Source organism: Burkholderia sp. AU32262, assembly GCF_020419985.1.
Lineage (GTDB): Bacteria > Pseudomonadota > Gammaproteobacteria > Burkholderiales > Burkholderiaceae > Burkholderia > Burkholderia semiarida.
Genome location: NZ_JAIZRS010000010.1, coordinates 1 through 57,671, shown reverse-complemented (window position 1 = coordinate 57,671; position 57,671 = coordinate 1). Strand labels below are relative to the sequence as shown.

Genomic DNA, 57,671 nt, shown 5'->3' with positions numbered 1-57,671 from the left:
GCGGGCGGTCGCGCCGAAGCGCTGGCGTGCCACGTCGGGCGGCTGGAGGACATCGCCGCGACGTTCGAGCACATCCGCGGCAAGCACGGCCGCCTCGACATCCTCGTGAACAACGCAGCCGCGAACCCGTATTTCGGGCACATCCTCGATACCGATCTCGCCGCGTACGAGAAGACCGTCGACGTGAACATCCGCGGCTACTTCTTCATGTCGGTCGAAGCCGGCAAGCTGATGAAGACGCACGGCGGCGGCGCGATCGTCAACACAGCGTCGGTGAATGCGTTGCAGCCGGGCGACCGGCAAGGCATCTACTCGATCACGAAGGCGGCCGTCGTCAACATGACGAAGGCGTTCGCGAAGGAATGCGGGCCGCTCGGCATCCGCGTGAATGCGCTGCTGCCGGGGCTCACGAAGACGAAGTTCGCGGGCGCGCTGTTCGCCGACAAGGACATCTACGAGACCTGGAAGGCGAAGATTCCGCTGCGCCGCCACGCGGAGCCGCGCGAAATGGCCGGCACCGTGCTGTATCTCGTGTCGGATGCGGCGAGCTATACGAACGGCGAATGCATCGTCGTCGACGGCGGCCTGACGATCTGAGCGCGCGATGAAACTCGACAGCTACGCGGGCCAGGCCGTGATGATCACCGGCGCCGCGAGCGGCTTCGGCGCGCTGCTCGCGAGCGAACTCGCCGCGATGGGCGCGCGGCTCGCGCTCGGCGACCTGAACGGCGAAGCGCTCGAACGCGTGGCCGCGCCGCTGCACGCGGGCGGCGCCGACGTGATCGCGCAGCGCTGCGACGTGCGCATCGAAGCTGACGTCGCAGCGCTCGTGCATGAAGCCGTCGCGCGCTTCGGGCGGCTCGACGTCGGCATCAACAACGCGGGCATCGCACCGCCGATGAAGGCGCTGATCGACACCGACGAAGCCGACCTCGACCTGAGCTTCGCGGTGAATGCGAAGGGCGTGTTCTTCGGGATGAAGCACCAGATTCGCCAGATGCTCGCGCAGCGCGAAGGCGTGATCCTGAACGTCGCGTCGATGGCCGGCCTCGGTGGCGCGCCGAAGCTGGCCGCGTACGCGGCGTCGAAACATGCGGTGGTCGGGCTCACGAAGACGGCCGCGCTCGAATACGCGCGCCACGGCATCCGCGTGAACGCGGTGTGTCCGTTCTATAGCACGACGCCGATGGTCACGGACAGCGACATCGGCGAGCGCCAGGATTTCCTCGCGCAGGGCTCGCCGATGAAGCGGCTCGGCCGGCCCGACGAAATCGTCGCGACGATGCTGACGCTGTGCGCGAAGGAAAACACGTATCTGACCGGGCAGGCCGTCGCCGTCGACGGCGGCGTCTCGGCCTTCTGAACCGAACGAACGGAAACACGAAAATCTCGAGGAGTCGATCATGGACTTTGGCTACACCCCGAAAGTGGAAGCACTGCGCGAACGCGTGCGCGCCTTCATGGATGCGCACATCGTGCCGCGTATCCGCCAGTGGAACGACGAAGTGCACGCGGGCCAGTATCCGGTGTCGTTCATGGAGGAGCTGAAGGAGCGCGCGAAAGCGGAGGGGCTGTGGAACCTGTTCCTGCCGCATCTGAAGGATGATGAGCCCGGCACGGGCCTGACGAACCTCGAATACGCGCCGCTCGCCGAGATCATGGGGCGCGTGAGCTGGGCGTCGGAAGTGTTCAACTGCAACGCGCCGGATACCGGCAACATGGAGCTGCTGCACATGTTCGCGACGCCCGAGCAGCGCGAACAGTGGCTGCTGCCGCTGCTGCGCGGGGAAATCCGTTCGGCGTTCGCGATGACGGAGCCCGACGTCGCGTCGTCGGATGCGACCAACATCACGACCCGCATCGAGCGCGTGGGCGACGACTACGTGATCAACGGCCGCAAGTGGTTCATCACGAACGCCGCGCATCCGAACTGCAAGATCTTCATCGTGATGGGCAAGACCGATCCCGACGCGGAATCGCACCAGCAGCAGAGCATGATCCTCGTGCCGCGCGACACGCCGGGCGTGACGGTCGTGCGCAACATCACGGTGGTCAATCACTACGCACCCGAAGGGCACTGCGAGATCACGTTCGACAACGTCCGCGTGCCGGCGCGCAACCTGCTCGGCGAGGAAGGCAGCGGCTTCGCGCTTGCGCAGGCGCGCCTCGGGCCGGGCCGTATCCACCACTGCATGCGCTCGATCGGCGCGGCCGAGCTGGCGCTGGAGCTGATGGTCGACCGCGCGCAGTCGCGCGTCGCGTTCGGCAAGCCGCTGAACCGGCACGGCACCGTCGGCGAATGGATCGCGCGTTCGCGCATCGAGATCGACCAGGCGCGCCTGCTGGTGCTGAAGGCCGCGTGGATGATCGACAAGGTCGGCGCGAAGGTCGCGCGCAAGGAAATTTCGATGATCAAGGCGCTCGTGCCGACCGTCTACACGGACGTGTGCGACCGCGCGATGCAGGTGTTCGGCGCGGCCGGGCTGAGCCCCGATACGCCGCTGGCCGACCTGTGGACCTGGGGCCGCGCGCTGCGCTTCGCCGACGGTCCGGACGAGGTGCACCTGCAGGCGATCGCGCGGATGGAGATCAAGGACGGCGAACCCGGTTCGACCGCGCCGTATCTGACGCCGCCGCCGCGCGGGTGAGCGGCGCGACGTGGACGAACGAATGGCGCCCGCCGTAAGATCTCGGCAAGGAGATTCGGCGATGCGTCTTTCGAAGATTGATCTGAACCTGTTCGTCGTATTCGAGGCGATCTACAACAAGCGCAACCTGACGCGCGCGGCCGAGGTGCTGAACCTCACGCAGCCGGCCGTCAGCAACGCGCTGGCGCGGCTGCGCAAGACGCTGAACGATCCGCTGTTCGTCAGCACGCCGGCCGGGATGATGCCGACGCCGATGGCCGAGAACATCGTCGGTCGCGTGCGCGAGGCGCTGCAACTGCTCGATTCGAGCGCGCACGAAGGCGACGTGTTCGATCCGGCCTCGTCCGAGCGCGTGTTCCGGCTCAGCATGAGCGACCTGACCGAAGCGCTGCTGCTGCCGGCGCTCGGCGAGCTGCTGCAGGCGCATGCGCCCGGCATGCACGTGCGCAGCTATACGATGGACCGCCGCGAAGTCGCGACCGCGCTCGCGAACGGCTCGGTCGACATCGCGATCGACGCGCCGCTGATCGGCGATCCGCATCTGCACCAGGCGTTGCTCGTGCAGGACCGCTACGCGTGCATGATCCGCGACGATCATCCGTTCAAGGGCGACACGCTGACCATGGACGACTACCTGTCGATGGGGCACATCCACGTGTCGAGCCGCCGCAAGGGCAGCGGGCACGTCGACGCGGAACTGACGCGGCTCGGGCTGCGCCGCAACATCCAGATGCGCGTGCAGCACTACATGGTCGCGCCGCTGATCGCGATGCGCGGCGATCTCGCGTTGACGGCGCCGTTGCGGCTCTTGCAACGCTATCCGGCGCGGATTCTCGAACTGCCGTTCGAGATGCCGCGGCTCGACTACTTCTGCTACTGGCATCGCAGCGCCGATCAGGATCAGGGGAGCCGGTGGCTGCGCGAGCAGTTGATGGCGCTGATGGGTGGGATGGGCGAGGGGCGGTGACGCGTGTCGCGCGTTCGCCGATACCTCAGTGCCGCTCAATACGAATCGTCGTCGAAGCGCGACGATGCCGGCCGGCGCTTCATGTCCTTCAACCGGCCCCGGACCTGTTCCGGATCCTCGAACTCGCGCAGCGCGACGCTCAGGTCCTGGTTGCTCCGCTGCATGCCGGCAATGTCGCGCGCGAGCATGCGCAGCACGGTATCGGGCGCGACCTTGGTGGACGACGCGATGCCGTAGGTCCGCCGGAAGTCGTTCTCGACGTGCACGATCTCCTGATCGAGCTCACGCAGTTGTTCCTCGAGGATACCGTTGTAGCGCGTGAGTCGCGCTTCGCCGAGGCCGTCGATCGCACGTCGGTCGATCTGTTCGATCTCCAGCTGCAACTCGAGCAGTTGCAGCAGGTTGCCCTTCTCGTATGCGCGGTTGACCCGCTGCATCAGCACGGTCTTGCGTTGCTGCTTCTGCGGATCGGTTTCGCGATCGGGATGCAGCGCGCTCGCGAGCTTGCGATAGATCTCGCGGATCGACTTGCTCGACTCGGCCCGCTCGGCTTCGATCCGGGCCTGCGCGGCCGATTGCTTCGGTGCTTTCTTGCGCTTCGCGCGCTGGGCCTCGCGGGCAGCGTGAGCGGCCATGTCGCGCTCGAACTGCGCGTCGAGTTCGGCCTGCATGCGTTCCGCGAGTTCGTCGGGCGACAGCGCGTCGAGATCGTCCAGCGGTTGCGATTGCGGTTCGGCTTCCCGTGCCGGTTCCGCCGGCTCGGGATCGGCCGCGGCGGCGCCGACGTTTCCGGACGCGGCATGCCGGTTGTAGATGATCTTGAGCGCCGGGTCGTCGCTCACGTTCAGCAAATCATTCGCCATGTCGGCGATCAACTCGGACAGCATGCGCTGCTCGGCCTTGCTCAGGCCCTTCTGCAGAAACGCGTCGTCGAGCAGATGAATCAGCCGGATGCGCAGCGCCGTCGCTTCCTGTTCGAGCGGCAACAGCCCGTCCACGAACTTCTTCTGGAATGCCGGCATCACGGCTTCCCACGCGCCGAGCCGCTCGCGCCGCTTTTCGATCTGCTTGACGAGCGTATTGAACGTTTGCTGGGCTTTCGACAGGCTGGCTGTCTCGTGGCCGGGCGCGATGGCGACCGCGGCACCGCGACGTGCGGTCATGATGAGTGTCCTCCGGCCGCGGCGGGACGCGCGGCAGGCCGGTATTTTAGCCGGATGCCTGCGGGGCGGCGCGCAATGGGCGCTTCCCGGCGGGCCGCCGCGGCGTTCTCGTGTTCGCGCCGGATCGTGGGCCGTCAATCGCCGAACAACTGCCCCTGCCCCGAGATCACGCGTTCGAAATCGTCGCGCAGGAACGGCAGGATCGCATCGGCGACGGGCTGAAGCTGGCGGCTCAGGTAGAACGCGTAGTCGATCGGCGAGCGCATCGTCTCGAGCGGCTCGGGGCCGGCCGTCGTCATCACGTAGCTGATCCACCCGCCGCGCTGATACTGCAGCGGCCGGCCCCGCGCATGATTGAACTCGTCGGCGATGCGCGCCGCGCGCACGTGCGGCGGCACGTTGCGCTCGTATTCGCGCAGCGGCCGGCGCACGCGCTTGCGGTAGACGAGCTGATCGTCGAATTCGCCGGCCAGCGTGCGCCGCACGTAGTCGCGAATGAAATCCTGATACGGCTCGCGCCTGAACACGCGCCGGTACAGCTCGCGCTGGAATTGCTGCGCGAGCGGCGTCCAGTCGGTGCGCACCGTTTCGAGCCCCTTGAACACGAGGTCCTCGCCGCCGTCGGCGGTCGCCGCGAGCCCCGCATAGCGCTTCTTGCTGCCTTCTTCCGCGCCGCGCACGGTCGGCATCAGGAAGCGGCGGTAATGCCGTTCGTATTGCAGTTCCAGCGCGCTGTCGAGCCCGAACTGCTCGCGCAGGTGGGTATGCCACCAGCGATTCACGTGTTCGACCAGCGCGCGGCCCTTCGCGCCGGCTTCGTCGTCGTCGTGCGCGCGGCCGAGCCATACGAACGTCGAATCGGTATCGCCGTAAATTACTTCGTATCCCTGGCCTTCGATCAGTTTGCGCGTGCGATGCATGATCTCGTGGCCGCGCATCGTGATCGACGACGCGAGGCGCGGGTCGAAGAAGCGGCAACCCGTCGAGCCGAGCACGCCGTAAAACGAATTCATGATGATCTTCAGCGCCTGCGACAGCGGCGCGTTGCGCTGCCGCTTCGCGTCGTCGCGGCCTTCCCACACGCGGCGCACGATGTCGGGCAGGCAGTGCGCGGTGCGCGAGAAACGCGCCCCGAGAAAACCGGGCACCGATGCGTCGTCGCCGGGATGCGCGAGCCCTTCGATCAGGCCGACGGGATCGATCAGGAACGTGCGGATGATCGACGGATAGAGGCTCTTGTAGTCGAACACGAGCACCGAGTCGTACAGCCCGGGCCGCGAATCCATCACGAAGCCGCCGGGGCTGTTCTGCCCCGTCACGTCGCCGAGGTTCGGCGCGACATAGCCGAGCCGGTGCATGCGCGGCAGGTACAGGTGCGTGAACGCCGCGACCGAGCCGCCGGTGCGATCGGCAGCCAGCCCCGTGACGCTCGCGCGTTCCAGCGCGAAGGACAGCAGGTCGGCCTTGTCGAAGATGCGCGTGACGAGCTCGCAATCCTTCAGGTTGTAGCGCGCGAGCGCGGGCTTGTCGTGATCGAAGCGGCGCTGGATCTCGTCCATCCGCTGGTACGGGTTGTCGATCGACTTGCCTTCGCCGAGCAGCGCTTGCGACACGTATTCGAGGCTGAAGGACGGGAAGGTCCACGTCGCGGATTTCAGCATGTCGATGCCGTCGAGGATCAGCCGGCCGGCCGCGCCCGCGAAGAAGTGGTCGGGCTGCTGGCCGTGCGCGCGCCAGTCGAGCACGCTGCCGCCGCGCCCGAGCTTCAGCGGGATGCCGTACTGCTCGGAATGGGCATGCAGGATGCGCAGGTCGAACTGCACGAGGTTCCAGCCGATCACCGCATCGGGATCGTGCTCGTCGAACCAGTCGTTCAGCCGCGCAAGCATCGCGGGCCGGCTGTCGCAGTAGTCGAGGTCGAAGTCCAGGGGGCCTGCGTCGCTGCTTGCATCGCCGTTCGGCGGGCCGAGCATGTAGACCTGGCGCTGCCCGCAGCCTTCGAGCGCGATCGAGTACAGCTCGCCGTGGATGCTGGTTTCGATGTCGAGCGACACGCAGCGCAGCGTGGGGCGGTAACCGGTCGCGGGCTTCAGCTCGCCGTCGGTCAGCGTGCCATCGCGGCCGGGCTGGCCGCGAAACGCCACGCACGCGGTGATGAAGCGCTCCATCGCATAGCGGTCGGGCGGCTGCACGTCGGCTTCGTACACATCGACGCCGGCGGCGGCCAGACGCTTCTGCAGCCCCGACAGATGGCGGTAGCGCTTGCAATAGAGGCCGACGACCGGGCGCTGCCGGAAATCGCGCAGCGCGAGCGGGCGCAGCTCGGCGTCGCGCTCGCCGGCCAGCGTGCGTTCCGCGAGCGCCTGCTGCTCGGCCGGGATGAACGCGACGGCTTCCTGCGGGCGCAACCGCACGCGGCGCGGGCCGTGTCCGGTTGCCAGCCAGAACTCGATCTCGATGCCGGATGCGGTGTCCCGCCAATGGCGGGTAAGGATGAAGCCCTGCTCGAACGCCGTCAAAACGCTTGCTCGTCGTGGATGCCCAGGCGGCGGATTTTAGCGCTTGGGCGGCGGATATGCCGACGTCACCGCGGACAAAAAAAGGGGCGGAGCGACGTCGAATTATTGACTGATGTGTCCATAACGCCTATTCTGCCGCCATGGTGAGACCACGTGAATTCGATCGGGACGAGGTGCTGGAGCGCGCGCTGCGCGTGTTCTGGGAGAAGGGCTACGCCGCGACGTCCACTGACGACCTGCTGAGCGCAATGCAGATCGGCAGGCAGAGCCTCTATAACGCGTTCGGCGACAAGCGCAAGCTGTACGTCGAAGCGCTTGAACGCTATCAGTCGGAGAGTGTGTCGGGCCACATCGCGCGCCTGACGACGCCGGCATCCGCGCTCGCGGGCATCGAGGCGTTGCTGCTCGGCGTGATCGCCGTCAACCCGGCCGAACGTGTGCTCGGTTGCATGGGGGTCAATGCGATCTGCGAATTCGGCGCGGCCGATCCCGAACTGGTCGGCTTGCGTGAGAAGGCCGGTGCGATGCTGCATCGGCAGGTCGTCGCCCGCATCCGTGAAGGGCAGGATGTGGGCGAGATCGCCCCTGCGCTCGATGCGCGCGAGGCCGCGAACTTCGTCCTGACGACGATGTACGGGATCCAGCTCGGTGCGCGCGCCGGTGCGAAGCCGCAGGCGTTGCGCGCCACCGCCGGCTTTGCGGCCGACCGGCTCAGGGCGCACTGATATCGATGCAGGCAGGGCAACGCGCCGGCATGAGAGCCGGCGCTTTTTTGTGGGAAGTTATTGACTGATCAGTCCATTAAGGAGCGAAGCATGACAGGCAATTCCGAGGGTATGCACAAGGCGGCGATCGTGTTTGGCGGCTCGCGTGGGATCGGCGCGGCCATCGCGCGGCGGCTTGCGGCCGACGGCGCGAATGTCGCGTTCACCTATGTCTCGGCGCCGGAGCGCGCGCACGAGACCGCGGCCGCGATCGAGGCGCGCGGGCGAGCCGCGCTGGCGATCCGTGCCGACAGCGCGGATGCGGACGCAATCCGGCAGGCCGTCGCACAAGCAGTCGAACGTTTCGGGCGGCTCGACGTCGTCGTGGTCAACGCGGGCATCCTGAAGCTGGGAGACGTGGCCGACGTGAGCGTCGACGATCTCGACCGGATGCTCGCGGTCAACGTGAGAGGCGTATTCCTGGCCATCCAGGCCGGCGCTGCGCATCTCGCGCGCGGCGGCCGCATCGTCACGATCGGCAGCAATACGGCCGTGCGCAGCGGACATCCGGGTTCGAGCGTCTATTCGATGACGAAGGCCGCGGTGGCCGTGATGGTCAAGGGCATCGCCGTCGATCTCGCACCGCGCGGCATTACGGTCAACAACGTGCAGCCGGGGCCTGTCGAGACCGACATGACGGCCGATCATCTCGACCAGATCCGTCCGTTGATTCCGCTGCAGCGCGCCGGCAGCGGGGACGAGATCGCATCGCTGGTGGCGTGGCTCGCCGGTGCGGAATCGGGCTACATGACGGGTTCGAGCCTGACGATCGACGGCGGGATGGCGCTGTAGCTCGAAGAAGCACGCGAAACCGTTGCGCGACGCGCCGTTGGGTGCGCATTGAATTGGCCGGTTCGAGCGCGAACCGGCCCCGCTCAAACATGCCCCTCATGCTCGATCGCCCCACCATTCCCGACCGGCGCCGCGACCCTCACCGGCACCCCTGCCGCCCGCTTCGCCCACATCGCCGTCAGAATCGGCACGAGAATCGCCGTCACGAGGCACGCGGTCGCGACGATCGCCGTCGCCGCCGGCACCATCGGCTTGAACTTCGGAATCATCTCGCCGATGATCGCCGGGTTCGCGACCGCGGCGCCGGCCGTCGACGACGCGGCCAGCCCGGCCGTCCCGTTACCGCCGCCGATCACCTTGTCCGCCAGCATCAGCGGCACGCCCGTCACGACGATCACCGCGAGCCCGAGCGCGATGCCCGGCAGCCCGCTCTTCGCGATCACGTTCAGGTCGATGCCGTTGCCGAGCGCGAAACCGAAAAACGGGATCAGCGGATGCACGCAGCGCCCGAACAATTCGCGCAACGCCACGTCGAGGTTGCCGAGCGTGAAGCCGATCAGGAACGGCAGCACCGCGCCGACGAAGAGCCGCGTCTCGAACACCGCGACCCCCGCCGCGCCGAGAATCAGCATGCTGACGAGCGGCCCCGATTCGATCGACATCAGCACGAACGCGCCGGCCTCTTCCTTGCTGCCGTACTGCTGCATCACGGCCGCGTAGAGGCCGCCGTTGGTCATGTCCATCGAGGTCGTGATCGCGAGCAGCGACAGGCCCGCGAACAGGCCGGTGCGGATGCCGTCGTCGGGGATGAACCGCGCGGCGATCACCGTCGCGAGCCACGCGACCACGATCTTCGTCGCGAGCAGCGTGCCCGATTTGCGCAGCACGACGCCCGCTGCGCGCAGGTTGATCGTCGCGCCCATGCAGAAGAACCATACGGCGAGGATCGGCACCGTGCCGGCGATCAGGCCGTTGGTGAACGAGCCGAAGTACTTGCCGGCGTTCGGCGCGAACGTATGCACGCACGCGCCGAGCAGCATCGGGACCAGCATGAGCCCGCCCGGAATGCGGTCGATAGCCTGTTTCAGCTTCACGTCTCCTCCGTGGACGTCGATGCGTCCCGTTGTCGAATGATGTCTGTTGACTGACTATAGGACATGTTTCGGCATGGTGGTCCGTTTTTGTGAATGTCGACGGCTGTCGTATCATCCGGAAGCGACGACGGTCGCGCGGGATCGAGCGTGTGCCGGCCGCGAACCGGAAAACCGAAAAAACGAGACGGCGCAACGAACGAATGAAACAGATGAAAATGACGATGCGCATGGGCATCGCGATGCTGGTGCTCGGTGCGGGCCTGGGCGCGAACGGCGCGCACGCAACGAGCACGGCGGACTGCGGGAAGCTCGATGCGGCCACGAGCGGCCCGGACGACAACTTCCGGCCACCGGCGTCCGGCACGGTCGTCGGTACGGGGCGCGCGTATTTCCATTCGGCGCCCGACGCGCGGTGCGTCACGAAGCGGACTTTCATCGTCCCCGGCGATTCGGTGACGGTCTACAAGTCGCACGGGCGCTGGTACGACATCATGTACGTGAACGGCAAGACCGGCGACGACTTCGAAGGATGGGTCGAGCAGGGCCGTGTGCGCGTCGGCGGTCAGTACGGCGCGCAGTAGCCGCCGGCCGCGGCGGCGCTACGCGGTCGCCCATGCGAAATCGCGCTCGAGGTTTTCGGCGCGCAGCGGCCGCTGATACAGGTACCCCTGCGCGTACTGGATCCCGACCGCATGCAGCGCCCGATGCTGCGCCTCCGTCTCCACGCCTTCCGCGATGATCTTCAGGCCGTAGTGATGCGCGACGGCCGCGATTCCCTCGATCAGCCTCGCGCTGCCGCTGTCCAGTTGCGACACGAACTGTCGATCGATCTTCACGTAGTCGAACGGAAAGCGCGACAGCATGTCGAGATTGCTGTGATGCGTGCCGAAATCGTCGATCGCGAACTTCGCGCCTTTCGACCGCAGCGCCTGGAAGATCTCGGTGGTACGCGCGTTCTTCTCGAGCAGGATGCGCTCGGTGACTTCGAGCACCAGCGTGAAGCCGGGCGGCAGCGCGCGAATCGCGTCCTCGACGACGGCCACGAACCGCGCGCGCTCGAGATCCTGCGGCGCGACGTTTACCGCGATGCGCAGCGGCGCGGCCGGCGTCAGCGCGGTCAGTTCGGATACGGCCGTGCGCAGCACGAATTCGGTGATCTTCGGCAACATGGGGCTCGATTCCACCTGCGGGATGAACGCGGCCGGGCTGATGGCCCCCCACTTCGGATGCTGCCAGCGCAACAGCGCCTCGACGCCGACCGTCCTGCGCGTCCGCACGTCGACGATCGGCTGGTACACCACATGGAACTCGTTGCGCCTGAGCGCGTGGCGCACGGCTTTCAGCAGCAGCCGCCGCGGCGCCATCGCGAGCAGGTAGGCGGCCATCACGAGGCTGTCGGCCAGCAGCACGATCGTCGCGCAGATCAGCCGGTAGTGGCGCTGGACCTGTGACGCGTAGCGCGCCGATGCGACGACCGACACCGTGAACGGCCAGCGCCGCGAGGCCATCGTGCTGCCGCCCGCAGCGCCTGCATCCGTTTCCGGCGTGAACGTCCCGTGCTGATCGAGACGCCCCGAGCCCGCGATCGACAGCGTGGCCGTTTCCGCTTCGTTGCCGGCGCCGTGCGCGAGCGCATCGGCCACGTAGTCGCCTTCGATCAGGTACAGGACGCCCGCGCCATGCGCGGTGGCGCGGAACACGGACAGCACCGGAACGCCATGCTGGAACGGCGTCTGACGCAGCAGCGTGACGATCATCGATCCCGGTTCGGGTTCGCGCGCGTACGCGGCGAGCGGCACGTCGATCGAGCCGAGCGCCGACGAGCACGCGACGCGACCGTCGCTCACCAGTGCGACGGCACGCAGATAGCGCAGGCGAGTGCTTACTTCGGCGAGCGTCCGGAACACCGTCGCGCACGGCCGACCGACGAGCGCGGTCAACTCGTCCGCGTGTCGGAGGCGCACGCCGTCCAGAATGCGATCCACGGAAGCCACGATGTCGTTTGCCACGACACGCTCGTGCGCGGTGACGGCATCGCGCGCATAGCGGTCGGCCAGCATGATCGCCAGCACCGGCACGAGCACGCAAATGATCACGGCGACGAAAAAGACGACGCGCGGCCACGCGCCGCTGCGCTGAAAAAGGGGCTTCGAGCCGGGCGTGAGCGCCCACAGTCGTGCGATTGCCTTTGGTGTTGTACGCATGGCGTGGCAAGTCGAACTGGTCGATGCGCGGACGGCGCGCATGCCGCATGCCTGATTCGGGCCATGCGGCTCGCGCGCCGGTTTCGGGACGCCGATCGATTCGGCCGTCGCGACGGCATCGGGTGAGCCTGTCGCGATCGGCCATTCATCTGGCAGCATTGCTCAATAACATGCGCGCATCAAGCATGTATATCGACGCAGCGTACCGAAAAAAGCCCCGGCCGCACAGTGTGTGCGGCCGGGACAAAAGACACCGTCTCTTGGCACGAGGATGGTGCGCGACCAGTATAAGATGCGGCGCGCCATTACGAAATATTATTGTCTAAAAATTGGCGCGGCTTTGTGATTGTGTCTCAAAAAGAAACATTTCAATGTGACGCCGTGGCCGGCAGTCTGCCGCCAGCGCGTCAAACCGGAGCGTTGTGATGGAAGAAAATGCCGCACCCACGGTCGTCGTGACCGATGGCGCCGCCGTGGCGGACGGCGGTTCGCTGTGGATCCGGATTTCTGTGGACGGAGAGACCCGCGACTATTCGCTCGATCGCGCACTCGCGTCGCGCGGTACGCCGAGCTACGACAGCATCCGCGGCGCGCACGGCGTGCTGTCGAACGACGAACGACGCGAATTGCGGCGGTTGCTGGCGCGCATCGCCGACCCAGCGATGTGGCGCGGCATCGTCGGCACGTTCATCGAGGTGCTGGAGCGGCCCGACGAGCCATGAACGAGGCGGGGCCGGCCGGGATTCAGAAATCGTTGCGCATCTTGTGGAGCAGGCCGCTCGGTGACTGATGCGTGTCCACGGCGGTGAGAACGTCGGTCAGGAACCACGGCAGGTTCAGCTGCGTGTCGGAATCGCCGACGCAGACGCGGATCGGCGGCGCGCTGGAGAGAGAACGGGCGCCTTGTGCGGCATCCCGCGACGGTACGCAATTCTTCGCGTATGCGTGAGCCGAAGCCGGCGCGACGGCTCCGGAGGGCGTACCGGCGATGGCCGACAGGCTGATGGCGGCAAACAGGGTCAGGGCAGCGGCGAGGGCGACGCGTTTCATGGGGATTCTCCGACGATGCTCGTTCGACCGTGCGAGCCGATGCGAGTTCGCCCCGACAGGATCGCTCAGCCGCCCGCGCCGGCCGCCGGCTGCGCCACTGCCGCGGCGACGCCCCGCGTGGACGTCATTTCATGCAGGTATATTGTCGCCGTGCATCGACCGGCCGGCGATATCGCGCGGCTTCGTTTGCACGTTACCGTGCGCGTGCACTGCCGGCCATCTGGATCGCGCAGCCCGCGGTGAAGCATCCACAGCAAATCCAACAACCAGAGAACATTCCGAGCCCGCCCATGCCCACGAGCGATACCGAAGTCGTTTTTCAAATAACCGCGGATGATCTCGTCCACGCATACCGCCTGAATCTTTGGCGCAGGTACAACGGGAAAGCCCTGCTCAAGTCGTTTGCGACTCTTGCGATCGTGTACGTCGTGCTGCTGGTCGGCGGTGTCCGGGTAGCAAGCGGACATTTTCCGGAATGGCGCCATGTCTGGATGGCCGCGGGAATCGCGGCTGTCGTGGCGATCGGCGTGCCCGTTCTGAATCACCTGATCATGCCGCGCGCAGGCCGCAAGATTTACGACCAGCAAAGGGCGCTTCATCAGCGTTACACGGTCATTTTCGAAGGTGACCGCTTCGTGGTCGAAACGCCGACTTCGCGCGACGAAATTCACTATGCGGATCTCATTCACTGGAGCGAGGATCGTCAGATGATCCTGCTTTATCAGTCATCGGTGATGTTCCGCGTGGTACCGAAGCGCGTGCTGGACGATGGACAACTGGCATTCCTGCACCAGGCGCTGCTTCGGAACGGCGTGCGCAAGGTCTAGCGGGACGCGGGGCGGGTAGCGAAGTCCGGACGGTCCGCGCCGTCCGGGTCTCAACGTGCGGTTCCGGCCAGAAGTCCCCGCGCATCACATCACTGATAGCCGTAACACTGCTTCAGCCCCGCGTAGTCGTAGAAGTGGCTGCCCGGCGCGATCTTCGCGCCGTCGCACGCGGCCTGGAAATCCGTCTCGCGCTCGTTGTACAGCATCTTCACGATGAGCCGCGACCCGTTGCGATAGACGTCCCACTGCATGTTCGCGGCCATCGGCGATACCTGATCGCCGCGCCACGGGTTGTTCGCATACGTGTACGTCTGCGCCTGAGGCGTCGGCACGAACACGTTCTTCAGGTTCATGATCGACGCGAACGGAATCACGACCTCCGCATGCGTGAAGCGCAGCTTCGCGGCGTGCGTCAGGTCGCCGCGCGCGATCGCGTCGACCTCGGCGAAGCAATCGTCCTGCAGCCCCTTCGCCATCCGGTACGTTACGGGGTTTGCTTCCTGGATGCCGGGGCCCTTCTGGTAGTAGTCCTCGGCATCCTGCAGGTACGCGAGATACTGCGCCTGCTCGGCACCGATGTACTGCTCCATCGTGACGCCGCCGGTTTCAGCGGTCATCGCAGGCGCAACCTGCAGCAGGTTGTACAGCACGTTCACTGCGTCGACGGCCGTCGCGATCTTCGTCTTGCCGTCGCCCTTCAGCGTGTTGGTGAACTTGCCGTCCGTCGACGTGAACGCATAGGTGCCGGTATTCGCGAACGTGTAGCCGTCGGTGCCGAGCTTCGCGATGAAGGCGGGCGACACGAGCGCGGACAGCACCGTTTGCGCAACGTCGGCCGCCTGCGGCGCGGCCTTGATCGCCTTCAGCTTCGCGGCCACCGTCGCGTCGTTTGCATAGGCCTGGTACGCCTGGCTCGCCTGATAGGTCGCGTAGTACGGATCGCTCGCGTCGGTCACGAGATCGGTGGCCGGTTTCAACGCGTGGAAATACAGCAGGAAACGATTGGTGTCGGCCGGCTGCGCGACCGGCGCGCTCGCCGGATAGCCGGACGGCGCGGCCGGCAGCGTGATGGCCGACGCCAGTGCCGGCTGCGCGGCAACGAGCGCCGCCGAGAAATACGTCGAACTGTCGACCGCGCGATCCTGGCCCGAGTTGACGACCACCACCTGCCGGTTGCCGGCGGCGAACAGCGCGGGCAGCCGCTGCGCGAGACGCGCGGCGAGTTGCTGATGTTCGCGGATGCCGGCTTGCGTGAGGTTGCCGTACCCGGGTGTCGAGATGCCCTGCACGCCGTAGCCGAGTAGCGCATTGGCCTTCATCATCGTGTATGTGTCGGCCTTGAGCTGCGCGCCGAGCGCGGTCAGCGCGCCGTCGGCCTCGGCCTTGAGCAGCATCGCGTAGATCGCGCCGTCGTACTTGAAGCCCGACAGCCCGCGCGAGCCGTGACGGGCGACGAGTTCGGTATAGACGGGCGCGTAGCCGGCCGGCGGCGCTTCGTACGTCGCGGCGTCCTGTTGCGGACGGTACGGCGTCTTCGTCTGGTAGTAGGTCGCGGGTGCCGGGCCGGCGTGGGCTGCGGCTGCGGGGCCGGCGCCGTGCCGTTGTTGTCGGCCGACGTGGCAGGCGCTGTCGAGTCATTCCCGCCGCAAGCGGCGAGCAACAGGCAGGCAATCGTGAGGGCGGCGGCGGTGCGGGTCGGGCGTGTCATCGTGGCGGGCAACGGATCGGACGATGCGCATGCGCGTCGTCCGTTTCCGGGGATGTGATCGAACCCCGAAGTGTTGCAAGCGACTTTGACAGCAGAATGTCAGGATGCGGGCGGGCAAGCGCCCGATTGCCGCCGGACCGGCGATGACGGCCGGCCGCGGCCGGCCCGTATGCCGGCGTTCAGTGCAGCCCGGCCGATGCGATCGAGCGCACCGTATCGGTGATGCTCATGCAGCGCGACAGCCCGAAATGCTCGGCCTCGCGGCGTTCCGGCTCGCTGCTCGCGATCCCGACCGCGCGCTCCGGCGGCACGCCGAGCGCTTGCAGCGCGACATCGAACGGATGCTGATTCGATCCGGACTCCTGTTGATTGGCGTCCGTGACGACGACCGAGAAGCGGTCGAGGTTCGCGCGGCCGAACTGGCCTTCGAACATGTCGCTGAGCCGCGCGGCCGGCAGCGTCGTGACGAGACCGAGTCGATAGCCTTCTTCCGATGCCCGGTCGAGCCACTGGATGATCGCGTCGCGCTGGTTGCGCGATTCGCGCGAATCCGGTGTTGCTTCGATCTGCGCGAATGCAGCGTCGAGACGGGTGACGATGGCTTCGATGACCACGATGATTCCTTTTCAGAAACGTGATGATCCGTTCGCCGACGGGAATGCCTCACACCTTAGCGTCGATCCGGAAAACGCGACCAATTAATATTTTTAGCCGACCCATACGATTCGACTAATGAATGGGGCGGCCAGCCAGAGCGGACGCGGGATGCGTGTCGCGCGGCATGTCCCGCCGGAATGGCGTCGTATGGGTGGCCTTCAACACGATGCACCAGCGTGGCGCACATTGCGGACGAATTCCGCATATGCATCGGGAAAAACGGCATATCGGGCGATGGCCACGCGATATGCCGTGTTGCGATGCCGTGTGTGAGTCGCTGCTCAGTGCAACTTGATCGACGGCTGGTGACGGCTTTGCAGCCAGTGGCTCAGCGACTGGAACAGCGCGCGCTTCATGCCCACCACGTTGAACAGGTGCTTGCGATACAGGAACTTGTACAGCCCGATCGCCGCCAGCCCGTCGACGATCAGCGAGCGCGAGCGCACGCCGATGCCCGCCTGGTACACGGCGCCCGCGTGCCCGAGCGACACGACGGTGCCCGCATCGCGGAACGTGAAGCCGGCTACCGGCTTGCCAGCGACGCGGCGCGCGAATGCATTGACCAGATACACGGCCTGCTGGTGCGCGACCTGCGCGCGCGGCGGCAGGAACCCGCCCGCACCGGTCGACGGGCACGCGGCGCAGTCGCCGAACGCGTACACGTGCGGATCGTCGGGCGTCTGCAGCGTGTCGGTCACGATCACCTGGTTCGACCGGTTGAGCGCGATGTCGCCGATGTCCCGCAGCATCGCGGGCCCGGCGACGCCGGCCGCCCAGATCGTGATGTCGCTCGCGAGGCGTTCGCCGGTGGCGGTCGTCACGGCATCCGCGCCGACTTCCGCCACGCGCGTATCGGTCAGCACGTCGACGTTCAGCGCGCGAAGCTGCGCGTGCATCTTGCCGGACAACCGTTCGTCGAGCGCCGGCAGGATGCGCGGGCCGCCTTCGATCAGCCGGATGTGCACGTCGCGCGCGGACACCAGCGCCTTGAAGCGGTACGTCGTCAGTTGCTGGATCGCGTGCCGCAGCGCGGCGGCCAGCTCGACGCCGGTCGCGCCCGCGCCGATCACGTTGATGCAGATCGGCGCCGCGCGCCGCGCGGGCTGCTGCTCGGCCAGATGGTTCGCCTTCGTGCACGCAGCGAGGAACTTGCGGCGGAAATCCTCGGCCTGGTCGAGGTTTTCGAGCGGCAGCGCATGGCGCTCGGCGCCCGGCACGTTGAAGAAATTCGTCACGCTGCCGACCGCCAGCACGAGATCGTCATAGTCGAGCGTCCGCTGCGGCAGGATTTCCGTGCCGTCCGCATCCTGCACGGCCGCGATCGTCGCCGTGCGTGCCGCGCGGTCGACCCGCTGCAGCGCGCCCTGCACGAAGCGAAAGCCGTGGCGCTTCGCCTGCGCCGCGTATTCGATCGTGTGGGAAGCCGGATCGCGATGGCCCGACGCGGCTTCATGCAACAACGGCTTCCAGAAGTGCGTCGGATAGCGGTCGACGAGCACGACTTCGGCTTGCCCGCGGCGTCCGACCGTATCGCCGAGACGCGTGGCGAGCTGCAGGCCGCCGGCGCCGCCGCCGACGATCACGATGCGCGGCAGGCGCGGTGCGCGGTCCGTTGCAAGATTGGGCGTGGTGTTGTCCATGGTGGGCTCCCGCTGAATGACGATTCGCATGACATTGCTCAAGAACCGACGATATAGTTTCGTACCCAGTCGAACAATTTAATGTTTATAAGCGACTCATATGTATTCACTTATAGGAAAGACCGCGACGTTCCGGCAGTTGAAGGCGCTGGACATGATCGCGCGGCTCGGCAGCGTGTCGCGCGCGGCCGAGGAGCTGAACCTGACGCAGCCGGCCGTGTCGCTGCAGGTTCGCCTGCTCGAGGAGGCCGTGGGCGCCGCGTTGCTGCAGCGGGTCGGGCGCGGCGTGCAATTGACCGCGGCCGGCGAGATCGTGGCGCGCTACGCGCGCGAGATCCTGCATCTGTGGAGCGAGGCCGGCGACGAAGTGGCCGCGCTGACGGGCGATCTCGGCGGCACGCTGCGGATCGGCGCGATCACGACGGCCGAATACCTGATCCCGCCGCTGCTCGTCAAGTTCACCGCGACGCGCCCGCACGTGAAGACGTATTTCAAGGTCGGCAACCGCGACGACATCATCCGCATGCTCGCGACGCATGAAATCGATCTCGCGGTGATGGGCAGCGCGCCGAAGGAGCTGCGTACGCACGCGGTCGAATTCGCGAAGCATCCGATGGTGTTCGTCGCGGCGCCCGGCCATCCGCTGATGCAGCGCAAGCGCGTCGCGCTGAAGGATCTCGAATCCGCGCACCTGCTCGTGCGCGAACGCGGCGCGGGCACGCGCTCGACCGTCGAGAGCCTGTTCAAGAACGCGGGCTACCGTTTTCATGTGGGCTCCGAACTGTCGAGCAACGAGGCGATCAAGCAGATGGCCGAAGCGGGGCTCGGCGTCGCGTTCCTGTCGTTGCATGCGTGCGCGCTCGAATTGCGCACGGGGCTGCTCGGGCAACTGCCGTTTCCCGGCAACCCGATCGAACGCGAATGGTATGTGGTGACGCTCGCCGACCGGCGGATCTCGCAGGTGACGGGGCTGTTCCGCGACTTCCTGATCAAGCAGGGCGCGCCGGTGATCGACGGGGCGTCGGCCGCGCCGCACGAGCGGCGGCGCAAGTAGGCGGGGTGTCGACCGGCCGGTCAGACGAGCGCGAAGTCGTCGTTGCTGTCGGGAATCGACGCGAGCAGCCGTTCGAGCCCGTACCAGCCGACCACGCGCAGGCACCACGCGGCGATGGCGGTGCGGCGGTGGCGGGAGCCGGGGGCGGATGAAGCGCGAGCGGTGGAAGGCGAGGGCGCGATGAACGCCGCGCGTAGCGGGCAGTCATGGGGCATGACGGGGCTCCGTAGGTGTCGGATGAGGCGATCGTAGGCTTCGCGGCGCCTGCCGGCGCGCACGCAAGGATCGTCCCGAGCAGAAACGGATGATCTTTTTTCTGCTCGACTCGGCGGCGGCCACGCAGGGCCGGCGCGCCGGCCCGAAACGCGTCACAATGTGCGTTCGGCACCCGATCTGGTGGAGACCCTCAATGAGCGATCCGATTCTTGCCGCGCCGGCGGACAACGGCGTTCCGGTCAGCCTGCGCTCCAGCCGCGGGCGGGGCTGGCGCGGCTTCGGCGCGTCGCTGCTGCAAATCCGTGCCGGCACGTACCGGATTCCGGCGGCCGAGCATCACCGGATCGGCGTGCATATCGGCGCGCCGGTGCGCGCCGACTGCGTGTGCGACGGCGAGCGCGTGTCGCGCATCCAGGCGCACGGCGACGTCGACGTGATTCCGGCCGGCTTGCCCGGCCAGTGGACCGACAGCGCCGACTGCCGGATCCTGCACATCGCGCTCGGCGATACGTTCGTGCGGCGCACGGTCGAACAGCTCGAACTGAAGCCGTCGCACGCGCAGATCCGCCGGCGGCTGCAGGTGCGCGACCCTCGGCTGCAGCACATCGCGTGGGCGATGGCTGCGGAACTCGAAGCGGAAGACACATCGGACCCGCTGTACGCGGAGAGCCTGTGCACAGCGCTCGTCGCGCGGCTGGTCGACGGCCAGCCGGCGTTTCGTGAACGCCGGCGCACGCTGGCGCCAAAGGCGGCGGCGCGCGTGATCGACTATGTCGAGGCGAATCTCGACCGGCGCATGACGCTGGCCGAGCTCGCGGCGCTCGTGTCGATCAGCGTGCCGCATTTCAAGGTGCTGTTCCGCGAAACGCTGGGGATGCCCGTGCACCAGTACGTCGTGCGGCGCCGGGTGGAGCGCGCGAAGGCGCTGCTGCTCGAAGGCCGGCTCGGCATCAGCCAGATCGCGCTGGAAGCCGGCTTTGCGCATCAGAGCCACATGGCGAGCTGGATGAACCGCGTGCTCGGTGCGACGCCGACGGAGATTGCGCGGTCGGGTATGCGGGGTGGGTTGCGGCTGGAGGGCGGGCGAGACGCATAACGCAACAGCGGTACGCGGACGCTGCATTTGATCCGAGGGCAATTGTCCAACAGCGTGTGGGACAATTGCTGCATTCGCCTTCTCCGGTTTTGACGCGCTTGGATCGGAGAGCCCGTATGGCTACGGCCATTCAACGCGTCATCCTTTCCTGCTCGATTCATCCCCCCCGTGCGCGCCTTCCCGGCCGCGCGTGCCGACAATCACAGCACCTTCATCCCCCCAGGAGCGAACCGTGTTCGTGATCTTCGGCGCATCCGGCAACGTCGGCCTGTCGACCGTGACGACCTTGCGCAACGCAGGCCATTCCGTGCGCGCGGTGCTGCGCGACGCACGTCACCGCGACCGTTTCGCGCAGCTCGGCTGCGATGTCGCAATCGCGGACCTGACCGACGCGAACGCGATCGCCGCGGCGATCGACGGCGCGCGGGCCGTGCAGATACTGTGCCCGGTGCCGACGGCCGACGCCGATCCGGCCGCGACGATGACGCGGACGTTCGATGCGGCGGCCGCCGCGCTCGCCGCGAACCCACCGCCTTCACTGCTCGCGTTGTCGGACTACGGCGCGGAGCTCGAAGGCAATACGGGTATCACGCGCCTGTTCCATGACTTCGAGGAACGATTGAAGACGATCTCCACGCAGTTGACGCTGCTGCGCTCGGCCGAGCATCTGCAGAACTGGGCGCGCGTGCTGCCGGTCGCGCTCGGCACCGGCGTGCTGCCGAGCTTCCACCATCCGGTCGGCAAGGTGTTTCCGACGGTCTGGGCGCCCGATGTCGGCGTCGTTGCGGCGCGGCGGCTGCGCGATGCGCCGGAGGGCGGGCGCGGGCCGCGCATCGTCAGCGTCGAAGGGCCGCGGCGCGTGAGCGTGGCCGCGATCGCGGATACGTTGGGCGCGGCGGCGGGCCGCGCGGTCGTCGCGCACGAACTGCCGCGCGACACGTGGAGCGCGACGCTGCTGTGCGCCGGGCTCAGCGAACGCCATGCACAGCTGATCGTCGATCTGTACGACGTGCATAACGCGGGGCGGATCGACGTCGAGGCCGATGTGTCCGAGCGGGCCTACGGCACGACGACGCTGGCCGATGCGCTCGCGCAACTGGTGCGCCAGCCGGCGCGGTAAGGGAAGTGGCCGCGCAGGGTGCACATCATGCAGGCTGCCGCACCCTGTTCAACACCACATACGCCGCCGACCCGATCACGATCCCCCAGAACGCGGACCCGAGCCCGAGCCACGTCATCCCCGACGCGGTCGCGAGGAACGTGATCACGGACGCTTCGCGGTGGTTTTCGTCCTCGAAGATGCCGTGTACGTTCGCGCTGATCGCGCCGATCAACGCGAGTCCTGCCAGAATCGCGACGAACGCCTTCGGCAGCGCGAAGAACAGCGTGACGATCGTCCCCGCGAAGAGTCCGCCGATCAGATAGATCACGCCGTTCGCGATGCCCGCGATATAGCGCCGGTCCGGATCTTCGTGCGCGTCCTTGCCGGTGCACAGCGCGGCGGTGATCGCCGCGAGCACGATCGTGATTCCGCCAAAGCATGCGACGACCAGCGACATCACGCTGGTCGCCGTGATGATCGGCCGTGCGCTCGTGTGATAGCCCGACACACGAAGGATCGTCATCCCCGGCAGGAACTGGCCGGTGAGGCTGACGACGACGAGCGGCAGCGCGAGGCTGAGCGTCGTGCCGAGCGTCCATTCGGGGGCGATGAAGATCGGCCGCGCGAGGCTCGGCGACACGTTGCCGAGATGCGTCATCCCGAGCAGCGTCGCGAGTGCGGCGCCGGCGAGCAGCACGAGCACGATGCTGTAGCGCGGCAGCAGGCGCCTGAAGATCACGTAGGCCGCGATCATCCCGAAACCGAGCAGCGGCTGCGCGGTCGCCGCGGAGAACGCATGCATGCCGAACGGCAGCAGGATGCCGGCCATCATGCCGCAGGCGATGCCGCGCGGGATGTGGCGCACGAGCCGGTCGAAATAGCCGGTGATGCCGATGACGAGGATGATCAGCGCGGCCGTGATGTACGCGCCGACGGCCTGGTTGAGCGTCAGTTGCGGAAAAAGGCCGACGAGCAGCGCGGTGCCGGGCGCCGACCATGCGGTGACGACCGGCACCTTCAGCTTCCAGCTCGCGAACAGGCCCGATGCACCGGCGCCGATCGAGATCGCCCAGACCCATGACGACACCATGTCGTTGGACGCATGCGCGGCCTGCGACGCCTGAAAGAAGATCGCGAGCGGGCCCGCGTATGAAATCAGGACCGCGAGAAAACCCGCGGTGATCGCGGAAACGGACCAGTCGTTGCCGATCGCGCGGATCGCGCCGGGTGGGGAGTTCGGTTGCATCGTCGTCGGGGAAATGCGGCGCGCGGCCGTGCGGCGGAGCCGGCGCGAATGCTCGTCGGAAGCGCCGGATGAGCGGCCATTCTGGGCATTGCCGACGCAATTGGCAATTCACGGGCGGCGAACCGCGCTGTCGGCTTTTCGTAAGGATGGGTGCCGAAACGCGCGGGCCGACATCACGTACTGATCTGCAGCACCCTGTCGACCACCGCCACCTTGATCCCGCTGCCCGTCGACAGCGAAGCCGTGCCCTCGTCGAACGGATGCACGGGCGAATCGGTCGGCGTCCACGCATGGCGCGCGAGCAGCGCGCGATACCCGCCGCGGATCACGAAGCCGCCGCATTTCTCCACATACGCGTCGCGCCGCATCCGGTACGCACGCGGCAGGTCGTACCACGGCAGCTTCGGCAGGTCGTGATGGACGAGATGATAGTTGTTGTTCAGGTACAGCAGCCGCATCGCGAAGCCGGCTTCGTTGATCGTGATGCGCGCCTTCGGATGCGGCGCGGCGCGGTGCTCGTACAGCGAGCGGATCATCGCGAGCGACAGCGCGGGCCATGTGACGGCCAGCAGGTAGTACCACCACGGCACGCCGATCGCCCATTGCAGCCAGGCGAGCAGCGCGACCACGCAGGCGACGTGAGTCAACCACATCGGCAGATAACGGAAGTCGCCGCGCCGGAACGCGGCGAACGCATCGCGCAGCGTCGTGGCGATGGCGAGCGGCGGCCCGACGACGAGGCGTCCGAGGAAAGTCTTGCGCGCGACCGTCAGCGCCCGGCGCCAGCGCGGCAGCCGCGCCCAGCGTTCACGCGTCACGTAGTTCGTTTCGGGATCGACGCCCGGCACGGTCAGGTCTTCGTCGCGATGATGCTCGAGATGCGTGTCGCGATACAGCGTGTACGGATACCAGACCGTCAGCGGCGGATAGCCGAGCAGCTTGTTCACCAGGGCGGAACGTGTCGGATGGCCATGCAGCAGCTCGTGCTGCAGCGACAGGTGCCACGCGCCGAGCAGAATCAGCGGCGGCGTCGCGGCGGCGAGCGACAGATGCCCGTCGCGCACGAGCAGCAGCACGGCGAGCCAGCCGCCGTAGATGACGACGACGAGCAGCCAGGTCGGCCACTCGGTGCGGGCGGTGAAGCGGGCGTGGAGCGCGGCGATCGCGCGCGCGTGGTCGACGTCGAAGTATTCGGCCATGGCGTTGAGGCGGATGGATCGGGCAGTGCGGGGAACGAGCGATGGAACCGGGGCGCTCGGCCCGGGTGCGCTGGTGTCTCGCGGATCACGGTCGGCCGGCCCGGCATCGCACGGCGGCGGCGCCGGCAGGCCTTCGAACGGTACCGGGGCGGCGCGGCCTCGCCAACCAATCGATTCGCATTTGCTTATCGTGTCGCGGCCCATAAGCTTCCTGACCGCCGCCGATGCGTAGAATGCCCGCATGAACGCCTGGATTGCAGTCCTGCCGATGTACAACGTGACGCCGCGCCACGCCGCCCTGTGGCGCGCACTGCTGCGTGACGCGCTCGATGCGTTCGCGAACGCGGGCGGGCCGGCCGGCGTCGCGCTGCCCGACGCGCCCGACGACCTCCAGGCACTGTGGCGGCGCGACGATCTGCTGCTGTCGCAGACCTGCGGCTATCCGTACCGGATGCTCGGCTTGCGCGACGTCGTGCGATTGGTTGCGACCCCCGTTTTCGATGCGGACGGCTGCGACGGGGCGCGCTACCGCAGCGTGCTGGTCGTGTCGGCGCGCGTGCATGCGGGCGGTGCGACGACGCTCGCCGCCTGCCGCGGGTTGCGGGCAGCCTTCAACGGCGAGGATTCGCACAGCGGGATGAATGCATTCCGGCACGCGGTCGCGCCGCATGCGCACGACGGGCGGTTCTTCGGCTCGGTCACGCCGTTCGGTTCGCACCTGAACGTGCTGCGAGCGCTGGCGTCGGGAGAAGCCGATTGCGCGGCGATCGACTGCGTGACGTTCGCGTATGTGCGCGACGCGCTGCCCGGGCTGCTGGAGGATATTCGCGTGATCGGCACGACCGCACCCGCGCCGGGATTGCCGTTCGTCGCATCGCGGGCGCTGGCGGATACGCAGATCGGCGCGTTGCGGGATGCGCTCGATCGCGCGGTGGCCGCCGATGCGGAGCGAGCGCGCGTGCTGCGGCTGAGGGGATTCGACCGGCTGTCGCCGGCAGACTACGACACGATTGCGCGGTTCGAGCGGGAAGCCGCCGCGCACGGCTATCCCGAACTCGGGTGACGCACGGGGCGGCGCGCGGCGGTGCTGCGACCGCCCGCGCCGCGGCCCGCTTACTCGTCGTCCATCAACCGGACCTTGACCCGCTTGCCCTTGATCTTCCCCGCATTGAGCTTGCGCAGTGCGTCGCGCGCGACGCCGCGCTCGATCGCGACATAGGTCGAGAACTCGGTCACGTTGATCTTGCCGATCTGCTTGCCGTCGAACCCGGCGTCGCCGGTCAGCGCGCCGAGCACGTCGCCCGGACGGATCTTGTCCTTGCGCCCGCCGAGGATCTGCAGCGTTTCCATCGGCGGCAGCAGCACGCTGTCGTCCGCCGGCTTCAGTTCGGCGAGCGGATGCCATTCGACCTCGCGCTTCTGCGCCTGTTCGATCGCGCCGACGCGGCCCATCTCGTCCATGCTCGCGAGGCTCAGCGCCCAGCCGTCCTGATCCGCGCGACCCGTGCGGCCGATGCGGTGCACGTGCACTTCGGGGTCGGGCGTCACGTCGACGTTGATCACCGCTTCGAGCTGCGCGATGTCGAGCCCGCGCGCGGCGACGTCGGTCGCGACCAGCACCGAGCAACTGCGGTTCGCGAACTGGATCAGCACCTGGTCGCGCTCGCGCTGGTCGAGCTCGCCGTGCAGCGCGAGCGCGTGGAAGCCCTGCGCGTGCAGCACGTCGAGCAGGTCGCGGCACTGCTGCTTGGTGTTGCAGAACGCGATCGTGCTCACCGGCCGGTAGTGATTCAGCAGCTGGCCGACCGCATGCAGCCGCTCGTCCTCGGTCACTTCATAGAAGCGCTGGCGGATCTTGCTGTCGTCGTGGCGTTCCGCGAGCTTGATTTCCTTCGGGTTGCGCAGGAACTGCTGGCTCAGCTTCGCGATGCCGTCCGGATAGGTCGCGGAGAACAGCAGCGTCTGGCGCGTCGTCGGGCACATGCGCGCGACCTTCGCGATGTCGTCGAAGAAGCCCATGTCGAGCATCCGGTCGGCTTCGTCGAGCACCAGCGTGTTCAGCGCATCGAGCTTCAGGTTGCCGCGATCGAGGTGATCCATGATGCGGCCCGGCGTGCCGACGACGATATGCGCGCCGTGCTCGAGGCTCTGCGCCTGCGGACGCATCGGCGTGCCGCCGCACAGCGTCAGCACCTTCACGTTCTCCTCGGCGCGCGCGAGGCGGCGCACTTCCTGCGCGACCTGGTCGGCGAGCTCGCGGGTCGGGCACAGGATCATCGCCTGCACGTCGAAGCGGCGCGCGTCGAGACGCGCGAGCAGCGCGAGCGAGAACGCGGCGGTCTTGCCGCTGCCCGTCTTCGCCTGCGCGATCAGGTCCTGGCCGGCCAGCGCGATCGGCAGGCTCGCGGCCTGGATCGGCGTCATGTCGACATAGCCGAGCTGCGCGAGATTCGCGAGCGTGGCGGGCGTCAGCGGCAGCGCGCTGAACGGCGTGGCGGTCGGTTGGGTCAAGACAGGTCTCCGAGGTAGGGGCGGCCTTCCATCTGCTCGTAGACGACGTTGCCTTCGTCGTCCTCGAAGCGTTCGAGATAGTTGCGGGCGCCGCACAGCGGGCAGCGGAACAGCAGCCCCTGGCCTTCGTCCTTGATGACGACGTCGGACTGCTCCCACTGCGTGCCGCAGCTCTGGTTTCGGCAGGTAAACACGGTCTTTCTCCAGCTGAATTCGGTTGATGGCGCGCCCGGCCGGGCGCGGCCACGGCGGGCGGCGCCCGCGCGGCTCGGGCGCGGGCCGCACCGGCGGTCGCTCGGGTTGTGTCGATGCGGGTGATGGATCGGGCGGCGACGGGGTCGCGCGTGCCGCAATTCTAGCGGAAGCCGGTGCCTGCGCCCGGCGCGCGCCAGGAAAAACGGCCGCCCCGGAGAGGGCGGCCGTGTCGGGCGGCGTAATGCGTGCCGCGGGTGCCGCGCAGGTTCTGCGCGGCGTCGCGCGCGTTACAGCGCCATGTCGGCGGACGCCTTCGCCGGGCGGGCCGGCGCGGTGCCGGTCGCCTGCGACGGCACGCCGAGGTCGATCTTCGGCGGCGGCGACAGTTGCAGCACGTCGCTCGTGTAGGTCCATTCCTCGACGACCTTCGCCGGGCTGTCGTTCAGCTTCGTGCCGTAGCTCGGCACGATCTGGCGGATCTTCTGCTGCCACTCGGGCGTCGCGACCTTGTCCTTGAACACCTTCTTCAGCAGATTCAGCATGATCGGCGCGGCGGTCGACGCGCCCGGCGACGCACCGAGCAGGCCCGCGATGCTGCCGTCCTGCGATGCGACGATCTCGGTGCCGAGCTTGAGCACGCCGCCCTTGACCGGGTCGCGCTTGATGATCTGCACGCGCTGGCCGGCCTGCCACAGGCGCCAGTCTTCCTTCTTCGCGTTCGGGAAGTACTCCTTCAGCGCGTTGAAGCGGTCGTCGTCGGACAGCATCAGCTGGCCGGCGAGGTACTGCACCAGCGGGAATTCGTCGACGCCCACGCGCATCATCGGCGCGACGTTGTGCAGGTTGGTGCTCTTCGCGAGGTCGAAGTACGAGCCGTTCTTCAGGAACTTGGTCGAGAACGTCGCGAACGGCCCGAACAGGATGATCTTCTTGCCGTCGATGATCCGCGTGTCGAGGTGCGGCACCGACATCGGCGGCGAGCCGACCGACGCCTTGCCGTAGGCCTTCGCGAGGTGCTGCTTCACGACCTCGGGGTTGTCGGTCACGAGGAACGAGCCGCCGACCGGGAATGCGCCGTAGTCCTTCGCCTCGGGGATGCCCGACGCCTGCAGCAGGTGCAGCGCACCGCCGCCCGCGCCGATGAACACGAACTTCGCGTCGACCGATTGCGGCGGCTCATCCGAGTGCAGCTTGACCCACGACACGTGCCACGTGCCGTCGGCGTTGCGCGAGATCTCGCGCACTTCGCTCGACAGCGACAGCGTGAAGTTCGGCTGCGTCTTCAGGTAGCCGACGAACTGCCGCGTGATCTCGCCGAAGTTCACGTCGGTGCCGATCGGCGTCCACGTCGCGGCCACCTTCTGCGAACGGTCGCGGCCTTCCATCATCAGCGGCACCCACTGCTTGATCTGGTCGTAGTCTTCCGAATACTGCATCCCGCGGAACAGCGGGCTCGCCTGCAGCGCTTCGTAGCGCTTCTTCAGGAAGCGGACGTTGTCGTCGCCCCACACGAAGCTCATGTGCGGCGTCGAGTTGATGAACGCGCGCGGGTTCTTCAGCACGCCTTGCTTCACCTGCCACGCCCAGAACTGGCGCGAGATCTGGAACGACTCGTTGATCTCGATCGCCTTCGAGATGTCGATCTTGCCGTCCGCTTTCTCCGGCGTGTAGTTCAGCTCGGCGAGCGCCGAGTGGCCGGTGCCGGCGTTGTTCCAGCCGTTCGAGCTTTCCAGCGCGACGCCGTCGAGGCGCTCGACCATCGTCATCGACCAGTCCGGCTGGAGTTCGTGCAGCCAGACGCCGAGCGTCGAGCTCATGATGCCGCCGCCCACCAGCAGGACGTCGACCTTCTTCGTGTCGGCGGCGTGCGCGGACGATGTCGCGACGCACAGCGCGAGCGCCGACAGTATTACCCGTAACGTTTTGATCACAGCAGAGATCCCTTTTTCAACTTGAATGCATCGGTTTGCCATGCCGCCCGGCGCGCGGTTCCGTGGCGCGGAAACACGGATCCGGAGATCCGGACCGCGAATCCGGAATTCCGGATCGGCGCTGCGCGCCGTTGCATTTGCGCACGGAAGCCATTCGGAAGGACACCTTCGGATCGGCTTCCCGCGGGCAGGCAAGCGCCTGCGTCGCGACGGTGCGCCACGCGCCGGGGCCCTGACGGCAAGCCCGAGCGGACGGCGCTTCAGGCTGCATTGAAAGAGGCCGCGCGCGACGTGTTTTGCGGGGGCGGGGTGGCAAGGGGCGCGTAATATAACCGAACTCGGACACTGTGTCGCAGACGCCGAATATCCTTGTTTTCGTGGGGTTTTTTGTGCGTCCGGGTTTCCGGAATGGCGGTGCGCGACGCGGGAAAATCGAAGGGGGATCGGCGGGTCGAATGCGTGCGACGGGTATGCCATGCACCAGGCCGGAACGTCATCGGATCGCGGCGTTGCACCGCGACCCGTTTACTTGCATCACATCACATCACTTCATTTCGCTCCGCCGCTCCGGCAGTACTGTTCACAAGCCTCGACTGGATCGACGACACGCCGGCCCGCTTCGTCGGCACGCGCTCGGCGAACCCGGCGACGGCGCCGGTCGCGATGCTGGCCAGAGTCTATCGCGGCATGACGGGGGAAACGAGCTTCACGCCGCAGGGCGACCGGAAGCACGGCGCGATGTCGGTGTTCACTTAAAGAGTGGCGGGAAGGCGTTGCTCGACATCGTCAGGATGTAACGTCGCGGGCGGCGCGCTGCCTTACGACACGCGCATGCGCGCGCCGTCCGCGCGGCGCTCCGCGTCGTGCACGATGTGCAGCTCGCGCGTGCGGATCGGCAGCGCGCAATCCGCATCGGCGAGCGTCTTGCGGACCTGGCGGGCGAGGCGCCAGCGCATCGCCCAGAACTTGTCGGTGTGCGTCCACACGCGCATGTTCGCGACGGCCGTGCTGTCGTCGAAGCGCATCACCATCACGTCCGGCGCGGGATCCTGCAGCACGTCGGGGTCGGCCGCGGCCAGCGCGTGCAGCGCATCGAGCGCGCGATCGATATCGTCATGCACGGACACTTCCACTTCGAGATCGAGGCGGCGCGTCGGGTTGCGCGTGTAGTTGCGGATCGAGCTGCCCCACAGCGCGCTGTTCGGCACGTACTCGCAGATGCCGTCCGGCTTCGTGAGGCGCGTCATGAAGAGCCCGACCTCTTCGACGGTGCCCGCGACGCCCGTGCCGCCGTCGATGTAGTCGCCGACCTTGAACGGCCGCAGCAGCAGAAGCATGATGCCGGCCGCGATGTTCTGCATCGTGCCCTGCAGCGCGAGCCCGATCGCCAGGCCGGCCGCGCCGAGCACCGCGACGATGCTCGCGGTTTCGATGCCGAGCTGCGACAGCGCGCCGACGATCGCGACGATGCGGATGCCCCACACGGCGACGTCGCACAGGATCGGCCGCAACGTGTCGTCGACGCGCTCCTTGTTCGAGAGCAGCCGGTTCAGCCAGTTGCCGACGCGTTTGGACAGCCACCAGCCGGCGACGAGCAGCGCCAGGCCGGCAGCCAGCTTGATGGAGAGCGTGGACAATACATTCCACAGGAACGTCCAGCGTTCCGGATGAAGATGTTCGAGAAACATGACGGGATTCCGTGTTGAAGACAGATCGTTCGGCGCGTGGCTGTGTTCACCCGCCGGCAGCGTTCGACTGTACACGGCGCCGGGTGGTTCGCGCGAATGAAGGGGTCGAATGCGAGCCGCGGCGAAATTGCGATTTCGTCCGCGTACGAAGCGTATGTCCCGCCAAATAGGACAAGGCCTATTTGGTCATTTTGCGTGCGTCGATACACTCGCTTCCAGGTTGCCGGATCGTGACGGTCGTTCTTCCGCGATACCCGGCTTTTCCCGATTTTTCATCGATAGCGAGTGACGACGTCATGCGGTTGAACCTGCGTTTCCGTCTCGCACGCGAACAAGGTCAATCCGCCCGGCGCGGCGTCCCGTGTTTCCCGATTAGCCGCGCGCTGTTGCGCGGTGCCGTCGTGACGGCCTGCATGGCGGGTACGCACGGCATGGTGGCACAGGCGACTCACACCGCGGCGCCCGTTGCGCCCGTGACGGCTGCAACGCCCGACCTTGTCGACGTGCCTTTTTTCAATCCCGCCCGGACGACATGGGGCGGCTTGCGCGCATCGGCGGCGGTGCCGCTCGACGTCGCGTACGCCGCGCATGCGCCGGGCCTGTCGGCGGGCGCCGATCGCGACGATCTCGCCGTTCGATTCGGCGCGTGCGTGGCTTACCGCGTGCTGTGCGAGGCGGCGCGGGACGCGGTCGAACGCGGCTATGCGTCGCGGTTCGATTACGGTCTGGCGTCGGCGTTGCCCGCGATGGACGCGCAGCCGGCGGCCGAGCGGGGCACCGTCGATCTGGCGTCGGCCGAGCCGTTCACGCTCGCGGAGCCGGATCGCGGCACGCGCGCCGGTGCGATCGTCGGCAACCTGCGCGCGTCGCTGGCGCGCGCCGATCTGCCGGCCGGCGTCGCCGCGCAGATCACCCGCATGCTGGCCGGGCGCATCGATCCGAAGCAGCGCGCCGCGGCCGGCGATACCTTCCGCGTCGCCTTCGAACGCGACGACAGCGCCGGGCGGCCTGGCCGCATGCGCGTGACGGCGCTCGACGTCCGTTTTCGCGGCCAGCGCGTCGCGGGCGTGTGGTTCGCGCCGAAGGCGGGCGCGCCGGGCGCCTATTACGACTTCGACGGCATGCCGCTCGCCGGCGCGCGGTTTGCGATGCCGGTCAACGCGAAGCGGATCAGCTCGCGCTTCGGCACACGCGTGCATCCGGTCACCGGCGTGCGCCATGTGCATTCGGGCGTCGATCTGGCAGCGCCGGCAGGCCGCGCCGTTCATGCGTCGGAGCGCGGCGTCGTGACGTTCATCGGCAACGAGCCGCGCGGCTACGGCAAATACGTGGTGATTCGACATGACGGCGGCTACGCGTCGTACTACGCGCATCTGTCGGCGTTCGAGCCGACGCTGCGAACCGGCGCGCGCGTCATGCGCGGCCAGCGTGTCGGCGCGGTCGGCAGCACGGGGACCGCGACGGGCCCGCATCTGCACTTCGAGGTGCGCCGGCACGCCCGCCTCGTCGATCCGATCGAACTCGTTCACGCGGCCAAGGCGGCGAGGCTGAAGGGCGCGCAACGTATGGCGTTCAACCGCGTGGCGCGCGATGCGCGCACGCAGCTCGCGTCGGCCACGTTCGCGCAACCGGTCGCGATGTCGAAGGCTGTCCCGCCGCAGGCGGGTTGATCGTTCGCCGGATGCCGGCCGCGGTGGTCGGCATCGTATCGGTGGCGCACATTTTTCGTCGACGCGCGGCTATCCGGCAATGTGGCCGTGTTTGAACGGCGCGCGATCGTGCGAAGCAACATCGTCAAATGGCGCGCAATAGTCCGCGCCTTCCGTCATTCATCGAGTCGCGTCAAATTTTCCGATTGATTCGGATTGCATCACGTTCGATGAGTATGTCTAAGCGAGTGTCGGTAAATTCAACCGACTTCTCGTCTCGCCAAGCCGCCCACGCCCGGCCGCGGCTTCGCATGCTGCATGGCGGCAATTCCATTCCATTTATTTCCCGATGCGAAATGATTCGCGGCGTGATTGCCGGTATCACGCATTCTGATCTTGCGATTGTTTCAAGACAGGTGCTATAACCCGTTCCACGCACCGATTTGCAGCAATAACGTCACCAATAAATGCGAGCGGAAAAATGAAAAGAAAGGCGTGGAATCTGGGTTTGGGCGGAATGGCGATCCTGAGCGGCGCGGTGCCGGTCAGTGCGTATGCGGCGTGCTCGGCTACCGCGCCGGGCAGCGGAACGACGGTCACGTGTACCGGCGCGAACGCACCGTCGGTCGTGGCCACGGGCGGCAGCACCAACGTGACGATCAACCTCGATTCGACCGTGACAGGCGGCTACGTGCTGACGTCCGCGCCGACCCCGTTCTCCGTCGACACATCGAGCGCGATCACCAACAACGGCAACCTGTCGATGTCGGGCAACGGCACGGGCGTCGCGAACCGCGGCGCGGTGCTGCTCGGCGTGAACAACGGCAACACGCTCACCAACGGCGCGACCGGCGTGATTTCGACGTCGGGCACCTACAACGACGGGATGGCCGCGAACGGCAACGACAACACGCTCGTCAACAACGGCACGATCACGACCACCGGCAACAACGCATACGGGATGACGGCCGCATGGGGGCAAAGCAATCCCGGCGCGTCGGGCAATCGGATCGTCAACACGGGCACGGTGACGACGTCCGGCAACAACGCGCGCGCGGCGTCGCTGCTCGGCGGCAACGGCACGATCACCAACAGCGGCACGCTGACGTCGAATGGCCGCGATGCGCCGGCCGTCTACATGCAGGGCAACAACGACACGCTCGTCAACAGCGGCACGATCCAGACGACGGGCACCGCGACGAGCGGCGGCAGCGTCGACGCGGTCGTGTCGAACACGCTCGGCGGCTCGTTCACCGCGACGATCACGAACCAGGCCGGCGGCAGGATCATCAGCAACAACGGGATCGGCGTGCGCTCGACCAACGGCGCGACGACGATCACCAACGCGGGGCTGATCCAGGGCGGTGGCGGCACCGCGATCCAGGGCGGCAACGGCAACGTGACGCTGATCCTGCAGACGGGCTCGCAGATCGTCGGCACGGCCAACGGCGGCGCGGGCGCCAACACCGTGACGTTGCAAGGCACGGGCACCGCATCGAACGCGTTCGTGAATTTCCAGGGCCTGACGATGGCCGGCACCGACTGGACGTGGGCCGGCACCGGTACGTTCTCGACGGCGCTCGTGCAAAGCGGCACGCTGAACCTCACGGGCACGCTCGGCACGACGACGGCATCGGTCGTCGCGACCGTCGACGCGGGCGCGACGCTACAGGCGAATGCGTCGAACCTGCCGCTGTCCGTCACCGACAACGGGCTCGTGCGCTTCCAGCAGGACGGCGCCGGCACGTACACGGGCACGATCGGCGGTTCGGGCGCGATGGAGAAAACCGGTGCGGGCACGCTGACGATGACGCCTTCATCGGCCGGCGGCAACACCTATTCGGGCGGCACGACGATCACGCAGGGCACGCTGTCGGTGGCCGCGGACACTGCGCTCGGCGCGGCGTCGGGCGGGCTCGCGTTCAATGGCGGGACGCTGCAACTCGGCAGCGCGTTCAACGTCGCTTCGAGCCGGGCGGTATCGATCACGGCGAACAATGGCACGATCGATACGCAGGGCTTCAACTCGACGCTGACGCAGGGCATCACGGGTGCGGGCTCGCTGACGAAGCTCGGCAGCGGCACGCTGACGATGAACGGCACGAACGGCTACACGGGCGGCACGAACGTCAATGCGGGCACCGTGATCGTCGGTGACGCGACGAGCGCGTCGGCGACGCTGGGCGGCGGCGGGCCGGTGACCGTGGCGGCGGGCGCCGCGCTCGGCGGCTACGGCAGCGTGACGGGCAACGTGACGAACAACGGCACGCTGTCGGTCGCCAACGCGCTGGCGAGCCTGGGCGGCGGCGCGACCGGCAATTTCCGGATCAACGGCAACCTGACCAACGCGGGGCTCGTGCAGCTCGGCGGCAGCGGCGTGGGCAACACGCTGACGGTCGCGGGCAACTACGTCGGCCAGAACGCGACGCTCGCGCTCAACACGACGCTTGCCGGCGATGGCGCGCCGTCGGACAAACTCGTCGTCAGCGGCGGCACGGCGAGCGGCGCGAGCACGCTGAAGGTGACGAACGTCGGCGGCGCGGGCGCGCAGACGACGGGCGACGGCATCCAGGTCGTGCAGGCCGCGAACGGCGCGACGACGAGCGCGGGCGCGTTCTCGTTGTCCGGCGGGACGCTCAGTGCGGGCGCCTATACGTATTTCCTCGCGAAGGGCGGTGCATCGACCGGCACGGGCGACAACTGGTACCTGCGCAACACGGTGCCGCCGAAGCCGCAATCGCCCGTCGTTCATCCCGGCCAGCCGACGCCGCCCGCCGAGCCGCCGATCACGGCCGCCGAAGGCACGCCGGAATCGATCGTCGAAGCGGTCGACCATGCGGGCGCCGACGGCAATCCGGAACCGATCTACCGCCCGGAAGTGCCGCTGTACGCGGAAGCGCCGGCCATCGCGCGCCAGCTCGGCTTGCTGCAGATCGACACGTTCCATGACCGGCAGGGCGAGCAGGGCTTGCTGGCCGAAAACGGTTCGGTGCCCGCGTCGTGGGCCCGCGTGTGGGGCGGCCACGGCAACATCAAGCAGAAGGGCGACGCGACGCCGTCGTTCGACGGCGCCGTATGGGGGATGCAGGTCGGCCAGGATCTTTACGCCGATACGACCGCCAGCGGCCATCGCAATCACTACGGCTTCTTCCTCGGCTTCTCGCGCGCGGTCGGCGACGTGAGCGGCTTCGCGCTCGCGCAGCCCGATCTGGGCGTGGGCTCGCTGCAGGTCAATGCGTACAACCTCGGCGGCTACTGGACGCACATCGGCCCGGGCGGCTGGTACACGGACGCCGTGCTGATGGGCAGCGCGCTGACCGTGCGCTCGCATTCGAACGACAACGTGAACGGCTCGACGAACGGCAACGCGTTCACGGGCTCCATCGAAGCCGGGCTGCCGATCGCGCTCGGCAACGGACTGACGCTCGAGCCGCAGGCGCAGCTCGTGTGGCAATGGCTGTCGCTCGATCGCTTCGACGACGGCGTGTCGAGCGTCGCGTGGAACAACGGCAACACGTTCCTCGGCCGGATCGGCGCGCGGCTGCAATACGCGTTCGACGCGAGCGGCGTGCACTGGAAGCCGTACCTGCGCGTGAACGTGCTGCGCGCGTTCGGCGCCGACGACAAGACGACGTTCGGCGGCTCGACGGCGATCGGCACGCAGATCGGGCAGACGGCCGGGCAGATCGGCGCGGGGCTCGTCGCACAGCTGACGAAGCGCGGCAGCGTGTATGCGACGGTCAGCTATTTGACGAATCTCGGCGGCGAGCATCAGCGCACGATCACCGGGAATGCGGGCGTGCGGTGGGCGTGGTGACGACGAGGCGCGGCGATCGAGATAGCGCAAGGCGGCACGGTTTCGCGAAACGGCTCTGCTGATAACCAACAACTTCAAGAACCGGGACGGGGCAGGCCCGTCCCTGGAACGTTTCCCATCGCCACGCCGGGCGGCGTGGCGACGCTCGTCGGGCTGACGCGACTCAGCCCAGCGGCCAGTTCAGGATCGCGATGCCGTCGTTGTAGTCGCCGTCGCCGCCATCTTCCGATCCGACCAGCCCGAAGTAGGTCTTCTTGAAGATGTCGACCTGACGCGAGCCGATCTTCGACGGTTTGCCGTTCGCCGTCACGACCACCCGCACTTTCCCCTTGCCCGAGTTCACGATCTGCGTGTTCAGGTTCGCGTCCTGCGTGCCGGCGCCCTGGAACGTCGCGGCCGGTTTCGGGTTGTCGTCGACGAAGACCTCGATCGTCTGCGGGGACGACGAATTGACCAGCGCGGTCACGCCGAACGCGATGTTCGGCGGCAGGTTGAAGACGCCGTCGCGTTCGCCGCCGCCGGTCGGCACGGGCGCAGGCTGAACGGGTTGCGGCGTCGCCTTCGAGAAGTAATTGACCACCGCGCCGACGCCGAACTTCGCCGCGGCGCCGGGCAGCACGCCCGGCGCGCCGGCCCACGTCACCGTGCACGCGACGACCTGGCCTGCCGCATCGGTTTTCACCTTGTTCTGCCAACTGCCGACGTCGAAGCTGTACGGGATCGTCGCGATATCGACGAACACGTCGTATTGCGGCAGTTTCTCGACGAGCTGCGCGGTCATGAACTGGCGCATCCGGTCGAGCACGGCCTGATCGCCGTTGGCCTGCACGGCGGTGGCGTCGTTGCCCGCGAGTTGCAGCAGTGCGTACAGGTCGTCGTGGGTAAAGGGTTGTGACATGTCGTCCTCGTCTCGATGGAAGGTCTCGCATCGCGCGGCCCGGTGAACGGATTTCACCGGGCCGCGCGCGGAGCAAAGCATGGGACTGCAAATGACTGCCCGAACGATGCGCGATGCGTGGTCGTGCCCGTCGCCATCGCGATCGTTCGTGACGGCCGCCGATCAACCCAGCGGCCAGTTCAGGAACACGATGCCGTCGTTGTAATCGTCGTCGGCGCCGTCTTCCGATCCGACGATCCCGAAGTACGACTTCTTGAAAATGTCGACCTGTCGCGAGCCGAGCCGCGACGGCCTGCCGTTCGCCATCACGATCACGCGCACGCGCCCGTTGCCGGAATCGAGCACCTTCGTGCCGAGGTTCTGGTCCTGGACGCCGGCGCCCTTGAACGTCGCGGCGGGTTTCGGGTTGTCGTCGATGTAGATGTCGATCGTCTGGTCGTTCGCCGCGTTGGTGAGCGCGGTGACGCCGAACTTGATGTTCGGCGGCAGGTTGAACGTGCCGTCGCGCTCGCCGCCGCCGCCGACGGTGCCGGCCCCCGTGCCCCCGGCTTCGGCGCTCTGGTTGCCGCCGCCTTGCGACGACGGGGGAGCGGCTGTCTCCCCGATCGCGGAAAGGCTCGCGTACGAATCGATGTGCATCGCGCTGCCGCGCACGCTCTTCCACTGGCCCTTCACGAACGTGACGCCGCTGCCGACGTCGATCGTCGCGACGAGCGTGAACGGCATGCGGCCGGTTGCCTCCGGCACCTTCGACGAATAGGTGAAGCAGCCGTCCGCGACGGTGCCCTTGTTCGTCGCGATCGCGAAATAGATGCCGGGGAAGTTGTTGCCGGTCGCGTAAGGCGTCGGCACGTTGAGGATGACCTGCAGTTTCCCGTCGCGAATCCCGGCCTTCGCGATGTCGATGTAGAGGCCCGGGATGTCGACGTAAGTCTCCGATGTCGCGACGGGTGCGCTGACGATCGAAGCCGAAAGGAGCGGCATGAAAGTCTCCGGTGATGAGGGGGTCTGGATCAGGCGGGGCCCGCTGAACGCGGCGCAACCCGCCGGCCGCCATGGAGGCCACCGGCGGGGACGGCCGTCGATCGTGCGTCAGGTCAGCCGATCGGCCACTGGAGCACGACGATGCCGTCGTTGTAGTCGCTGTCGTGGCCGTCTTCCGATACGACGATGCCGAAGTTGACCGTGAACGGCGAGCCGTCCGACTTCTTGCCGGTGATCGGCGCGAGGCGCGCGTCGGTGGCCGACGGCTTGCCGTTCACCGACACTTCGAAACGGATCTTGCCGTTGCCCGAATTCAGCGTGGCTTCACGCGGGCCGTCGCGCGTCGTCAGCTTGTGATACGCGGCGGGTTCCTTGCTGTCGCCGATAAACAGCTTGATGTGCTGTTGCTCGGCGGCATTCGCGAAGAAAATCGCGCGGAAATCGGTATTCGGTGGAATCGAAAACTCGCCGGCGCGGTTGGATGACGTTTGAGAATCGGCCATGCTTGCCTCCTGATAAGTATTGGATAAGGCCTGAACCTTGTCGCGCAAACGTTTGCCGTTTGAAACGCGACGTACAGAGCATGACGAAAAATAAATAAAAAAATATTCGAACGAGAATGGTTATTGTTCAGGAAATCGAAAAGGCAGGCTAATCGATTGAGTGAAATGTTTTTAATGAGCGCGATTTCGATATATTCGGGAAACTATATCGATGCGTATATCGTTTTCGTGAACGATGCGCGAGCGGGGAGGCGGCGGGGGAAGCAATCGCGCTTCGGAGCAGACGCTCGGCGTTCGCATATGGCAGCGTTTCGTTTCAACATCGGTATCTCTGTCGTGGCCGCGCCCACCGGCCACCGTCGAACGCCCACACCGAAGCGCGATTGCAAGGGAGGAGTGTGCGGCGACTGGCGAAGAGGATGGACCGACTCACTCCGAACATGAATAGGACTTCACCGGTGCCGCACCCGTGAAGCATAGCGACGGAGGATGCCGCCGCCTATCGGACTGGACTGATTCTGCGCCAACGCGTCGTATCGCGGAACGGAGCGGGATGAAAGCGCGCCCGGTTGACAGCCGTGGCCGCCCTGTGATTTGATGCCGGTCATGCACGCCGCCCAGTTCCTCTTCCCGCTACGACTACTAGCCCGCTTCTCCGGGCTGGGTCTGCGGCTGCGCGCTTTCCATCTGCTTCTTTCCTGAAGCGCCAGATTTTCCCCGCATCACCGACCTGGCCCCGGTTGTCGACCGGCGCTTGAGTTCGTCTTTCCTTCGTCGTCTCTCCGCTTCGTCCCGGTCGCTCAACCGTCAAGGCCGTCGTTTGCCGTACCGCTTTGCCGTTGTGCCGCTTTGTTACCGCTTTTCCTGCCGTTTTCACCGCTGCGCGCGCAGCCGGCGCCTGACGCCGATGGCCGCCGCGCCGCGCTTTACCGACGAACAGACCGAGGACCGACATCATGATGCTGAAGAACCCCGCGACGAAATACCGACCGTTCACGCCCGTCAACCTGCCCGACCGCACGTGGCCGTCGCGCACGATCACGCAGGCGCCGATCTGGATGAGCACCGACCTGCGCGACGGCAACCAGGCGCTGTTCGAGCCGATGGACGGCGCGCGCAAGATGCGGATGTTCAAGACGCTGGTGGCGATCGGCTTCAAGGAGATCGAGGTCGCGTTCCCGTCGGCGTCGGAAACCGATTTCAACTTCGTTCGCGAACTGATCGAAGGCGGCCACATTCCCGACGACGTGACGATCGAAGTGCTCACGCAGGCGCGCGACGATCTGATCGAGCGCACCTTCGCATCGCTGCGCGGCGCGAAGCGCGCTATCGTCCATCTGTACAACGCGACCGCGCCGGAATTCCGCAAGATCGTGTTCGGCCTCGACCGCGACGGCGTGAAGCAGCTCGCGGTGAACGCGGCGCGCACGATCAAGCGGTGCGCCGACGCGGCGACCGACACGCAATTCACGCTGCAGTACAGCCCGGAAACGTTTACGGCGACCGAACTCGATTTCGCGAAGGATGTCTGCGATGCGGTGTTCGACGTATGGCAGCCGACGCCCGAGCGCAAGTCGATCGTGAACCTGCCGGCCACGGTGGAAATCGGGACACCGAATTACTATGCGGACCAGATCGAATGGATGCACCGGAATCTCGCGCGCCGCGATTCGCTGATCCTGTCCGTGCATCCGCACAACGACCGCGGCACCGCGGTCGCGGCGGCCGAGCTCGCGGTGATGGCGGGCGCCGACCGGATCGAGGGCTGCCTGTTCGGCAACGGCGAACGCACGGGCAACGTCGATCTCGTGACGCTCGCGCTGAACCTGTACACGCAGGGCGTCGATCCGGGCCTCGATTTCTCGCGGATCAACGACGTCGCGCGCACGGCCGAGGAATGTACGCAGTTGCCGATCCACCCGCGCCATCCGTACGTCGGCGATCTCGTGTTCACCGCGTTCTCCGGTTCGCACCAGGACGCGATCAAGAAGGGCTTCGCGGTACAGCGCGCCGACGCCGTATGGGAAATGCCGTACCTGCCGATCGATCCGAGCGACCTCGGCCGCACGTACGATTCGATCATTCGCGTGAACAGCCAGTCGGGCAAGGGCGGTATCGCGTATCTGCTCGAACAGGGTTACGGGGTCGCGCTGCCGCGCCGCATGCAGGTCGATTTCAGCGCGGCCGTGCAGCGCCTGACCGACGACAGCGGGCACGAGGTGACGAGCGCGCAGATTTGGTCGCTGTTCCAGCAGGAATACGTCGAAAGCGCCACACCGCTGCGCTATGTCGGCCATGAGCTGACCGAGCGCGACGGCCGCGAGACGATCGTACTGACCGCGGATGTGCACGGCGAGCGCCGTGTGCTGCGCGGCGAGGGCAACGGCCCGCTCGACGCGCTGATGCATGCGCTGCGCACGCCGCTGCGGATCCAGCATTACGAGGAACGCGCGCTGTCGCAGGGCGCCGATGCGAAGGCGATCGCGATCGCCGAGCTGGCCGGCACGGGCGTGCGCGGCAGCGCGTTCGGCGTCGGCGTGGACGCGAACCTGACGACCGCGTCGATCCGTGCGGTGATCAGCGGCGTGAACCGCGCGTATGCGCGTGCGGATGAGGTTGCGCGGGCAACCTTCTTCGACGCGGAGCGCGCGGTGAGGGCCGTGGCGTAACCGCGGCAGGGGCGGACGTGCAGCCGGGCGGGGCGATTTCCGGCGTGCACGAGCGTGCGCCCGGGCTCGTGAATCGGCGCGTGATGCGTGAGGCGCGAGGCCCTGCCGATGGCGTACGGTGCGCTGGCCGGCGCGCCGGCGGCCGTGACGCTCGTTCACGTCGGTTTTCTGTCGGCGTCGTGCTCGGCGCGCATCATCCGGCCGTGTTCATCGGTCTGCTGCTGTTCTTTCTCGGCTTCACGGCCGCGTACGAGCGCCATCAGTCGCCGCTGATGCTGCGCGAGAGCCTGCTCGTGGCGTTCTTCCTCGGCGGGCTCGTCGTGCTCGGCGGCCTGCAGCAGTGGTGGCTGCAGCCGATCGTCGCATCGATGGACGCGTACGCGCTCTATGCCGGCGCGCTCGGCCTGACCGCCGTGATGGACAACGCGGCGATCACCTATCTCGGCTCGCTGATCGCCGGCATGCCCGACGGCGCGAAATACATGCTGGTGTCGGGCGCCGTCGCGGGCGGCGGCCTGACGGTGATCGCCAACGCGCCGAATCCCGCCGGGCTCGCGATCGTGCGACGCGGCTTCGCGGACGAATCGGTCAGCGTGGCCGGCCTGCTCGCCGCGGCGATCGGGCCGACGCTGGTCGCGACGGGTGCGCTGTTGCTGCTCTGAGCGACGGCATCGCGTGAAATAGGACCTGGCTGATTCACGTCGTCGGGCCGTTACGCAATAATGAATTCGTCGGCGGCGAGTGGGCCGCCGGTGGGTGATTTGGGTTGGGCCGCCTGTCACGGGTGGCCCCTTTTTTCACCGGCACGACGAGTGTGCAGGCGCGAGTGTCCCATGGCGGCCGGTGGGCGCGGCCGCAAGCCGGTTTCATGTCGGCTGCCGTTCGGAAAATCACGCTGCCAGATGCGAGCACCGGGCATTCGCGCGTGCGCGTTCGACGCGTATGGCCGCCGCCGTGCGGCCGTTTCTTCGCGAGAAGGACGCTTGATCAACGACACCATCCGTACCGAGCCGACGCCGCCGCGACGCGCCTTTTTTCCGCTTCCGCGTGTTCGTGCATCGGCACGTCGCGCTTCATCGCAGGACATCCATGCATGTCGTCTTTCGCTATCCGTTGATCGCCGCGCTCGCGCTGGCGGCCGGATGCGCGTGCGCCGGCGCGCGCGCATTGGCCGGCGCCGTCGCGCGACGGCGCGCCGCTCGTGGGCGTGCAGGTCAAACTGCCGTCGTTCAGCGCGGACGACGCCCGGCGCATCCGCGTCACCGGCTTCGATTTCGTGCGGATCGGCGTCTGGACCGACCGGCTGGATCGGCCCGCGTATCGCCGCGCAGTCGATGCCGCGATCGCGGCGGCGCACGACGCGCAATTGCCGGTGCTGCTGACCATCCGCACGCTCGAACCGCTCGCGCCGCGCGATGTGCCGGCCGAACGGCGCATGGCTGCGCTCGCCGAAGCGGGCGCGACGCTGGCGGACACGGTGACGCGGCTTGCCGACCGATACCGCGCGCAACTGCTGGCCATCGAGCTGTGGAACGAGCCCGATCTCGACAAATACTGGCCCACCGGCGAGGTCGATTCGACGTTCGCGCCTTTCATGCAGGCCGCCTGCGTGCGTTTGCGCGAGCGCCGCCCACATGTGCCGGTGATCGGCTTCGCATTCTCGCGCGCGCCGTTCGCCGGCTCGGTGCCGGATCGGCTGCTGAAGCCGCTGGCGCCATCGCTGGCCGGATGCGTCGACGCGATTTCGTACCACGCGTACGGCATGGCGCCGGCGCGGATTCGCGCGGCCGCGCGCGACGTGCAGGCGCGCTATGGGCTGCCGGTCGCGATCACCGAGGACGGCGCGACGTCGGTCGGCCCCGGCGGCGACGCGCGCCAGGTGAAACGCCTGACGACGTTGCTCGCCGCATCGAATGAATCGATGACGCCGCTGATCTCGATCTACGAATGGGCCGACACGCCGAACGGGCCGGATGCCGCGCAGCGGAACTACGGCCTCGTCCGCGCGGACGGGACGCCCAAGCCGGCGCTCGACGCGGTGGCGCGGGCGCTGCGCGATCGCCGGGGCGCGCTACGCGGGCCCGACTGACGCGGCCGGCGGCGCGGACGGGGCCGCCGCGCGAGCCGTGCGCAACGGCCACAGCACGGCGGCGAACAGCGCGACGCTCGACAGATGCCGTGTGTAGCTGCCCAGATCGGGTTCGAACAACATCGACACCGCGACGTGCGCGAGTACCAGACACGCGAGCGTGTCGCCGCCGCGCAGCGACGCGGCGCGCGTGTCGGCCGGCGGCGCGACGCGCGGCCACGCGGATGCGAGCACGAGCGCGATGAAGCCCTGCATCGCGATGCCTTTCACGTCGAACGAGAACAGGATCGGCAGGTTGAGCCGCGCGACCGAGTACGCGTAGTTGCCGGCGAAATGCAGGAACGAATCGGGCGGATACGGATTGTAGAAGCTCGTGCGCGCGCCGAACGGCGATTCGTACACGAGGTAGTCGACCGCCACGTCGCGTGGGTGCTGAAGCAGCGTGTAGACCGAATCGGGCAGCGCGACGAATGCCGCGCCGGCCAGCAGCAGCGCGACGATCTTCAGCGGCAACGGCGCGCGGCGGAACGCCCACGCGCTGCCCGCGCACAGCACGATCAGCGCGAAATAGCTGCGGATGAGCGCCGCGTAGCCGGCATACAGCACGACGGCGATAGCCAGCGTGCGCACCGTGCCGAACCGGCGCGCGGCGAGCGCGACCAGCACCGCGATCAGCACGACGAGCGTGTCCTTGCTGGCGACGAACAGGTTGAAGAACAGGCAGGGTGCGATCAGCACGAGGTTGGCGAACAGCGAGCCGGCGCGACGCGTTTGCCGCAGCGCGAGCCAGATGAACAGCACGCCGAGCGCGGCGACGAAAACGCTGGTGCCCGCGCCGCCGAGCGTGCGATAGAAGCGACCGACCGCATCGAACGACGTGCCGTCGTAGGTCGCGCCGCCGCTGATCTGCGTATCGATCTTGTCGGCATCGCGGAAGATGAACTCGGGCAGCAGCGCCCGTGCGTTCGCATAGACCGCGAGATAGAGCAGCGCGACGCACGCGGCGATCGCATCGACGAGCCGGCGGCTCAGTAGCGGCCCGCTTGCCATCAGCTTACGAAGCATCGGCGGCTCCCGGTAACGCGCCGGCCGTGCGGGCACGGCGCGACGCGACGATGCACGCGAGCGCGGCCGTCATCGCGACGCTCGCGGCGAGATGGGCGTACGCCGCGCCGAGCGCGCCGAGGCCGCGAACCAGCGCGATCGACACCGGCAGGCAGGCGAGCGTCAGCGCCACCATCGCGAGCGCGACCGGCCGGCCCGCGCGCAGCGCGACGGCCGCCGCCCACAGCACGTCGGCGAGCGCGCGCAGCACGAACGACGTCGACAGGATCGCGAGGCCGGCCGTCTGCAGTGTCCCGGCGCGCTGGTGCGCGAGCTGGAAAACCGGCCCGTGCAGCGCGGCGATCGCGACGGCGGCGGCGGCCGTCAACGCGAACGATGCGCCGATCGAGCGGGCGAGTTCGCGTCGGAACGCGGCGCGCGCCGCGCCGAGCGCGCTCACGAAGCGCGGCGCGGCGACCACGACGACGGTCGCCGCCGCGACGGTCTGGATCGCATTCGCGATCGACCAGACGAACACGTACCGGCCCAGTTCGGCGGCCGGCAACGCGCCGGCCGCGACGAAGCGCTCCAGATATTGCAGGACCGACATCAGCAGCAATGCGACGAAGAACGGCAGTCCGTCGCGCCACACGGCCGCCAGGCTGCCCGCGGGCGGGCGGGCCGCGGTGCGCGACGCGGGCTGGGCGCGCGCGATGCGCGAGATGACCGCCCAGCCGATGGCGACCACCGCGACATCGGCCGTCAGCCACAGCACGAACAGCGCGTCGACCGACCCGATCGCACCGGCCGCGAGCGCCGCGATCGCGACGCCGGCCCACGCGCCGGTCCGCACGAACAGCAGCCACGACGCGACGCGGGCGCGATGCAGCGAAAACAGATAGGTATTGATTTCGAGCGCCGCGTGTTCGGCGCATGCGATCCATGCAACGAGCACGAGCGGCAGGTCGGGCAGCGCCGCGACGTGCAGCACGCGAGCCGCCCAGCCGGGCACCGCGAGCGGTGCGCAGAGCGCCGCATATACGACGCCGTAGCGCGCGAACACGCGCGTCGCGGTGCGGATCGCATCCGCCGGCGCATCGCCTGAAAGCCGCCGGTTCAGCTCGGTGCTGAAGCCGAGCCCGAGCACTTTCGACGCGACGACCGACACGGCGACGGCGAAGCCGTAGGCGGCGACGGCATCGAAGCCGAGCGTGCGCGCGACCGCGAGCGTCAACGCGAACTTCATCGCGAGCGCGGCGATGCGCAGCGCGAGCCGGGAGCCGAGCGCCGTCATCGCGCGGCCGGCCGGGACACGGCGTCGCGCAGCGACGCGACGAGGGCGTCGCGCGCCGACTGCAGGCGCGTCAGTCCGCCGTGCGTCGCGTCGCGAAAGCGCGCGAGCGCGCCGGGGGCGAGCAGCGTTCGCGCGACGGCCGCCGCGTCGAAGTCCGCCGCGTTCGCGACCCAGTCGGCCACGCCGAGATCGGCGTATGCGCCGAAACCCTTGCGTTCGTAGCTCAGGTGGTATGCCGGCACGCCGTGCAGGATCGATTCGAGCGCGCCGTGCAGGCGCACCGATACGACGGCGTCGGGGGTGTCGTGCGCGAGGACATGCTTGAGTGAACTCGGCGCGTCGATGCCGAGCGTGCGGTAGTACGCGCTGTCGTCGTTGCCGCGGCCGGTGCTCTGAACCGCGAACGTCAATCGGCACGCGGGACGCAGCAGCGCGATCAGCGCGATGGTCGATGCGTGATAGCGCGCGCGCGGCGCGTCGCTCCACGCTGGCGGCTTGCGCAGCACGATCGCGATATGCGCGGGCCGCGTGTCCGCCGCCGGGCGACGCGGGGCGACGCCGGCGTGGCGGCGCGCGAACTCGAGTACCGCCAGGTCCGGCGCGCGGCGCGTGTTCGCGTTGCCGGCGAGGAAGGCGACCGACCGGTCGTCGCGCACGAACACGTCGTCGAACGATTCGAGCATCGTCCGCAGATGCGCGGCGAGCCACGGCCGGTTCGCGGCGGGCCCGATGCTTTGCGGCAGGTAGACGGTCGGCTTGCGCGCGGCGCGCGCGAGCCGCATCTGCAGCAGGTGGCCGGCTTCGAGCTTCAGCGCCTCGATCGCGGTGCGCGCGCGCAGGTAGCCGCCGCCCACGCCGACGATCAGGTCGACGCCGTCCAGCAGGTGGCCGAGCGCGCCGAGCGAAGGATTGAGCGCGACCGGCAGCGGCGCCGCGCCTGCCTGCACGACGCGGGCCGCGCCGCGCGCCGCGAGCACCGGAGCCGGATGAACGTCGGGCAGATGCGCAAACGATGCCGGATCGGCGGCGACCACGGTGACCCGCACGTGCGGGCCGAACGCGTCACGCAGCAGGCCGATCGACAGGTCGACGAGCAGGCCGTCGCCGGAATTGCGCGTGCTGTATGCGTGCAGCAGCGCGACATGAACGGGGGCGCTCATCGGGGGGCCTCCTCGAGGCGTTCGCGGTAGACGGCGAGCGTGCGCTCGACCATCGTGTCCGCCGAGTAATGACGGGCGGCGAGCGCGCACTGCTCGCGCATGCTCGCGAGCCGTGCCGGAGAGCCGGCGAGATGCGCGAGCGCGGCGGCGAATTCGCGCGGGTCGTCGTCGTTGGCGACGCTCAGGCCGACCTGGTGGCCGTCGACGAGTTCGGCCGCGCCCGCGACGCGGGTCGCGACGATCGGCACCCGCGCGGCGACGGCCTCGATGCATACGTACGGGAACCCTTCGTAGCGACTCGGCAGCGCGAACACGTCGAACGCGGAGAAGTAGCGCCGCGCGTTGTCGATACGCCCCGCGACGTGCAGGTTCAGCGGCAGGTCGTCGGCCTCGGCCCCCGCGGCGCGGTTGAAGTCGCCGGAGCCGATCGCGACGATGTGCAGCCGGCCGTCGTCGCGCGCGGCGAGCGTGCGCGCGATGCGCACCAGCCGGTCGACGCCCTTCTGCGCATCGAAGCGGCCGACGAAGCCGATGACGAACGCGTCGTCCGGCACGCCGAGCGCGGCGCGCGCGGCTTCGCGCGGCAGCAGCGCGGGCGGCGTCACGCCGTTCGGGATCGTGCGGATCCGGTCGCGCGCGATGCCGAGGGCGTGCAGGTGGTCGGCTTCGTCGCCGGAGACGGCGATCACCGCGTCGGAGCGGCGATTGCCGAGCCAGCGCTCGATGCCGCCGTAGACGCGGCGCTTCACGGCCGACAGCGTCGGGTTCAGCGTATACACGGCGTGCGGCGTGTAGATCTGTTTCCACGGCCCGCCGCACAGGCGCGCGAGCGCGCCGGCTTTGGAACTGTGGCTGTGGACCACATCCGGCCCGATCTCGTGCAGCAGCCGGGCGAGCGCGCGTGCAGCGCCGACGTCGTGCAGGCCGACCGAACGGCGGAACGGCAGCCGATGAAACGACGCGCAACGCAGGGGCGTGTCGGCGAGGATGGCTTCGTCGAAACGCGCGCCGCGCGGCGCGATCAGATGGATCTCGACGTTCGCGCGCGCGTGGAGGCCGGCAATCAGGTCGACGAGATGCACGGCGACGCCACCGCCGGCCGCCTCGACCACCATCGCGATGCGCAACGGCGGCCCGGCGCGCTCGGGTGCGCGCGTGGGCGCATGGGCGGCCCCGTGTCGGGAGGCGGGCGTGGCCAGATCGGCGACCGTCATGCCGCTCTCCCGGTCAGGCGGCGCAGCGCCGCGCGCCAGCCGCGCGCGGACGCGTCCTCGGGCTCGTTCGCATAGCGGTATTCGGTGTAGCGGTAGCCGCCGTATTTCGTGCCGTACGCGCAGCGCCCGCCGCGCGCGTCGATGCCGTTCAGCACGACGCGGGGCGCCGCGCCGCCGTGGCCCGCGACGCGCTTCGCGGCTTCGGCGAGTTCGCCGGCCTTGGTCTGGCCCGCGCGCGCGACCAGCAGGATCGCGCTGGCGTGCTTGCCGAGCCAGCTGGCGTCGGCGGCGGCAAGCACCGGCGGCGCGTCGATCACGACCATGTCGTACTGCGCGCGCCATTGCCCGATCAGCGCGCCGACGCTCGCGCGCTGCAGCAGCGCGGCCGGCGCGTGCGGCAACGCGCCCGTCGCGATGAAGTCCAGATTCGGTTCGACCCCGCGATGCACGATGCCGTCGTGCGCCGCATGTGCCGCGAGCGCATCGGCAAAGCCGTTGTCGCGCGCGACACCGAAATACTGATGCAGGCGCCCCTTGCGCAGATCGCCGTCGATCAGCAGCACCCGCTTGCCGTCGGCCGCCTGCACCGCTGCGAAATTCGCCGCGACGAACGACTTGCCGGCGCCCGGCGCCGGCCCCGTGATCAGCACGACCGGGCGCGCGTCCTGTGCAAGCGAGAAATGCAGCGCGGTCTGCAGGCTGCGCAGGCTTTCGATCGCCGGCTCGTACGGCTCGGCGAGCGCGAGCAGGTGCGGGCCCGCGTCCTGACGCTCGATCGCGCGTATCATCGCGCGCTGGCCGGCGGCGGACGGCACGACCGCCAGCACCGGCAGCCCGGCGTGGCGCTCGATCTCGTCGACGCTGCGCAGGCCGCCATAGAGGAAGTCGCGGGCGAACGCGATCAGCATCCCGAGCGCGAGCCCGACGAGCGCGCCCACGCCGATCGCGACCGGACGGTTCGGCCGCACGGGATCGTCCGGCGCGACGGCCGTATCGACGACGCGCACGTTGCCGGTCTTGCCGGCCTTGACCAGTTCGAGCTGCTGGATGTTGTTCAGCAGCGCCGTGTAGAGATCGGTGCCGACCTTCACGTCGAGTTGCGCGCGGACTTCGTCGCGCTGCCGCTGCGGCAGCCGCGCGAGATCCGTGTCGAGCGCGGCCTGCCGATGCCGCAGCGTCGCGAGCTGTGCGTCGAGCGCGGCCATGTCGGGATGCGACGGCAGGAACCGCCGCGACAGCTCGTCGCGTTTCTGCTGCAGCTCGAGCACGCGGGTCTGCAGGTCCGCGCCCTGCTGCAGCGCAAGCTTGCCTTCCTCGGCGAGGTCGATCGAATGCCCGCTGCTGCGCAGCGTCGCATAGCGTTGCTCGGCCTCCTCGAGCTGCCGCTTGACGGTCGGCAACTGGTCACGGAGGAACGCCAGCGAGTGCGCGGCCTCCGCGGAGCGGCGCTCGACGTTCTGTTCGACGTAGCGTTGCGCGAGCGCGTTGAGCGTGGCGCCCAGCGCGGCCGGATCGTCGCCGCGCAGCGTCGCGACGAGCACGCCCGACTGCTTGATCTTTTCCTGCACGTCGAGCGCGGTGCGCAGCGCGTCGATCGTGTCGGCGCGGCCGTTGCGGATCAGGCGAAAGCGCGTGCCGGGCAGTGCGTCGAAGCCGGCGACCTCGATCGACAGCGGGCCGTAGCGCGTCGCAAAGGTTTCCGCGCGGCCGATGTGGCCGATCGCATCGTCGGGCAGGTCCGGGCCGGACAGCCGGTAGCGCCGCGCATCGATGCGCGTGAGGCTGAACGTGTCGCCTTGCGCGCGCCTTGGCACGTCGAAGCGCGTGACGTTCGCGCGTTCCTGGCCCCATGCATAGCCGCCGATGCCGAGCAGGCCCGGCTGCACGACGCCGTCGTTCAGGCGCGACACGAAATCGCCGATCAGCGGAAAGCGCTTCGGTTTCGCGACGATGTAGCTGTGCAGATCGTCCACGGCGCGCGTCACGACGAGCCGGGACGACAGAATCTGCGCTTCGGCCGAGGCCGGCGCGTTGACGTTGAAGAACGACGCGGCGTCGCCGAGCAGGTTCTTCGCCGCGCTGTCGCCGCCGTCGTCGGTCTGGATCATCAGGTCGGCCTGATAGATCGGCGGCGCGAGGAAGGCGTACAGCGCGCCGACGCCGAGCCCGGCGGCGGTCAGGGCGGCGATGGTCCAGCGTGCGCCGCCGAGCACGTCGAGCGCGTGAACGAGATCGAACTCGCTTTCGGCAGCGGGTTCGCGGGAGGGCGATGCGGTCATGATGAGGTCGACGGGGAAGGGGCGGCCGGCCGGTCGGGCCAGCGCGCGAGGATGAGCGGGCGCCAGCCGTCGACGGCGGCGGCGATCAGCGATGCGCAGCGCACGAAGTCGGCGCGCGTGCCGCGATAGGGATCGGGAACGTCGAAGCCGGCGCGCGTGCCGCCGGGCGCGATCGCGTGCTCGCCGAGGCGAAACACGCGGCCGCGTGTGAACAGGTGGCGCGCTTCGACATCGCGCTGCTGCGCGCGGTCCATCACGAGGATCAGGTCCGCGTACCGGCACAGGTCGGCCGTGACGGGGCCGGCTACGTGCGCGTCGAGATCGAGACCGAGCTCGCGCGCGACGGCGCGGGCGAGCGGATCGGCCGGATGGCCGGTGCGCGGCGCGAGGCCGGCGGAGCGGACCGTCGCGTGCGGCAGCCGTGCCGCCAGCAGCGCGGCGGCGATCGGGCTGCGGCACAGATTGCCTTCGCACACGACGAGCAGGGACGGACGCGCGCTCATTTGGTTGCCAGCGCGGTGGCGGCGCCCGTGTTGACGCTCGGCAACAGCAGCGCGAGCACGCGGCTGAAGCGCACGAGGCCGTTGCCGTCGACGTAGACGGTGTCGTTCGGTTCCAGCTCGAATTCGTTCGCGAGCACCATCGCGACCGGCGAGCGCGCATCGAGATGGAATACGGTCGGCGCGCCGCGCGCATCGCCGCGGATCACGAACATCTGCGCGGCATCCGCCGTGTTCGAGTTGATGCTGCCGGCCTGCAGCAGCGCGTCGCCGAGCGTGAGGCGGCCGTTGCGCTTCGGGAGCGCGCGCAGCGGGCGGTTGACTTCGCCCATCACGTACACGCCGTTGTCGTCGCGCGCGGCGATCTTCAGCAGATCGCCGCCGCGCAGCACGATGTCGGCCGGATTGCGGTGCTCGCGAATCATCTTTGCGACGTCGATGCGCACCGGCACACCGTCGCGAACGAGCGTCACGTCGCTCTGGTCGGCCGCCGGCGTGAAGCCGCCGGCGCGGGCGAGCGCGTCGGCGAGCGTCATCGGCACGTCGTTGACCGCCTGCGCGCCCGGCGCATGCACTTCGCCGTCGATATAGACCTGCTGCGAACGGTACGACGCGACGCGCAGCGTCACCTGCGGGTCGCGATAGACGCGCGAGAGCGCCTGCGTCACGCGCGCCTGTGCATCGGCGGCGCTCAGGCCCGCGACTTTCAGCTTGCCGGCATACGGAAACGTCAGATTGCCGCGATCGTCGACGACGAACCCGGCAACCGGATCGGCCGCGCGCGGCGGCGTCTGCGGCGAGCCGGGCTGCGCGGCGGCCAGCTCCGGGTGGTCCCAGACGGTGATCTGCAGCACGTCGCCGGGGCCGATCCGATAGCGCGAAGCGGCGGGGGCGTCGAGCGCCGACAGCGCGGCCGTCGCGGCCGCCTTCTCGGCGCGCTGGCGCTGGATCAACTGCGGGTCGATCTGCACGATGGGCACGGGCAGGCGCGCCGGCGACGCGTCCGCGCGTGCGGGTGCGCCGTCGTCCGCCGGATGCGCCGGTGCGTCCGCGCGCGCGATGCCCGGCGCCGCATCGGGCGCGCGCGTCGCGCGCAGTTCCTGGACGAACGGGTGATCGCCCATTCGCATGCCGGGCGCGAGCGCGCACGCGGACAGCGCGAGGCCGGCCAGCGCTGCAAGCGAGGCCGTGCGTATCGCGTGTACCGCACGCCGGCGTGCGCGGGCCGCGGTCGAAACGTTCGAGGTCTTCATCTGATCATTCCTTGATGGCGGCGCCGGGGTGCGGCGGCCGCGCGCGCCCGGCCCGGGGTAGCCGGGCGCGAGCGGGGTTCGGGTGAGTGCGCGCCGCGTTCGCCGGTCACGCGAACGCAGCCGGCCGCTCAGTAGGCGTTGGGATGCACGATCCCTTTCAGCACGGTCGCGCCGATGATGCGCAGATCGAGCGCGAACGACCAGTTGCGCAGGTAGTACAGGTCATGCTCGATGCGCGACTGCATGCTTTCGACGCGTTCGGTCGCGCCGCGCAGCCCGTTGACCTGCGCCCATCCGGTGATGCCGGGCTTGATCCGGTAGCGATGGATGTAGCCGTCGACGATCGTGCGGTACTGCGCGTCGTGCTCGACCGCGTGCGGGCGCGGGCCGACCACCGACATGTCGCCGAGCAGCACGTTGATGAACTGCGGCAGCTCGTCGAGGCTCGTGCGTCGCAACAGCGCGCCGACGGCCGTGACGCGCGGATCGTTGCGCATCGCCTGCACGACCGTGCCATCCCGCTCGACGTGCAGCTTCATCGTGCGGAACTTGTAGATGTCGAAGGTTTCGCCGTCGGCGCCGCGCCGCTTCTGCGTAAAGAACACGGGCCCCGGCGACGACAGCTTCACCGCGACGCCGATGACGAGCAGCAGCGGCATCAGCGCGATCAGCGCGACCGCGGCGAAGGTCCGGTCGAATGCCGCCTTCAGCATCCGCGCGCGCGGCGTCAGCGGCGACACGGCGAGCGAGATGGCCGGCTGGCCGAGCACTTCGTCGGCCTGACTGCCGAACGGCGCGAGCTGGCTCACGTCGGGCAGCAGCCGCAGATCGACGAAGTCGTGACGGAATTCCTCGATCACGTCGACGATCGCGCGCTCTTCGCTCAGCGGCAACGCGATCCAGATCTCGCTCGCGCGAAGCTGCCGCGCGTGTCTCGCAAACGTCGCGAGGTCGCGGTGCACCGGAAGCTCGCCGACGCTCGCCCCGGCGTCCGGCGAAACCCGATAGACCGCGACGAACCGGTACGGCGAAGCCATGCGTTCCACCGCGGACGTCAGTTGCGCGATGCGCTCGTCGGTCCCCGCGAGCGCGATCGCGCGATAACGCTTGGGTGCGCGCACGCGGCGGCACCGCCACACGAACAGCGCGATGCGAAACGCGATCAGCGACACCGCGACACCCAGCGTCCAGCGAACGAACCATGCGAACGACGCGACATTGACCGCGGCCATCGCGATCATCATGACGAACACGCTGCCCTGGGCGATCAGCCATAGCGCGAGCGCGCGAAGCAGATAACGCGCGATGCGCACGCCGTTGTCGCTCAGGTCGCGGTCGATCAGGCCCAGGAGGAAGGTCGCGCACAGCACGCTCGTCGCGACGAGTACGGTTTCCGTTCGCAGCGCCGCGAGCGACATGGTCGTTTCGTCCAGCATCACGACCGCGATCGTGACGATCATCGCGATGTCGGCGACGAGTACGGCGAGCGCGCGGTTTCGGAGCAGTTTTTTCAGCATTTCACGTCGCCTCACGACATGCCGGCTTTGCCCATGCGGCCCGCATGGAGATACGCGTGTGGAGGCGCCTCGGGTGGTTCACGTCAAGTTATTCGAGATCGGACGAATGATTCGCGGTCCGAATCGGATTCGTTCGATTCATTCTATTGACGTGGAATGCGCGGGACCATCAGGCAACGGGAAGATCGGCAGCGCTTGCCGGTCGGACTGGTCCTGTTCTGTGCGGCCGGTTCGCCATGTCGTGCCGTCGCGATGAAACAGCATCGTGCGGAGATCGGTATCGTCCGCGCGTGTGGACCCGGGGGCGGGCGCTCGATGCTCGCATCTGGCAGCGTTTTGGAGCATGCAGCACGATCAGCATGTGAATCGTGATGTGGCCGCGCCCACCGGCCACCATCGAACGCCCGCTCCCGGGTCTTGTCCCGGCGAAGGCCGGCCCGGCAGGCCGCGCGTATCGCCGCCGGCCGGAAGCCGGCAACGAATGCTCAACGGCCCCACGCGAAGTAATGGGAACCGGCGACCGCTAGCACCGCGCCGATCAGCGCCGCGTAAGGCGTGAGATTCAGCCACATGCTGCGCGTCGGCACCTCGAGCTCCATGTCGCGCTGCATTTGTGCGGGGAAGCGGCCGCGGTCCTGCCAGTAATGGCTATACAGGAACACCGGCACGATCAGCAACATCGCGATCAACCCGTTGCGCAGCGTGCCTTCGCCTTGCAGATCGGCGCCCGCGCCCGCATAAACGAGGTTCGCATACCCGCAGATCGAGCCCGCGACGAGCAGCCACGTCGGGCAGCGGAACGGCCGATCCCAGTTGCCGCGATCCATCCGGTGGATCCAGCCCGACTGAAGATTCAGGAATACGAACAGCATGTAGCAGACGTTCGAGATCGACAGCACCGTCATGTAGTCCGACATCATCAGCAACACGAGGTTGAAGCCGAGGTCGGTCCACATCGCGCGCGTGGGCGAGCCGTGCTCGTTCACGTGCGACAGGTACTTCGGCAGCCAGCCGTCGACCGACGCCTGGTACAGCGTGCGCGACGAACCCATCATCGACGTCATCACGATCAGCAGGATCGACAGCATCAGCATCACGACGACCGCATTCGCAACCCACGCGCCGCCGCCGACGATCTTCGCCATCGCGGCCGCGACGCCGGTACCGTCGCGAATCGACGGATCGAGCATCGCCTGCGTGCCGAGCGCGCCCTGGAACGCCATCGGCACGAGCGTCATCACGACGAGACACAGCGCGCCCGACCAGAAGATCGCCTTCGCGGTATCGCGCCGCGGATCGCGGAATTCGCGCGTGTAGCAGACGGCCGTCTCGAAACCGTACGACGCCCAGCCGGCCATGAACATCGCGCCGAGCGCCATCGTCACACCCTGCCCGTTCCACGCGCCGAAGGTCGCGGCCGTGAGGTTGCCCTGCGCGTCGTGACCGAGCGGCAGCAGCGGGAGCAGGTTCGACATCGGCACGTCGCCGGTGACGAACGGCACGATGCCGACGATCAAGAGCGGCGTGAGCGACGCGATGCCGAGAATGCGCTGCGTACGCGCGGCCTTCGACGCACCGCTATGCTGAAGCTTGAACGTGATGAGAAGCAGAATCGTCGCGATGATGAACGTCGCGTTGATTCGCAAAGACAGACCGGGCTTGATGAACCCGAGATCCGCAACCTTGAGCTGCCAGTGCAGCACCGCCGCATTGGCGGGAAAGAGACTCGTGAGCGCATAGCTCGCCGCGAGGCCGCAGCCGAGCGCGAGCATCGGCGACCACGCGAGCCAGTTGCACCACACGGACACCGGGGCAATCAGCTTGCTGTAACGGACCCAGCCGATCGCGCCGTACACCGACGCACCGCCCGATTTATGCGGAAACAGGCTGGAAATCTCCGAGTAGGTCGCGCTTTGAATCAGCCCCATCGTGATCGCGGCGATCCACACGGCCCACGCCGGGTGGCCGATCGTCGCGGACACGCCGCCGATCGTGAACAGCACGCCGGCCGGCACGCCGCTCGTGACCCAGAACGCGTCCTTCCAGCTGAGGCCGCGTTGCAGCGTGTGGCCGCCGGCATCGTGCGGCGTATCGGCCGCGACGTCGGCGGCATGGCGGATGGGCGATCCTGCATCGTTCATGGTGCTTGCTCCTGAGTGGTCGAGTTCCCGGCCGGCGGGACCGGCAAGCGGATCGGGCAGGGTGCAGGCATTGTCGAATGCGCGGCTGCGTGAAATGAATCGGCCCAGTCTGAAAATCGGCCGGTGCTCGGACCGGTCCGAGCCGGCGCATATTTTTTCACTCGCCGATCGTGCCGCCGCGAACCACGACGATAGCGATCGCCAATCGAGCCGATATGAATAAGTCAATTCACGGCCGGCTTACATGCGAGTTACAGTGAGGCCCCATTTCAAACATGGAGTCGACAGATGTACAACACGCAAGCCGCATGGCGTACCGCTTTGCTGGTATGCGCGACCGTCCTGACCTTCGACGCGAGCGCATCGACACTGACACGCGACAACGGCGCGCCCGTCGGCGACAACCAGAACTCGCAGACGGCCGGCCCCGGTGGCCCCGTCGTGCTGCAGGACGTCAACCTGATCCAGAAACTGCAGCGTTTCGACCGTGAGCGCATTCCGGAGCGCGTCGTGCACGCGCGCGGCACCGGCGCATACGGACACTTCATCGCGACCCGCGACATTTCCGACTACACGCAGGCGAAGGTGTTCGCGCCGGGCACCGACACGCCGGTGTTCGTCCGGTTCTCGAGCGTGATCCACGGCGGCACGTCGCCGGAGACGCTGCGCGACCCGCGCGGCTTCGCGACGAAGTTCTATACGTCGGAAGGCAACTGGGATCTGGTGGGTAACAACCTGCCGGTGTTCTTCATCCGCGACGCGATCAAGTTCCCGGACATGGTTCATTCGCTGAAGCCGGCGCCGGACACGAACATCCAGGATCCGAACCGCTTCTTCGATTTCTTCTCGCATCAACCCGAAGCGACGCACATGCTCACGCGCCTTTATTCGGACTACGGCACGCCGAGAAGCTATCGCGAGATGGACGGCAACAGCGTGCACGCGTACAAGTTCGTCAACGCGCGCGGCGACGTGCACTACGTGAAATTCCACTGGAAGAGCTTGCAGGGCGAGCACAATCTCGACGCGAAGGAAGCCGAGCGCATTCAGGGCAAGGACTTCAATCACATGACGCGTGATTTGCAGGCGGCCATTGCCGCCGGCAACTTCCCGAAATGGGATCTGTATGTCCAGGTGCTGAAGCCCGAGCAGCTCGCGCGCTTCGATTTCGATCCGCTCGACGCCACGAAGATCTGGCCCGACGTTCCGGAGATCAAGATCGGCACGATGACGCTCGACCGCAATCCGGCGAACATCTTCCAGGAAACGGAGCAGGCCGCGATGGCGCCGTCGAATCTGGTGCCGGGCATCGAGCCGTCGGAAGACCGGCTGCTGCAAGGCCGCCTGTTCGCGTATGCGGATACGCAGTTGCATCGGGTAGGCGTGAACGGGCTGCAATTGCCGGTGAATCGCCCGCGCGCCGACGTGGCCAACCACAACCAGGACGGCGCGATGAACGGTGGCATGACCAAGGGCACCGTGAACTACGAGCCGAGCGCGGCGAAGGATCTGTCGGCGGATGCGCGGTACAAGTACAGCCGGCTGCCGCTGACCGGCACGACGCAGCAGGCGCCGATCGCGCGGACGCGGAACTTCGCGCAGGCCGGTGCGTTCTATCGATCGCTGCCGGAGAACGCGCGCAAGGATCTGATCGCGAATCTCGCGGGCGATCTCGGGCAGGTGAAGGACGAGAACGTCAAGTACACGATGCTGTCGTATTTCCAGAAGGCCGATCCGGAGTACGGCCGCAGGATCGCGCTGGCGGTCAATGCGGATCCGCAGCGCGTCGAGGCGCTGGCTGCGCGGCTGGCGGACTGACGCAAGGTTGAACCCATGACGAAAACGGCCAGTCGCGAGACTGGCCGTTTTCGTTTGCTACGCGAGCGGCGTGAAGCCGTCGGTCACGCGAGATCGAAGCGGTCGAGGTTCATCACCTTGTTCCAGGCGGCGACGAAGTCGCGCACGAACTTCTCCTTCGCATCCGTGCTGCCGTACACCTCGGCCAGCGCGCGCAACTGCGAGTGCGAGCCGAAGATCAGGTCGACGCGCGTGCCCGTCCACTTGACCGCGCCCGTCGCACGGTCGCGCCCCTCGAACACGTCGTTCGCGCCCGACACCGGCTTCCACTCCGTACCCATGTCGAGCAGGTTCGCGAAGAAATCGTTCGTCAGCGTGCCCGGACGATCGGTGAACACGCCGTGCTTCGAGTCGCCGACGTTCGCGCCGAGCACGCGCAGGCCGCCGACCAGCACGGTCATCTCCGGCGCCGTCAACGTCAGCAGCTGCGCCTTGTCGACCAGCAGCGCCTCGGCCGGCGTCTTGTACGCGTGCTTCAGGTAGTTGCGGAACCCGTCCGCCACCGGCTCGAGCACCGCCATCGCGTCGACGT

At 67.9% G+C, this 57,671-nt stretch carries 46 protein-coding genes and 2 pseudogenes (1 of these 48 running past the window's edge); 20 read left to right on the top strand and 28 right to left on the bottom strand.

Going from position 1 to position 57,671, the window contains the following annotated elements:
* From LGN10_RS14220 to LGN10_RS14205, 4 genes are all read left to right on the top strand, one after another.
* A protein-coding gene (locus LGN10_RS14220) for an SDR family oxidoreductase (RefSeq protein WP_226093831.1) crosses the window boundary here: on the top strand, positions 1–597 show its 3' portion. The gene continues 168 nt to the left of window position 1, outside the view; 597 of the gene's 765 nt are visible here — the last part of the coding sequence; the start codon falls outside the window, past its left edge; its stop codon occupies positions 595–597.
* 7 nt (positions 598–604) lie between these two features.
* On the top strand, positions 605–1,363 hold the full coding sequence (locus LGN10_RS14215; protein ID WP_226224021.1) for an SDR family NAD(P)-dependent oxidoreductase: 759 nt from the start codon (positions 605–607) through the stop codon (positions 1,361–1,363).
* Between the two features lie 40 nt (positions 1,364–1,403).
* On the top strand, positions 1,404–2,648 hold the full coding sequence (locus LGN10_RS14210; RefSeq protein ID WP_226224020.1) for an acyl-CoA dehydrogenase family protein: 1,245 nt from the start codon (positions 1,404–1,406) through the stop codon (positions 2,646–2,648).
* Between the two features lie 61 nt (positions 2,649–2,709).
* The gene (locus LGN10_RS14205) at positions 2,710–3,615 is read left to right on the top strand and encodes a LysR family transcriptional regulator (protein ID WP_226224019.1); all 906 of its coding nucleotides are present in this window, start codon (positions 2,710–2,712) and stop codon (positions 3,613–3,615) included.
* Positions 3,616–3,650: 35 nt separating this feature from the next.
* Here LGN10_RS14205 and LGN10_RS14200 read toward each other — a convergent pair whose 3' ends face one another.
* Complete coding sequence (locus LGN10_RS14200; RefSeq protein ID WP_226224018.1) at positions 3,651–4,778, bottom strand: J domain-containing protein; 1,128 nt, start codon at positions 4,776–4,778, stop codon at positions 3,651–3,653.
* A gap of 134 nt (positions 4,779–4,912) precedes the next feature.
* Positions 4,913–7,297 carry a DNA polymerase II gene (locus LGN10_RS14195; protein ID WP_226224017.1) on the bottom strand — a complete coding sequence of 795 codons (2,385 nt, stop codon included), beginning with the start codon at positions 7,295–7,297 and terminating at the stop codon, positions 4,913–4,915.
* A gap of 140 nt (positions 7,298–7,437) precedes the next feature.
* On the opposite strand from LGN10_RS14195, the gene LGN10_RS14190 reads away from it, so the two are divergent.
* Together LGN10_RS14190 and LGN10_RS14185 are read left to right on the top strand one after the other, a co-directional pair.
* Positions 7,438–8,022 (top strand): TetR/AcrR family transcriptional regulator, encoded by a 585-nt coding sequence (locus LGN10_RS14190; protein WP_226224016.1) that lies wholly within the window; start codon positions 7,438–7,440, stop codon positions 8,020–8,022.
* Between the two features lie 90 nt (positions 8,023–8,112).
* Positions 8,113–8,853 (top strand): 3-oxoacyl-ACP reductase family protein, encoded by a 741-nt coding sequence (locus LGN10_RS14185; protein ID WP_181035496.1) that lies wholly within the window; start codon positions 8,113–8,115, stop codon positions 8,851–8,853.
* Between the two features lie 83 nt (positions 8,854–8,936).
* Here LGN10_RS14185 and kdgT read toward each other — a convergent pair whose 3' ends face one another.
* The gene (gene kdgT, locus LGN10_RS14180) at positions 8,937–9,947 is read right to left on the bottom strand and encodes a 2-keto-3-deoxygluconate transporter (RefSeq protein ID WP_226224015.1); all 1,011 of its coding nucleotides are present in this window, start codon (positions 9,945–9,947) and stop codon (positions 8,937–8,939) included.
* Positions 9,948–10,156: 209 nt separating this feature from the next.
* Here kdgT and LGN10_RS14175 point away from each other — a divergent pair, with 209 nt between their 5' ends.
* Positions 10,157–10,528 (top strand): hypothetical protein, encoded by a 372-nt coding sequence (locus LGN10_RS14175; protein ID WP_395129715.1) that lies wholly within the window; start codon positions 10,157–10,159, stop codon positions 10,526–10,528.
* Positions 10,529–10,546: 18 nt separating this feature from the next.
* Here LGN10_RS14175 and LGN10_RS14170 read toward each other — a convergent pair whose 3' ends face one another.
* A complete protein-coding gene (locus LGN10_RS14170) occupies positions 10,547–12,151 on the bottom strand; it encodes an EAL domain-containing protein (protein ID WP_226224013.1) in 1,605 nt (534 codons plus the stop codon).
* 425 nt (positions 12,152–12,576) lie between these two features.
* Here LGN10_RS14170 and LGN10_RS14165 point away from each other — a divergent pair, with 425 nt between their 5' ends.
* Positions 12,577–12,873: a hypothetical protein gene (locus LGN10_RS14165; protein WP_059574748.1), complete on the top strand. Its 297-nt coding sequence runs from the start codon at positions 12,577–12,579 to the stop codon at positions 12,871–12,873.
* 22 nt (positions 12,874–12,895) lie between these two features.
* On the opposite strand, the gene LGN10_RS14160 is transcribed toward LGN10_RS14165, so the two are convergent.
* On the bottom strand, positions 12,896–13,201 hold the full coding sequence (locus LGN10_RS14160) for a hypothetical protein (RefSeq protein WP_226224011.1): 306 nt from the start codon (positions 13,199–13,201) through the stop codon (positions 12,896–12,898).
* 290 nt (positions 13,202–13,491) lie between these two features.
* Here LGN10_RS14160 and LGN10_RS14155 point away from each other — a divergent pair, with 290 nt between their 5' ends.
* Positions 13,492–14,028, top strand: coding sequence for a YcxB family protein (locus LGN10_RS14155; protein WP_104013203.1), 537 nt, complete (start codon positions 13,492–13,494; stop codon positions 14,026–14,028).
* An 89-nt stretch (positions 14,029–14,117) separates the two neighbouring features.
* Here the strand turns inward: LGN10_RS14155 and LGN10_RS14150 are convergent.
* The 3 genes and pseudogenes from LGN10_RS14150 to LGN10_RS14140 form a co-directional block, all read right to left on the bottom strand.
* A pseudogene (locus tag LGN10_RS14150) lies at positions 14,118–15,736 on the bottom strand (histidine-type phosphatase).
* Positions 15,737–15,915: 179 nt separating this feature from the next.
* Positions 15,916–16,350, bottom strand: a complete 435-nt coding sequence (locus LGN10_RS14145) for a phosphatase (RefSeq protein ID WP_226224009.1) — start codon at positions 16,348–16,350, stop codon at positions 15,916–15,918.
* Between the two features lie 324 nt (positions 16,351–16,674).
* A complete protein-coding gene (locus tag LGN10_RS14140) occupies positions 16,675–18,033 on the bottom strand; it encodes an NAD(P)/FAD-dependent oxidoreductase (protein ID WP_226224007.1) in 1,359 nt (452 codons plus the stop codon).
* Positions 18,034–18,133: 100 nt separating this feature from the next.
* Between LGN10_RS14140 and LGN10_RS14135 the strand changes: the two genes are divergently transcribed.
* Positions 18,134–19,087, top strand: coding sequence for a LysR family transcriptional regulator (locus LGN10_RS14135; RefSeq protein ID WP_059574736.1), 954 nt, complete (start codon positions 18,134–18,136; stop codon positions 19,085–19,087).
* A gap of 20 nt (positions 19,088–19,107) precedes the next feature.
* Here the strand turns inward: LGN10_RS14135 and LGN10_RS14130 are convergent, their stop codons facing one another.
* Positions 19,108–19,302, bottom strand: a complete 195-nt coding sequence (locus tag LGN10_RS14130) for a hypothetical protein (protein ID WP_059645220.1) — start codon at positions 19,300–19,302, stop codon at positions 19,108–19,110.
* 194 nt (positions 19,303–19,496) lie between these two features.
* On the opposite strand from LGN10_RS14130, the gene LGN10_RS14125 reads away from it, so the two are divergent.
* Together LGN10_RS14125 and LGN10_RS14120 are read left to right on the top strand one after the other, a co-directional pair.
* On the top strand, positions 19,497–20,399 hold the full coding sequence (locus LGN10_RS14125) for an AraC family transcriptional regulator (RefSeq protein WP_226224005.1): 903 nt from the start codon (positions 19,497–19,499) through the stop codon (positions 20,397–20,399).
* 232 nt (positions 20,400–20,631) lie between these two features.
* A complete protein-coding gene (locus LGN10_RS14120; protein WP_226224003.1) occupies positions 20,632–21,519 on the top strand; it encodes an NAD(P)H-binding protein in 888 nt (295 codons plus the stop codon).
* Between the two features lie 25 nt (positions 21,520–21,544).
* On the opposite strand, the gene LGN10_RS14115 is transcribed toward LGN10_RS14120, so the two are convergent.
* Together LGN10_RS14115 and LGN10_RS14110 are read right to left on the bottom strand one after the other, a co-directional pair.
* On the bottom strand, positions 21,545–22,747 hold the full coding sequence (locus LGN10_RS14115; RefSeq protein ID WP_059574728.1) for a benzoate/H(+) symporter BenE family transporter: 1,203 nt from the start codon (positions 22,745–22,747) through the stop codon (positions 21,545–21,547).
* 173 nt (positions 22,748–22,920) lie between these two features.
* A complete protein-coding gene (locus LGN10_RS14110; RefSeq protein ID WP_226224002.1) occupies positions 22,921–23,946 on the bottom strand; it encodes a fatty acid desaturase in 1,026 nt (341 codons plus the stop codon).
* A 241-nt stretch (positions 23,947–24,187) separates the two neighbouring features.
* Between LGN10_RS14110 and LGN10_RS14105 the strand changes: the two genes are divergently transcribed.
* Positions 24,188–25,009 (top strand): phosphate/phosphite/phosphonate ABC transporter substrate-binding protein, encoded by an 822-nt coding sequence (locus LGN10_RS14105; RefSeq protein ID WP_226224001.1) that lies wholly within the window; start codon positions 24,188–24,190, stop codon positions 25,007–25,009.
* A gap of 50 nt (positions 25,010–25,059) precedes the next feature.
* Here the strand turns inward: LGN10_RS14105 and dbpA are convergent, their stop codons facing one another.
* The 3 genes from dbpA to mqo form a co-directional block, all read right to left on the bottom strand.
* On the bottom strand, positions 25,060–26,457 hold the full coding sequence (gene dbpA / locus LGN10_RS14100; protein WP_060314736.1) for an ATP-dependent RNA helicase DbpA: 1,398 nt from the start codon (positions 26,455–26,457) through the stop codon (positions 25,060–25,062).
* A complete protein-coding gene (locus LGN10_RS14095; protein WP_006483193.1) occupies positions 26,454–26,651 on the bottom strand; it encodes a hypothetical protein in 198 nt (65 codons plus the stop codon). The genes dbpA and LGN10_RS14095 overlap by 4 nt, the downstream gene beginning before the upstream one ends.
* 288 nt (positions 26,652–26,939) lie before the next feature.
* On the bottom strand, positions 26,940–28,625 hold the full coding sequence (mqo, locus tag LGN10_RS14090; protein ID WP_226224000.1) for a malate dehydrogenase (quinone): 1,686 nt from the start codon (positions 28,623–28,625) through the stop codon (positions 26,940–26,942).
* Positions 28,626–28,991: 366 nt separating this feature from the next.
* Here mqo and LGN10_RS14085 point away from each other — a divergent pair, with 366 nt between their 5' ends.
* Complete coding sequence (locus tag LGN10_RS14085; RefSeq protein WP_226223999.1) at positions 28,992–29,339, top strand: hypothetical protein; 348 nt, start codon at positions 28,992–28,994, stop codon at positions 29,337–29,339.
* Between the two features lie 62 nt (positions 29,340–29,401).
* Here the strand turns inward: LGN10_RS14085 and LGN10_RS14080 are convergent, their stop codons facing one another.
* Positions 29,402–30,271 (bottom strand): mechanosensitive ion channel family protein, encoded by an 870-nt coding sequence (locus tag LGN10_RS14080; RefSeq protein WP_226223998.1) that lies wholly within the window; start codon positions 30,269–30,271, stop codon positions 29,402–29,404.
* Between the two features lie 296 nt (positions 30,272–30,567).
* Between LGN10_RS14080 and LGN10_RS14075 the strand changes: the two genes are divergently transcribed.
* The gene (locus LGN10_RS14075; RefSeq protein ID WP_226223997.1) at positions 30,568–31,941 is read left to right on the top strand and encodes a M23 family metallopeptidase; all 1,374 of its coding nucleotides are present in this window, start codon (positions 30,568–30,570) and stop codon (positions 31,939–31,941) included.
* Positions 31,942–32,437: 496 nt separating this feature from the next.
* Positions 32,438–35,737, top strand: a complete 3,300-nt coding sequence (locus tag LGN10_RS14070) for an autotransporter outer membrane beta-barrel domain-containing protein (RefSeq protein WP_319001234.1) — start codon at positions 32,438–32,440, stop codon at positions 35,735–35,737.
* A 163-nt stretch (positions 35,738–35,900) separates the two neighbouring features.
* On the opposite strand, the gene LGN10_RS14065 is transcribed toward LGN10_RS14070, so the two are convergent.
* From LGN10_RS14065 to LGN10_RS14055, 3 genes are all read right to left on the bottom strand, one after another.
* Positions 35,901–36,635, bottom strand: coding sequence for a fucose-binding lectin II (locus tag LGN10_RS14065; RefSeq protein WP_099318190.1), 735 nt, complete (start codon positions 36,633–36,635; stop codon positions 35,901–35,903).
* Positions 36,636–36,797: 162 nt separating this feature from the next.
* Entirely contained in the window at positions 36,798–37,619 is an 822-nt protein-coding gene (locus LGN10_RS14060; RefSeq protein WP_226223995.1) for a fucose-binding lectin II, read from the bottom strand.
* Positions 37,620–37,732: 113 nt separating this feature from the next.
* Positions 37,733–38,122 (bottom strand): fucose-binding lectin II, encoded by a 390-nt coding sequence (locus tag LGN10_RS14055; RefSeq protein WP_059574709.1) that lies wholly within the window; start codon positions 38,120–38,122, stop codon positions 37,733–37,735.
* 959 nt (positions 38,123–39,081) lie between these two features.
* Here LGN10_RS14055 and leuA point away from each other — a divergent pair.
* The 3 genes and pseudogenes from leuA (at position 39,082) to LGN10_RS14040 (ending at position 42,880) form a co-directional block, all read left to right on the top strand.
* On the top strand, positions 39,082–40,791 hold the full coding sequence (leuA, locus tag LGN10_RS14050) for a 2-isopropylmalate synthase (protein ID WP_226224092.1): 1,710 nt from the start codon (positions 39,082–39,084) through the stop codon (positions 40,789–40,791).
* A gap of 135 nt (positions 40,792–40,926) precedes the next feature.
* Positions 40,927–41,453, top strand: a pseudogene (locus LGN10_RS14045) (putative Na+/H+ antiporter); the annotation flags it as partial.
* Between the two features lie 545 nt (positions 41,454–41,998).
* A complete protein-coding gene (locus LGN10_RS14040) occupies positions 41,999–42,880 on the top strand; it encodes a cellulase family glycosylhydrolase (protein WP_226223993.1) in 882 nt (293 codons plus the stop codon).
* On the opposite strand, the gene LGN10_RS14035 is transcribed toward LGN10_RS14040, so the two are convergent.
* The 9 genes from LGN10_RS14035 to LGN10_RS13995 all read right to left on the bottom strand — a co-directional run bounded on the left by LGN10_RS14035 (position 42,863) and on the right by LGN10_RS13995 (position 55,282).
* Positions 42,863–43,945, bottom strand: coding sequence for a hypothetical protein (locus LGN10_RS14035; RefSeq protein WP_226223992.1), 1,083 nt, complete (start codon positions 43,943–43,945; stop codon positions 42,863–42,865). The genes LGN10_RS14040 and LGN10_RS14035 overlap by 18 nt on opposite strands.
* Entirely contained in the window at positions 43,935–45,218 is a 1,284-nt protein-coding gene (locus LGN10_RS14030; protein WP_226223990.1) for a polysaccharide biosynthesis protein, read from the bottom strand. The genes LGN10_RS14035 and LGN10_RS14030 overlap by 11 nt, the downstream gene beginning before the upstream one ends.
* Positions 45,215–46,378 (bottom strand): polysaccharide pyruvyl transferase family protein, encoded by a 1,164-nt coding sequence (locus tag LGN10_RS14025; protein ID WP_226223988.1) that lies wholly within the window; start codon positions 46,376–46,378, stop codon positions 45,215–45,217. Before LGN10_RS14025 ends, LGN10_RS14030 begins: the two co-directional genes overlap by 4 nt.
* Positions 46,375–47,592, bottom strand: a complete 1,218-nt coding sequence (locus LGN10_RS14020) for a glycosyltransferase (RefSeq protein ID WP_226223986.1) — start codon at positions 47,590–47,592, stop codon at positions 46,375–46,377. Before LGN10_RS14020 ends, LGN10_RS14025 begins: the two co-directional genes overlap by 4 nt.
* Positions 47,589–49,871 (bottom strand): polysaccharide biosynthesis tyrosine autokinase, encoded by a 2,283-nt coding sequence (locus LGN10_RS14015; protein WP_226223984.1) that lies wholly within the window; start codon positions 49,869–49,871, stop codon positions 47,589–47,591. The genes LGN10_RS14020 and LGN10_RS14015 overlap by 4 nt, the downstream gene beginning before the upstream one ends.
* Positions 49,868–50,374, bottom strand: a complete 507-nt coding sequence (locus LGN10_RS14010; protein WP_059645269.1) for a low molecular weight protein-tyrosine-phosphatase — start codon at positions 50,372–50,374, stop codon at positions 49,868–49,870. Before LGN10_RS14010 ends, LGN10_RS14015 begins: the two co-directional genes overlap by 4 nt.
* Complete coding sequence (locus LGN10_RS14005) at positions 50,371–51,624, bottom strand: polysaccharide biosynthesis/export family protein (RefSeq protein WP_226223969.1); 1,254 nt, start codon at positions 51,622–51,624, stop codon at positions 50,371–50,373. Before LGN10_RS14005 ends, LGN10_RS14010 begins: the two co-directional genes overlap by 4 nt.
* Positions 51,625–51,752: 128 nt before the next feature.
* Entirely contained in the window at positions 51,753–53,141 is a 1,389-nt protein-coding gene (locus tag LGN10_RS14000) for an undecaprenyl-phosphate glucose phosphotransferase (RefSeq protein WP_226223967.1), read from the bottom strand.
* Between the two features lie 485 nt (positions 53,142–53,626).
* Positions 53,627–55,282 (bottom strand): APC family permease, encoded by a 1,656-nt coding sequence (locus LGN10_RS13995; RefSeq protein ID WP_226223965.1) that lies wholly within the window; start codon positions 55,280–55,282, stop codon positions 53,627–53,629.
* Positions 55,283–55,570: 288 nt separating this feature from the next.
* Between LGN10_RS13995 and LGN10_RS13990 the strand changes: the two genes are divergently transcribed.
* Complete coding sequence (locus tag LGN10_RS13990) at positions 55,571–57,100, top strand: catalase (RefSeq protein ID WP_226223964.1); 1,530 nt, start codon at positions 55,571–55,573, stop codon at positions 57,098–57,100.
* 83 nt (positions 57,101–57,183) lie between these two features.
* Here the strand turns inward: LGN10_RS13990 and LGN10_RS13985 are convergent.
* The coding region (locus LGN10_RS13985; protein WP_319001232.1) for a peroxidase family protein at positions 57,184–57,671 on the bottom strand (488 nt) is incomplete at its 5' end.

Excerpts from the sequence above, each read along its gene's own strand:
- LGN10_RS14085 (WP_226223999.1), top strand. The coding sequence starts at position 28,992 with ATGGCGGTGCGCGACGCGGGAAAATCGAAGGGGGATCGGCGGGTCGAA.
- LGN10_RS14015 (WP_226223984.1), bottom strand. The coding sequence starts at position 49,871 with ATGACCGCATCGCCCTCCCGCGAACCCGCTGCCGAAAGCGAGTTCGAT.
- LGN10_RS14030 (WP_226223990.1), bottom strand. The coding sequence starts at position 45,218 with ATGACGGCGCTCGGCTCCCGGCTCGCGCTGCGCATCGCCGCGCTCGCG.
- LGN10_RS14185 (WP_181035496.1), top strand. The coding sequence starts at position 8,113 with ATGACAGGCAATTCCGAGGGTATGCACAAGGCGGCGATCGTGTTTGGC.
- LGN10_RS14155 (WP_104013203.1), top strand. The coding sequence starts at position 13,492 with ATGCCCACGAGCGATACCGAAGTCGTTTTTCAAATAACCGCGGATGAT.
- LGN10_RS14130 (WP_059645220.1), bottom strand. The coding sequence starts at position 19,302 with ATGCCCCATGACTGCCCGCTACGCGCGGCGTTCATCGCGCCCTCGCCT.
- leuA (WP_226224092.1), top strand. The coding sequence starts at position 39,082 with ATGCTGAAGAACCCCGCGACGAAATACCGACCGTTCACGCCCGTCAAC.
- LGN10_RS14135 (WP_059574736.1), top strand. The coding sequence starts at position 18,134 with ATGTATTCACTTATAGGAAAGACCGCGACGTTCCGGCAGTTGAAGGCG.
- LGN10_RS13990 (WP_226223964.1), top strand. The coding sequence starts at position 55,571 with ATGTACAACACGCAAGCCGCATGGCGTACCGCTTTGCTGGTATGCGCG.
- LGN10_RS14165 (WP_059574748.1), top strand. The coding sequence starts at position 12,577 with ATGGAAGAAAATGCCGCACCCACGGTCGTCGTGACCGATGGCGCCGCC.
- LGN10_RS14105 (WP_226224001.1), top strand. The coding sequence starts at position 24,188 with ATGAACGCCTGGATTGCAGTCCTGCCGATGTACAACGTGACGCCGCGC.
- LGN10_RS14190 (WP_226224016.1), top strand. The coding sequence starts at position 7,438 with ATGGTGAGACCACGTGAATTCGATCGGGACGAGGTGCTGGAGCGCGCG.
- LGN10_RS14070 (WP_319001234.1), top strand. The coding sequence starts at position 32,438 with ATGGCGATCCTGAGCGGCGCGGTGCCGGTCAGTGCGTATGCGGCGTGC.
- LGN10_RS14000 (WP_226223967.1), bottom strand. The coding sequence starts at position 53,141 with ATGCTGAAAAAACTGCTCCGAAACCGCGCGCTCGCCGTACTCGTCGCC.
- LGN10_RS14080 (WP_226223998.1), bottom strand. The coding sequence starts at position 30,271 with ATGTTTCTCGAACATCTTCATCCGGAACGCTGGACGTTCCTGTGGAAT.
- LGN10_RS13995 (WP_226223965.1), bottom strand. The coding sequence starts at position 55,282 with ATGAACGATGCAGGATCGCCCATCCGCCATGCCGCCGACGTCGCGGCC.
- LGN10_RS14020 (WP_226223986.1), bottom strand. The coding sequence starts at position 47,592 with ATGACGGTCGCCGATCTGGCCACGCCCGCCTCCCGACACGGGGCCGCC.
- mqo (WP_226224000.1), bottom strand. The coding sequence starts at position 28,625 with ATGGCAAACCGATGCATTCAAGTTGAAAAAGGGATCTCTGCTGTGATC.
- LGN10_RS14175 (WP_395129715.1), top strand. The coding sequence starts at position 10,157 with ATGAAAATGACGATGCGCATGGGCATCGCGATGCTGGTGCTCGGTGCG.
- LGN10_RS14125 (WP_226224005.1), top strand. The coding sequence starts at position 19,497 with ATGAGCGATCCGATTCTTGCCGCGCCGGCGGACAACGGCGTTCCGGTC.
- LGN10_RS14075 (WP_226223997.1), top strand. The coding sequence starts at position 30,568 with ATGCGGTTGAACCTGCGTTTCCGTCTCGCACGCGAACAAGGTCAATCC.
- LGN10_RS14110 (WP_226224002.1), bottom strand. The coding sequence starts at position 23,946 with ATGGCCGAATACTTCGACGTCGACCACGCGCGCGCGATCGCCGCGCTC.
- LGN10_RS14160 (WP_226224011.1), bottom strand. The coding sequence starts at position 13,201 with ATGAAACGCGTCGCCCTCGCCGCTGCCCTGACCCTGTTTGCCGCCATC.
- LGN10_RS14005 (WP_226223969.1), bottom strand. The coding sequence starts at position 51,624 with ATGAAGACCTCGAACGTTTCGACCGCGGCCCGCGCACGCCGGCGTGCG.
- LGN10_RS14010 (WP_059645269.1), bottom strand. The coding sequence starts at position 50,374 with ATGAGCGCGCGTCCGTCCCTGCTCGTCGTGTGCGAAGGCAATCTGTGC.
- LGN10_RS14035 (WP_226223992.1), bottom strand. The coding sequence starts at position 43,945 with ATGCTTCGTAAGCTGATGGCAAGCGGGCCGCTACTGAGCCGCCGGCTC.
- LGN10_RS14210 (WP_226224020.1), top strand. The coding sequence starts at position 1,404 with ATGGACTTTGGCTACACCCCGAAAGTGGAAGCACTGCGCGAACGCGTG.
- LGN10_RS14065 (WP_099318190.1), bottom strand. The coding sequence starts at position 36,635 with ATGTCACAACCCTTTACCCACGACGACCTGTACGCACTGCTGCAACTC.
- LGN10_RS14200 (WP_226224018.1), bottom strand. The coding sequence starts at position 4,778 with ATGACCGCACGTCGCGGTGCCGCGGTCGCCATCGCGCCCGGCCACGAG.
- LGN10_RS14025 (WP_226223988.1), bottom strand. The coding sequence starts at position 46,378 with ATGAGCGCCCCCGTTCATGTCGCGCTGCTGCACGCATACAGCACGCGC.
- LGN10_RS14215 (WP_226224021.1), top strand. The coding sequence starts at position 605 with ATGAAACTCGACAGCTACGCGGGCCAGGCCGTGATGATCACCGGCGCC.
- LGN10_RS14115 (WP_059574728.1), bottom strand. The coding sequence starts at position 22,747 with ATGCAACCGAACTCCCCACCCGGCGCGATCCGCGCGATCGGCAACGAC.
- LGN10_RS14055 (WP_059574709.1), bottom strand. The coding sequence starts at position 38,122 with ATGGCCGATTCTCAAACGTCATCCAACCGCGCCGGCGAGTTTTCGATT.
- LGN10_RS14140 (WP_226224007.1), bottom strand. The coding sequence starts at position 18,033 with ATGGACAACACCACGCCCAATCTTGCAACGGACCGCGCACCGCGCCTG.
- LGN10_RS14060 (WP_226223995.1), bottom strand. The coding sequence starts at position 37,619 with ATGCCGCTCCTTTCGGCTTCGATCGTCAGCGCACCCGTCGCGACATCG.
- LGN10_RS14205 (WP_226224019.1), top strand. The coding sequence starts at position 2,710 with ATGCGTCTTTCGAAGATTGATCTGAACCTGTTCGTCGTATTCGAGGCG.
- LGN10_RS14170 (WP_226224013.1), bottom strand. The coding sequence starts at position 12,151 with ATGCGTACAACACCAAAGGCAATCGCACGACTGTGGGCGCTCACGCCC.